At 69.0% G+C, this 57291-nt stretch carries 52 protein-coding genes and 1 tRNA gene (2 of these 53 cut by a window edge); 32 read left to right on the top strand and 21 right to left on the bottom strand.

From position 1 onward, the window contains the following. The 5 genes from H074_RS02310 to H074_RS02290 all read right to left on the bottom strand — a co-directional run. A protein-coding gene (locus tag H074_RS02310; RefSeq protein WP_007028403.1) for a DUF6235 family protein crosses the window boundary here: on the bottom strand, nt 1-238 show its 5' portion. Its footprint begins 44 nt before the window's first position; only the first 238 of its 282 coding nucleotides appear in the window; the start codon lies at nt 236-238; its stop codon lies beyond the left edge, outside the window. 129 nt (nt 239-367) lie between these two features. Beyond that, on the bottom strand, nt 368-2668 hold the full coding sequence (locus H074_RS02305; RefSeq protein WP_007028402.1) for an ATP-binding cassette domain-containing protein: 2301 nt from the start codon (nt 2666-2668) through the stop codon (nt 368-370). 188 nt (nt 2669-2856) lie between these two features. Next, a complete protein-coding gene (locus tag H074_RS02300; RefSeq protein WP_039921282.1) occupies nt 2857-3405 on the bottom strand; it encodes a dihydrofolate reductase family protein in 549 nt (182 codons plus the stop codon). A gap of 32 nt (nt 3406-3437) precedes the next feature. Next, a complete protein-coding gene (locus H074_RS02295; RefSeq protein ID WP_007028400.1) occupies nt 3438-4679 on the bottom strand; it encodes a cytochrome P450 in 1242 nt (413 codons plus the stop codon). A 16-nt stretch (nt 4680-4695) separates the two neighbouring features. Then, nucleotides 4696-5844 carry an MFS transporter gene (locus H074_RS02290; RefSeq protein WP_007028399.1) on the bottom strand — a complete coding sequence of 383 codons (1149 nt, stop codon included), beginning with the start codon at nt 5842-5844 and terminating at the stop codon, nt 4696-4698. Nucleotides 5845-6145: 301 nt separating this feature from the next. Here H074_RS02290 and H074_RS02285 point away from each other — a divergent pair, with 301 nt between their 5' ends. From H074_RS02285 to H074_RS02275, 3 genes are all read left to right on the top strand, one after another. Beyond that, a complete protein-coding gene (locus H074_RS02285; RefSeq protein ID WP_007028398.1) occupies nt 6146-7174 on the top strand; it encodes a daunorubicin resistance protein DrrA family ABC transporter ATP-binding protein in 1029 nt (342 codons plus the stop codon). Then, the gene (locus tag H074_RS02280; RefSeq protein WP_007028397.1) at nt 7171-7986 is read left to right on the top strand and encodes an ABC transporter permease; all 816 of its coding nucleotides are present in this window, start codon (nt 7171-7173) and stop codon (nt 7984-7986) included. Before H074_RS02285 ends, H074_RS02280 begins: the two co-directional genes overlap by 4 nt. An 83-nt stretch (nt 7987-8069) precedes the next feature. Then, the gene (locus H074_RS02275) at nt 8070-8822 is read left to right on the top strand and encodes a class I SAM-dependent methyltransferase (RefSeq protein WP_007028396.1); all 753 of its coding nucleotides are present in this window, start codon (nt 8070-8072) and stop codon (nt 8820-8822) included. A 35-nt stretch (nt 8823-8857) separates the two neighbouring features. Here the strand turns inward: H074_RS02275 and H074_RS02270 are convergent, their stop codons facing one another. The 6 genes from H074_RS02270 to H074_RS02245 all read right to left on the bottom strand — a co-directional run bounded on the left by H074_RS02270 (nt 8858) and on the right by H074_RS02245 (nt 15412). Beyond that, on the bottom strand, nt 8858-9436 hold the full coding sequence (locus tag H074_RS02270; RefSeq protein ID WP_083920362.1) for a DUF4142 domain-containing protein: 579 nt from the start codon (nt 9434-9436) through the stop codon (nt 8858-8860). Nucleotides 9437-9603: 167 nt separating this feature from the next. Continuing rightward, the gene (locus tag H074_RS02265; protein ID WP_007028394.1) at nt 9604-10047 is read right to left on the bottom strand and encodes an SgcJ/EcaC family oxidoreductase; all 444 of its coding nucleotides are present in this window, start codon (nt 10045-10047) and stop codon (nt 9604-9606) included. A gap of 12 nt (nt 10048-10059) precedes the next feature. Beyond that, entirely contained in the window at nt 10060-11229 is a 1170-nt protein-coding gene (locus H074_RS02260) for an acyl-CoA dehydrogenase family protein (protein ID WP_007028393.1), read from the bottom strand. A gap of 76 nt (nt 11230-11305) precedes the next feature. Next, nucleotides 11306-12706 carry a cation:proton antiporter domain-containing protein gene (locus H074_RS02255; RefSeq protein ID WP_007028392.1) on the bottom strand — a complete coding sequence of 467 codons (1401 nt, stop codon included), beginning with the start codon at nt 12704-12706 and terminating at the stop codon, nt 11306-11308. Between the two features lie 12 nt (nt 12707-12718). Next, complete coding sequence (locus H074_RS02250) at nt 12719-13984, bottom strand: NAD(P)/FAD-dependent oxidoreductase (RefSeq protein ID WP_007028391.1); 1266 nt, start codon at nt 13982-13984, stop codon at nt 12719-12721. A gap of 39 nt (nt 13985-14023) precedes the next feature. After that, nucleotides 14024-15412 (bottom strand): NAD(P)/FAD-dependent oxidoreductase, encoded by a 1389-nt coding sequence (locus H074_RS02245; protein WP_007028390.1) that lies wholly within the window; start codon nt 15410-15412, stop codon nt 14024-14026. 204 nt (nt 15413-15616) lie between these two features. On the opposite strand from H074_RS02245, the gene H074_RS02240 reads away from it, so the two are divergent. The 4 genes from H074_RS02240 (at nt 15617) to H074_RS02225 (ending at nt 20623) form a co-directional block, all read left to right on the top strand. Next, complete coding sequence (locus H074_RS02240; protein ID WP_007028389.1) at nt 15617-17011, top strand: NAD(P)/FAD-dependent oxidoreductase; 1395 nt, start codon at nt 15617-15619, stop codon at nt 17009-17011. A gap of 19 nt (nt 17012-17030) precedes the next feature. Further along, nucleotides 17031-18419, top strand: a complete 1389-nt coding sequence (locus H074_RS02235; RefSeq protein ID WP_039921276.1) for an FAD-dependent oxidoreductase — start codon at nt 17031-17033, stop codon at nt 18417-18419. Between the two features lie 122 nt (nt 18420-18541). Then, nucleotides 18542-19552 carry an alpha/beta fold hydrolase gene (locus tag H074_RS02230; protein ID WP_007028387.1) on the top strand — a complete coding sequence of 337 codons (1011 nt, stop codon included), beginning with the start codon at nt 18542-18544 and terminating at the stop codon, nt 19550-19552. A gap of 120 nt (nt 19553-19672) precedes the next feature. Continuing rightward, nucleotides 19673-20623, top strand: a complete 951-nt coding sequence (locus H074_RS02225) for an NAD-dependent epimerase/dehydratase family protein (RefSeq protein ID WP_007028386.1) — start codon at nt 19673-19675, stop codon at nt 20621-20623. Between the two features lie 65 nt (nt 20624-20688). Here H074_RS02225 and H074_RS02220 read toward each other — a convergent pair whose 3' ends face one another. The 4 genes from H074_RS02220 to H074_RS02205 form a co-directional block, all read right to left on the bottom strand. Continuing rightward, nucleotides 20689-21387 (bottom strand): class I SAM-dependent methyltransferase, encoded by a 699-nt coding sequence (locus H074_RS02220; protein WP_007028385.1) that lies wholly within the window; start codon nt 21385-21387, stop codon nt 20689-20691. Further along, complete coding sequence (locus H074_RS02215; RefSeq protein WP_007028384.1) at nt 21384-22622, bottom strand: glycosyltransferase; 1239 nt, start codon at nt 22620-22622, stop codon at nt 21384-21386. The genes H074_RS02220 and H074_RS02215 overlap by 4 nt, the downstream gene beginning before the upstream one ends. A 6-nt stretch (nt 22623-22628) precedes the next feature. Next, complete coding sequence (locus H074_RS02210) at nt 22629-24626, bottom strand: ArnT family glycosyltransferase (protein WP_039921233.1); 1998 nt, start codon at nt 24624-24626, stop codon at nt 22629-22631. A 172-nt stretch (nt 24627-24798) separates the two neighbouring features. Next, nucleotides 24799-25983 carry a cytochrome P450 family protein gene (locus H074_RS02205; protein WP_007028382.1) on the bottom strand — a complete coding sequence of 395 codons (1185 nt, stop codon included), beginning with the start codon at nt 25981-25983 and terminating at the stop codon, nt 24799-24801. 244 nt (nt 25984-26227) lie between these two features. Here H074_RS02205 and H074_RS02200 point away from each other — a divergent pair, with 244 nt between their 5' ends. Then, nucleotides 26228-26647 carry an enediyne antibiotic chromoprotein gene (locus H074_RS02200; protein WP_007028381.1) on the top strand — a complete coding sequence of 140 codons (420 nt, stop codon included), beginning with the start codon at nt 26228-26230 and terminating at the stop codon, nt 26645-26647. A gap of 203 nt (nt 26648-26850) precedes the next feature. Here H074_RS02200 and H074_RS02195 read toward each other — a convergent pair whose 3' ends face one another. The 3 genes from H074_RS02195 to H074_RS02185 are packed head-to-tail and all read right to left on the bottom strand — an operon-like array spanning nt 26851 to nt 30115. After that, nucleotides 26851-27945 carry an LLM class flavin-dependent oxidoreductase gene (locus H074_RS02195; RefSeq protein WP_007028380.1) on the bottom strand — a complete coding sequence of 365 codons (1095 nt, stop codon included), beginning with the start codon at nt 27943-27945 and terminating at the stop codon, nt 26851-26853. Next, a complete protein-coding gene (locus H074_RS02190; RefSeq protein WP_007028379.1) occupies nt 27942-28946 on the bottom strand; it encodes an acyl-CoA dehydrogenase family protein in 1005 nt (334 codons plus the stop codon). The genes H074_RS02195 and H074_RS02190 overlap by 4 nt, the downstream gene beginning before the upstream one ends. An 11-nt stretch (nt 28947-28957) precedes the next feature. Then, complete coding sequence (locus H074_RS02185) at nt 28958-30115, bottom strand: acyl-CoA dehydrogenase family protein (protein WP_039921230.1); 1158 nt, start codon at nt 30113-30115, stop codon at nt 28958-28960. Between the two features lie 169 nt (nt 30116-30284). On the opposite strand from H074_RS02185, the gene H074_RS02180 reads away from it, so the two are divergent. The 21 genes from H074_RS02180 to H074_RS02085 all read left to right on the top strand — a co-directional run bounded on the left by H074_RS02180 (nt 30285) and on the right by H074_RS02085 (nt 51753). Further along, nucleotides 30285-31424, top strand: coding sequence for a steroid 3-ketoacyl-CoA thiolase (locus H074_RS02180; RefSeq protein WP_007028377.1), 1140 nt, complete (start codon nt 30285-30287; stop codon nt 31422-31424). A gap of 2 nt (nt 31425-31426) precedes the next feature. Further along, on the top strand, nt 31427-32638 hold the full coding sequence (locus H074_RS02175) for a CaiB/BaiF CoA transferase family protein (RefSeq protein WP_007028376.1): 1212 nt from the start codon (nt 31427-31429) through the stop codon (nt 32636-32638). A 39-nt stretch (nt 32639-32677) separates the two neighbouring features. Then, nucleotides 32678-33418, top strand: coding sequence for a 3-oxoacyl-[acyl-carrier-protein] reductase (gene fabG / locus H074_RS02170; RefSeq protein WP_007028375.1), 741 nt, complete (start codon nt 32678-32680; stop codon nt 33416-33418). Then, complete coding sequence (locus H074_RS02165) at nt 33415-33801, top strand: ApeI family dehydratase (RefSeq protein WP_007028374.1); 387 nt, start codon at nt 33415-33417, stop codon at nt 33799-33801. The genes fabG and H074_RS02165 overlap by 4 nt, the downstream gene beginning before the upstream one ends. Further along, nucleotides 33798-34262 carry a 3-hydroxyacyl-ACP dehydratase FabZ family protein gene (locus H074_RS02160; RefSeq protein WP_007028373.1) on the top strand — a complete coding sequence of 155 codons (465 nt, stop codon included), beginning with the start codon at nt 33798-33800 and terminating at the stop codon, nt 34260-34262. Before H074_RS02165 ends, H074_RS02160 begins: the two co-directional genes overlap by 4 nt. A 34-nt stretch (nt 34263-34296) precedes the next feature. Next, complete coding sequence (locus H074_RS02155; protein WP_007028372.1) at nt 34297-34551, top strand: acyl carrier protein; 255 nt, start codon at nt 34297-34299, stop codon at nt 34549-34551. 3 nt (nt 34552-34554) lie between these two features. Continuing rightward, on the top strand, nt 34555-35757 hold the full coding sequence (locus H074_RS02150; RefSeq protein WP_007028371.1) for a beta-ketoacyl-[acyl-carrier-protein] synthase family protein: 1203 nt from the start codon (nt 34555-34557) through the stop codon (nt 35755-35757). After that, entirely contained in the window at nt 35754-36866 is a 1113-nt protein-coding gene (locus tag H074_RS02145) for a beta-ketoacyl synthase N-terminal-like domain-containing protein (protein WP_007028370.1), read from the top strand. Before H074_RS02150 ends, H074_RS02145 begins: the two co-directional genes overlap by 4 nt. Continuing rightward, the gene (locus tag H074_RS02140) at nt 36844-37959 is read left to right on the top strand and encodes a beta-ketoacyl synthase N-terminal-like domain-containing protein (RefSeq protein WP_007028369.1); all 1116 of its coding nucleotides are present in this window, start codon (nt 36844-36846) and stop codon (nt 37957-37959) included. Before H074_RS02145 ends, H074_RS02140 begins: the two co-directional genes overlap by 23 nt. After that, nucleotides 37956-38798, top strand: a complete 843-nt coding sequence (locus H074_RS02135; protein WP_007028368.1) for a beta-ketoacyl synthase N-terminal-like domain-containing protein — start codon at nt 37956-37958, stop codon at nt 38796-38798. The genes H074_RS02140 and H074_RS02135 overlap by 4 nt, the downstream gene beginning before the upstream one ends. Next, nucleotides 38795-39592 (top strand): alpha/beta fold hydrolase, encoded by a 798-nt coding sequence (locus H074_RS02130; protein WP_007028367.1) that lies wholly within the window; start codon nt 38795-38797, stop codon nt 39590-39592. Before H074_RS02135 ends, H074_RS02130 begins: the two co-directional genes overlap by 4 nt. Continuing rightward, nucleotides 39589-40509, top strand: a complete 921-nt coding sequence (locus tag H074_RS02125) for a thioesterase family protein (RefSeq protein WP_007028366.1) — start codon at nt 39589-39591, stop codon at nt 40507-40509. Before H074_RS02130 ends, H074_RS02125 begins: the two co-directional genes overlap by 4 nt. Next, the gene (locus tag H074_RS02120) at nt 40506-41138 is read left to right on the top strand and encodes a 2-hydroxychromene-2-carboxylate isomerase (RefSeq protein ID WP_007028365.1); all 633 of its coding nucleotides are present in this window, start codon (nt 40506-40508) and stop codon (nt 41136-41138) included. The genes H074_RS02125 and H074_RS02120 overlap by 4 nt, the downstream gene beginning before the upstream one ends. Continuing rightward, entirely contained in the window at nt 41135-41257 is a 123-nt protein-coding gene (locus H074_RS41960; protein WP_255431380.1) for a hypothetical protein, read from the top strand. Before H074_RS02120 ends, H074_RS41960 begins: the two co-directional genes overlap by 4 nt. Next, nucleotides 41254-41982 carry a class II aldolase/adducin family protein gene (locus H074_RS02115; protein WP_007028364.1) on the top strand — a complete coding sequence of 243 codons (729 nt, stop codon included), beginning with the start codon at nt 41254-41256 and terminating at the stop codon, nt 41980-41982. The genes H074_RS41960 and H074_RS02115 overlap by 4 nt, the downstream gene beginning before the upstream one ends. A gap of 102 nt (nt 41983-42084) precedes the next feature. Next, nucleotides 42085-44862, top strand: a complete 2778-nt coding sequence (locus tag H074_RS02110; RefSeq protein WP_007028363.1) for a cytochrome P450 — start codon at nt 42085-42087, stop codon at nt 44860-44862. Between the two features lie 23 nt (nt 44863-44885). Beyond that, nucleotides 44886-46556: a (2,3-dihydroxybenzoyl)adenylate synthase gene (locus H074_RS02105; protein ID WP_007028362.1), complete on the top strand. Its 1671-nt coding sequence runs from the start codon at nt 44886-44888 to the stop codon at nt 46554-46556. Between the two features lie 221 nt (nt 46557-46777). Then, nucleotides 46778-48097 (top strand): acyltransferase family protein, encoded by a 1320-nt coding sequence (locus tag H074_RS02100; RefSeq protein ID WP_007028361.1) that lies wholly within the window; start codon nt 46778-46780, stop codon nt 48095-48097. Between the two features lie 83 nt (nt 48098-48180). After that, nucleotides 48181-49917: a CoA transferase gene (locus H074_RS02095; protein ID WP_007028360.1), complete on the top strand. Its 1737-nt coding sequence runs from the start codon at nt 48181-48183 to the stop codon at nt 49915-49917. Then, nucleotides 49917-51185 (top strand): aminotransferase class V-fold PLP-dependent enzyme, encoded by a 1269-nt coding sequence (locus tag H074_RS02090; protein ID WP_007028359.1) that lies wholly within the window; start codon nt 49917-49919, stop codon nt 51183-51185. Before H074_RS02095 ends, H074_RS02090 begins: the two co-directional genes overlap by 1 nt. Nucleotides 51186-51537: 352 nt before the next feature. Next, nucleotides 51538-51753 (top strand): hypothetical protein, encoded by a 216-nt coding sequence (locus H074_RS02085; protein WP_039921226.1) that lies wholly within the window; start codon nt 51538-51540, stop codon nt 51751-51753. A gap of 108 nt (nt 51754-51861) precedes the next feature. Here the strand turns inward: H074_RS02085 and H074_RS02080 are convergent. Further along, nucleotides 51862-51934, bottom strand: a tRNA-Arg gene (locus H074_RS02080). 699 nt (nt 51935-52633) lie between these two features. Between H074_RS02080 and H074_RS02070 the strand changes: the two genes are divergently transcribed. Then, a complete protein-coding gene (locus H074_RS02070; RefSeq protein ID WP_007028356.1) occupies nt 52634-53551 on the top strand; it encodes a cation diffusion facilitator family transporter in 918 nt (305 codons plus the stop codon). 92 nt (nt 53552-53643) lie between these two features. Here H074_RS02070 and H074_RS02065 read toward each other — a convergent pair whose 3' ends face one another. Then, nucleotides 53644-54357 (bottom strand): DUF305 domain-containing protein, encoded by a 714-nt coding sequence (locus tag H074_RS02065; protein ID WP_007028355.1) that lies wholly within the window; start codon nt 54355-54357, stop codon nt 53644-53646. Between the two features lie 8 nt (nt 54358-54365). Further along, complete coding sequence (locus H074_RS02060) at nt 54366-55166, bottom strand: DUF3105 domain-containing protein (protein WP_007028354.1); 801 nt, start codon at nt 55164-55166, stop codon at nt 54366-54368. Between the two features lie 203 nt (nt 55167-55369). On the opposite strand from H074_RS02060, the gene argS reads away from it, so the two are divergent. Next, nucleotides 55370-57025: an arginine--tRNA ligase gene (argS, locus tag H074_RS02055; protein ID WP_007028353.1), complete on the top strand. Its 1656-nt coding sequence runs from the start codon at nt 55370-55372 to the stop codon at nt 57023-57025. A 6-nt stretch (nt 57026-57031) separates the two neighbouring features. Continuing rightward, nucleotides 57032-57291: the beginning of a diaminopimelate decarboxylase gene (gene lysA / locus H074_RS02050; RefSeq protein ID WP_007028352.1), read on the top strand. The gene runs 1174 nt beyond the window's last position; only the first 260 of its 1434 coding nucleotides appear in the window; it begins with the start codon at nt 57032-57034; its stop codon lies beyond the right edge, outside the window.

Raw genomic sequence — 57291 nt, 5'->3', positions numbered from 1 at the left:
TGAACCCGAGCAGCTCGAACTCCGAACGCGCCCAATCGATCCGGACCCGGATCGCCAGTTCGGATGCCACGGTCAGCAGGAAGCGGCCGGGTCCGCCGCCGACCTTGAAAACGCCGTAGGTCAGGAAAGCGGATCCGTCGCAGAGGGCGAACAACGCGGTGAACACCTTCGTGCGTTCGCTTTCCGGAATAGAATCCAGCCATTCCAGTCCCCCGGTCAGTTTCAGCCGCACCGCCATCCGAGCCTCCTCACCGAGCCGGCTTTCAGCATGGCGATCCCCGGCGGCGCGGGGCGTCTCGCATCCTGCGCTGAACGCGGTGAAGGGGACGCCCCGTGCGGGACGTCCCCTTCGGCAGGGATCCGGGCCTCAGCCGGCCTGTTGGTAACGCTTGAGGTACTCGCCGGTCAGTGAGCTTTCCGCGGTCAGGAGCTTCTCGGGCGGGCCGGTGAAGACGATCTCGCCGCCGTTCTTGCCGCCGCCCGGGCCGAGGTCGATGACCCAGTCCGCCTGCTCGATCACCGCCAGGTTGTGCTCGATCACCACCACCGTGTTGCCCGCGTCGACCATGCCGTTGAGCAGGCCGAGCAGCATGTCGATGTCGGTCATGTGCAGACCGGTGGTCGGCTCGTCGAGGATGTAGACGTTCCCGCCGCCCGAAAGCCGGTCCGCCAGCTTGATCCGCTGCCGCTCACCACCGGACAGCGTGCTCAGCGCCTGTCCCAGCCCGAGATACCCGAGCCCGGTCTCGATCAGCGCGTTCACCTTCGCCAGCACGGGTGCCTCGGTGAAGTACTCCGCGGCCTGTTCCGCGGACAGCTCCAGGACATCGGCGATCGATTTGCCGCGCAGCTTGTGCGCGAGCACCTCGCCGGAGAACCGGCGCCCGTCGCAGCTTTCGCAGTGCGTCGTGATCGGGTCCATATAGGACACTTCCGTGATCAGCACGCCGCGGCCCTGGCATTCCTCGCAAGCGCCCTTGGAGTTGAAGCTGAACAACGCCGCGTTCGCGCCGCTCGCCTTCGCGAAGAGCTTGCGCACCGGGTCCATCAGGCCGAGGTAGGTCGCCGGTGTCGACCGGGAGGAGGCCGCGATCGGCGTCTGATCCACGAAGATCGCGTCCGGATGCGCCTCGCGGAAGACGCCGGAGATCAACGAGCTCTTGCCCGAGCCCGCGACACCGGTGACCGCGGTCAGCACACCGGTCGGGATGTCGACCGTGACGTTCTTCAGGTTGTGCAGTGAAGCCCGCCGGATCGGCAGTTTACCCTTGGCCTGCCGGGGATCCTCCTTGACGACACCCGAGCGCGCCAGCCCGGCGCCGGTCAGCGTCTTGCCGGCGCGAAGCTGCCGGTACGTCCCCTGGAACACGACCTCGCCGCCGTGCACGCCCGCGCGCGGCCCGATCTCGACGATGTGGTCGGCGATCTCGATGACGTCCGGGTCGTGTTCGACGACCAGGATCGTGTTCCCCTTGTCCCGCAACGCCCGCAGGAGGTCGTTGAGCCGTCCGACGTCGCGGGGGTGCAGGCCGACGCTGGGCTCGTCGAAGATGTAGGTCATCCCGGTCAGGTCGCTGCCCAGATGCTTGACCAGCTTGAGCCGCTGCCCTTCACCGCCGGACAGCGACGTCGTCGCACGGTCCAGCGAGAGATAGCCGAGGCCGATCGCCTCGATGCGTTCGAGCGCGGCCAGCACACCCTGCGCCATCGCGACGGTCTGCTTGTCCTTGATGGATCGGATCAGCTCGATCAGATCGGTGATCTGCAGCTCGCACCACTGCGCGATGTTCTTGCCCGCCAGCTTGGTCGCCAGCGCCGCCTCGCTCAGCCGTCCGCCACGGCAGGCCGGACACGGCCCTTCGGAGATGAACTTCTCCGCTTGGGCGCGGGTCTTCTCGCTCATCGATCCGGTGTCGCGTTTGAGGTGGCGGCGGGTGAAGTTCGCGACCAGGCCCTCGAACGTCAAGGTCTGCGTCTTGCCGTTCTTGAAGGTGAGCTGGACCTTCCCCTCTTTGCCGTGCAGGAGGGTGTCCATCTCCTTCGCGGTGTACTTGTTGAGCTTCTTGGCCGGATTGATGGCCTCGTGGTTGGCGTAGAACTGCCAGCCGGGGCTGCCGACCGGGTAGCCCGGCACCAGGATCGCGCCCTCGTCGAGCGACTTCGTCATGTCGAGCATCAGCTCGGGATCCGGGCGAAGCGCGCGCCCGATTCCTTCGCAGTCGGGGCACATCCCGTTGGGGTCGTTGAACGAGTACAGCGAGGGGTTGCCCGCGCTGGGCTTTCCCTGACGCGAGAACAACACCCGCAGCAGCGGGTGGATGTCGGCGACCGTGCCGACCGTCGAACGCGCGTTCCCGCCGAGCGGACGCTGGTCGACGACGACCGGGGTGGTCAGGTTCTCGATGCTGTCCACGTGCGGGCGTTCGTGCTTGGGCAGCTGGTTGCGGATGAACCAGGGGAAGGTGGCGTTCAGCTGGCGCTGCGCCTCGACGGCGATCGTGTCGAACACGACGGAGGACTTCCCGGAACCCGACACCCCGACGAAAACCGTGATCTGGTTCTTCGGGAGCTCGAGGGAGACGTCCTTCAGGTTGTTCTCGTGAGCGCCGGTGACGCGGATTCCCTCACCCGCCGGTTGCTGCTTGGTCTTGCGGGCTGCGGCAGTCACAGAAGTTCCTTTCCTCGCCGGTACGCGTGAATGATCGCGCCTGCTCGCCAGTATCGCAGCGCCGTCGAATCCCCGGTAGTCGATTCCTGTGTGATCGGGGCATGTTTTCGTCACGACGGAACAGTGAAATTTTCATGGTCCGGCCGTCAGTGCGAATCGCGGTGTTCCCGGAATTGCCCGCGAATTCGTCAGGCGCGCGTGTAGACGGCGCCGATGACGCCGGTTTTCAGCGGGTTCGCGCGCGTCAGCGTCAGCGGGATCTCCTTGCCGATGTCCTCGAACAGCTTCGTCCCCTCGCCCGCCACCAGCGGCATGATGTTGAGGGCCAGTTCGTCCAGCAGGCCCTCGGCGAGCAGCCATTGCACCAGTTTCGGGCTTCCGGGCACCCGGATCGTCTTTCCGGGTCCTTCCTTCAGCCGGGTGATCTCGCCCGCGATGTCGCCGGTGATCAGGCTCGTGCCGGGCCACGTCAGCGTCGCTTCGTCCAGCGTCGAAGAAACGACGTATTTGTGCGTGCCGTTGAGGAACGCCGCCATCGGGTTGCTGTCGCCCTGTGGCTTCCACAACTGCTCGAAGGCCAGGTACGTGTCCTTGCCCATCAGAACGGCGTCCGAGGCGGCGAGGCTTTCGTTGATGCCCTCGGTCATCTCGTCGGACCAGTATCGGCCCATCCAGCGGTCCGGCCGCTCGGCCACACCGTCGAGGGACATGAACAATCCTGCGGCGATTTCGCGCATGACGTACTCCTTCGTTACCCGGAAGCCTGTGTTCAGGCCGCCGGCCGATCCTCCCACCGCCTCGCGCGACGCTCCAAGGGGTCGAGCACGCCGGAAGAAGTCCAGCGGACCGGCAGCGCGGATAATGCCCGCATCGTCGGCGAGACCGTCCAGCTCAGGGAGGATTCGGGCACGGCGAGCGAAAGTCCGGGCGCGTGACGGGAAAGCGCGCGTAGCGCCGACTGGATCTCGACCCGCGCGAGGTGGGCGCCGATGCAGTGGTGCGTGCCGTGCCCGAACGACAGGTGCCGTCCGTTCCGGTCCACCGAGAAACTGTCCGGGTCGGCGAAGACCTCTTCGTCGCGGTTGACCACCGGCAGCAGCGCTGTCACCAGGTCGCCCTGCTCGATCCGGGTGCCCGCGAGGGTGACTTCCTCCGTCGCGACCCGTGTCATGCTGAAGTTCACCGAAGGGCTGTACCGCAACGTCTCCTCGACGGCGGCGTCGACCAGCGCCGGGTTCGCGTCCAGCGAGGCCAGCAGGCCCGGCCGGGAGATCAGGCACAGCACCGCGTTGGCGATCTGCGCGGCCGCCAGCGCGTGCCCGTCGAAGAACAACGATGCCGCCAGCCCGGTCAGTTCGGTTTCGTCGAGCGTGCCCGAGCGATGTGCCTCGATGAGTTCCGCCATCAGCCCGGATGGCGGGTCTTCGGTGTCGGCGAGCATCATCGCGACCTCGTCGTGCAGCAGCAGTTCGCCTTGGTAGACGGCGGTTCGCGGTGAGCCGGGCTTGCCGAGCCGTGCGTTCGCGCGTTTACGGACGGCTTCGCGGCGTGACGGCGGCACGCCCAGCAGTTCGGCCTGTGCCGTGAAGGTCAGCGGGGCGCAGAAATCGGTGATCAGGTCCGCGGTGGGACCAGTGTCGATCAGCCTTTCGAGCAGGTCACCGGCCGTGGTTTCGACGTAGTCGCGCAGTTGTTCCGCGCGACGCGCGGAGAACGCGCCGCCGATCAGCTTCCGGATCCGCGTGTGCCGCGGCGGGTCGAGATCGGTCACCGACATCCGGGTGGCCGGCCCGCGCGGATGGGTCCTCTCGGCCAGTACGGCCCGGCTGAACCGCTTGTCACGCAGGAATTCGCGCGCTTCGGAATAGCTGCTCACCAGCCATTCACGCCGCCCGTCGCGCTGCCGGGAACCGAAGGGGCATCCGGCGGGGATGTCGTCCCCGACGAGCAGTCGCCGGTGCCGCCCTTCGGCGAAATCCGAGCCCCCACGACCTCCTGTTACGTCGCCCATCGGGTCCCTCCTCCGATCAGTGATTCCGGGCGGGCACGCGCAGCGCGAGCAGGCAGACCGCGACCGAGGCCACGGACAGTGCCGCGATGGCGACCCGCAGGTCCGTGTGCCCGGCGATCTGGCCGACCACGGCCGGGCCGAGCAGGAGGCCGACACTGGCCAGTGAGGCAGCCGAACCGATCACGGCGCCGCGGTCCTCCGGCGTCGCCCCGCGTCCGATCAGCCCGTACACCGTGGGGGTCGACACCGAGATCGCGCCGCCCACCACGGCGGTGCCGACCAGGCCGTGCACCGGCGCGTCGGCCAGGGAAAGCAGCACTACGCCCACCCCGGAAAGCGCGCCGGAAGCCAGCAGCACCAGGCGATCCGACGCGCGGCCGGACAGCCAGTGCCCACCGAGCCTGCCCAGCGCCATACCCGCGGCGAAGATGCCGGGCGCGGCGGCCGAGATCCCGACCGGCGCCCGGGTGACGTCGGCGAGGAACACCGCGCTCCACTGCTGGACCCCGCTTTCCACGGCCATGGCCAGCGCGGCCAGCAGGCACAGCAGCAGGATCGCCGGGCCGAGCCGCAGGCGTCGTCCCGGTTCGCGGCTCTGCCGCACCAGCCGTCCCGGCACCGAACCCCTCGCGGCGATCGCGCCGATGACGACCAGCGCCGAAAGCGTCAGCGCGATCATTTCGGCGGGTACTCCCGCGGTCCGGGCCGCCCCGGTGCCGAGGCTGCACGTCAACAGGCCGATGCTGAACAACGCGTGCGCGCGATTCATCACGCGGGGCCCGTCGCCCGCTTCGGCGGATGCCGCCAGCGCGACCACGACGACATTGCAGGCACCGGAGCCGAACCCGAACAATCCCAAGGTCAGGAACAAGGCCGGAACGGATCCGGCGAGTGCGGGCGTCGGCGCGATGAGCGCGAATCCGGCGAAGGTCGAGACCGCCACCGGGCGGCCGAACCGGTCGAGCAACCTGCCGATCGCGAACATCGCGGGCATCGCCGCGAGCGCGCCGATCAGCAAAGCGGCGCCCAGTTGTGCCTCACCCGCACCGGTGGCGTGGCGGACGTCCGGCAACATCGAAAGGTACGGCCCCCACAATGCGCCGTACGCGGCGAACCCCGCGAAGACCGTGCTGGTCCGCGGAGCTGCGGTGATGACGGCGACCATGGCCGTGGCGGTCCTTTCGTGCCGGCTGATTGCGTTCTCGCCAAGAGGCGGACATTCGCAGGTTAGCAGCGGAATTCGAGAACAGGCCACGATTATTTACCGCATTTATGGAGAAGGACGGCGGCGCGATCCGCCGGTATTCTCGGCGAAGGTGCGATTTTTTGAAGATGGGATATTCATCCCAAAAATGAAGAATTCATACCCGGAAGGTTAACCATTCACTGCTCCCGCGCTGCGCTCGGTCGCATGATGTAACCGCACGAGAGTGTCTCCGTTGTGAGGAACAGGAAGGTAGTGCGTCATGTTGCAGAACGTCGAACCCGCGACCGCGTCAAGGGCCGGCCCGGGGCCGCGGGGGACCGAGACGGAATTCGCGATCCACGCCGAAGGGCTCGTGAAACGGTTCGGCGAGACGACCGCGCTCGACGGGGTCGACTTGACCGTCCGCACGGGTACCGTGCTCGGGGTCCTCGGCCCGAACGGCGCCGGTAAGACCACCACGGTCCGGATCCTGTCCACGCTGGTGACGCCGGACGAGGGCCACGCCACCGTAGCCGGATACGACATCGAAAAAGACGCCCACCAGGTGCGGCAGCTGATCGGCTTGACCGGGCAGTACGCCTCGGTCGACGAAAGCCTGACCGGCGTGGAGAACCTGCTCCTGATCGGGCGGCTGCTCGGCTTTTCGCGGCGGGCGGCCAAGGCCCGCGCGCACGAGCTCCTGGAGCGGTTCTCCCTCACCGAGGCGGGCGGCCGCGCGGCGAAGGGCTACTCGGGCGGTATGCGCCGTCGGCTGGACCTGGCCGCGAGCCTGGTCGGCAACGCGCGACTGCTGTTCCTGGACGAGCCCACCACCGGCCTCGACCCGCGCAGCAGGCTGGAGCTGTGGGACGTCGTGCGCGGCCTGGTCGCCGACGGCGTCACGGTGCTGCTGACCACGCAGTACCTGGAGGAGGCCGACGCGCTCGCCGACGAGATCGTGGTCGTCGACCACGGCAAGGTGATCGCCAAGGGCACCCCGGACGAGCTCAAGGCCAGCACCGGCGCCCAGCGCCTGACGGTACGCGGTGCCCAGGCGGGCGATCTCGAGAAGGTCGTGCGGCTGATCGGCGAGATCGCCGGCGTCACGCCGGACGTCTCGGGCCAGGTCGTCAGCGTCCCGGTCACCGACCCGGCGGCGTTGCCCGGCGCGGTCCGGCGGCTGGAGGAGGCGGGCATCGTCATCGGCGAGTTGTCCCTGCGCAGTTCCAGCCTGGACGAGGTGTTCCTGAGCCTCACCGGGCGCCCGGCCGAGGAGACGGCCGGGGAGACCGAGGAGGAGATCCGATGACCGCCGCGACCACGACGCTGCCGCCGCAGCAGTTGTCGGCCAGGGTCGGGTTCTTCCAGGGCATCTCGCAGATGTTCACCCTGGCCTGGCGCAGCACGGTTTCGGTCAAGCACGAGCCGAAGCAGCTGGCCGACATCAGTTTCCAGCCGATCATCTTCACGCTGCTGTTCACGTTCGTCTTCGGTGGCGCGATCTCCGGAGACCGGCACGCGTACCTGCAGTTCATGATCCCCGGCATGCTCGTGATGAGCATGCTGTTCGCGACCATCAACGTCGGCATCGGCCTCAACACGGACCTGTCCCAGGGCGTGTTCGACCGGTTCCGCTCGCTGCCGATCGCGCGCTGGGCGCCGCTGGCCGGGCGGATCATCGGCGACCAGTTCAAGCAGGTCTGGTCGGTGCTGCTGGTGGTCGGCGTCGGGCTGCTGCTCGGCTTCCGGCCGGAGAAGGGCTTCCTCGGCGTGCTGGCGGCAGGGTTGCTGCTGCTGGTGTTCGCGATCGCGTTCTCCTGGGTGCCCACGCTGGTGGGCGTCGCCGCCGACCAGGCGGAGAAGGTCCAGGTGTTCGCGTTCGCGGTGATCCTGCCGCTGAACTTCGTCAGCGGGGTGTTCGCGCCGGTCGAGTCGATGCCGTCCTGGCTGCAGGCGTTCGCGGACGTCAGTCCGGTGGCGATCCTGCTCAAGGCCTGCCGCGGGCTGATGAACGGTGGCGCCGCGGTCACCTCGTCGGTGATCTGGTCGCTCGTCTGGGCGGCCGTGATCGCGATCGTGTTCGGGGCGCTTTCGGTCCGTGCCCTGAAGAAGCGGATCTGAGCAATCGCCGCTCGAGCACCGAAGCCGTGACGCGTGCGCGCGCCACGGCTTCGGTGTTTCGGGGGCCCGAACCGGGAGCGCCGATGGACGAACTGGACTACAACACCTGCAACGCCACCTTCCGCAGCTTGACCGACCAGCAGCGGCTGATGGTCGAGGAGACGTCGAGGCTGATCGGAGCGGACGCCGATCTCGAACTGACGTCGTACGGCTGCGGGTTCGGCATGTTCGAACTGGAGCTGATCGCGCGAGTGCCGCGAAGAACGGTGTGGTTCCAGGGCGTCGACACCAACGGCGAAGCGGTGGAACGGTTGCGCTCGGAGCTGGCCGGTCTGCCGAAGGTGCGGGGCCACCGCGTGTTCACGGCGAGCATGGCCGACGTCGCGGACCTCCGGATCACGCCGACCGAGTACGGCCTGTTCGTCCAGTCGCTGTGCTATCTCGGCGCCGACGAGGGTATGGCGGTGGTGAAGGAGGCCCGTAACCGGCATCGGCGGCTGATCGTCGCGGTGACCCCGCTGAACCGGCTGAACGGTCCCTTCGCGGAATCCCTCGCGCGGCAAGGCGTCGTGCGCCCGCTGTTCGCGCAGACGCTCGCGGAGGAACTGACGCGGTTCGGCATCGAGTTCCGGACCGTCACGGTGGGCGCGGAAATCGCGGTGCCGGTTTCCGAGCCGGCACACCGTCTTCTCGAATTCCTGACCTTCGCCCGGCACCAGCCTTGGCTCGGCGGGACCAGCCGGGCGGAGCTGCTCGACGCCGTCGCGGAGCTCGGCACGGTGTCCGCGGGGCACGTTCGGATCCCGCATCCCGTCGAGGTGTTCGGCATCGGGTAGAGGGCGTGATCCGAGACAACCGGAGCTTCGAGTCCTCAGCAGTGGGCCAGAGCTTTCTGGAGCTGTCGTAGGTGGTGCTCGATGACGGGGCCAGCCTTGGCGGCCAGTGCCTTCACCGCAGGGGCATGACCGTGCCGCAGTTCCTGCTGACCAAGCCGCCGTGCTTCCTGATGCTGTTTGATCTGTAGCCGTAACCAGGCCCGGTCGAAGGCACTTCCGGACAGGCGCGCCACCCGTGCCAGCTGTCGCCGCTGCTCGGCGGACGGCTCCGTCGGCAACCTCACGTCGAACCGATCGGCGACCACGCGGACATCACGATCGAGCCGGGAATGGTCTGTGACGAGCGTGCCGCCGATACGGCGCACCGCATGGCAGGTGCCCTTACGCACAGCAAGCCGCCCGCCGGCGATCTCCGCCAGGTTTCCCTGGTGAGCCTTGCGTAGAAAGGTCCGGTCCTGCTGAGAAGGCTGCTGAGCGATGGCCGCGCTCGAACTCGCCGCGACCGGCGGGACAGCCGCCTCGGCGACAGCGGGCACCAGCAGCATGGACATACCGGCCACAACGGTGACGACCGGACGCCGCACGAGATGCACTGATCCTTTTACAACACTCATCTGCCCAGTTTCTTCGCCGGCACCCGGTCGACAAAGAGGCCATAGGACCGGCCCGCGGCCAAAGCACGCCCGTGGCCGTTCGCTGATCGAAGTCTCGCGCCCCGAGCCCGGACAGAACGGAACCCGGGCCCTGAGGAGGGGAGGCCCGGGTTCCGGTGTGGGGAGGGTCAGGCGACCGTGCCCGGCTTGGGCAGCTGCTGCTTGGCCGGGGTGTTCTGATAGGACGCCAGCCGCCAGGCGCCGTCCCGCTTGACGACCGTCCACGAGGCGCGGATCGACTGGGAGTCCGCGACCTCGGTCTCGCCGGGGCCGAGCACGCCGCCCTGGGTGATCAGGACGCCGGAGTCCGGGGTGAAGAAACGGATCTCCAGTGGGCGGCCGGTGACCTGCGTGCCCTTGTAGTTCCCCGCGAAGGATTCCACGAGGAACGACCGGATTTCGTCGCGGCCCTTCTTGTAGACGCCGGGAAGGATCATCGTGCCGTCTTCGGTGAAGACACCGGCGAAGGCGTCGGCGTCGTGGTAGGCCCACGCGGCGATCACCTTCTGGGTCAGCGCCGCGATCGCCGCCTGGTCGGCGGCGGTGCCGGTGCCGGTTTCGGTCGTGGTCATCGGAGGATCCTCCTAGATGTAGAGGGTGTTCGGCTCGAGCCCGCAGAGCACGCGGCCGTACAGCTCGGTGTTGGTGTTGGGGTGCATCAGCGCGTGGAGGTTGACCGCGGCGACGTCGCGGGCGATGCGCTGGATCGGGATGCCGTGGTAGATCGACGAGCCACCGGAAGCGGTGGCCAGGATGTCGATGCCTTCCTTGGCCAGGCGGACCACGGCGCCGAGGTCGGCCCGCGCGATCGCGCGCTCCTCGAGTTTCCACGGGGTGCCGTCCGCGGTCTTCGTGTCGACCAAAGTGGACAGACGGTGCGCGTGGAACTCCGCCTCGTCGATCTTCATCGCCGACTCGGCCACCTGGTGGTGCGTGATCGGGGCTTCGCGCTGCGAGTCGTAGGCGGTGTAGGTGATCTTGCGGTCCGGCAGACGCTTGAGGAAGGTGTCCTGCGCGGCTTTCGCCATTCCCACCAGCGTGCCCACCGAAGAGGCCGAGGCGACCGGAAGCAGCGGCGCCCGGTAGATCGACGCCGAAGCGGCGCCCTGACCTTCCAGCACCGCCGGCAGCGGGAGTACCCGCTCCGCCGGGATGAAGACGTCCTGGGCCACCGTCGACACGCTCCCGGTGCCGCGCAGGCCCGAGGTGTCCCAGTCGTCCACGATCAGCAGATCCGAGATCGGAACCAGCGCCATGATCGGGTACGGCTCGCCCTCCGGCGGCACGAGGATCGCGATGATCTCCTGCCACTGCGCGTGCAGCGCTCCGCTGATGAAGCCCCATTTGCCGTTCACCACGACCCCGCCGTCGACCGGTGCGGCCATCGCGGACGGGCTCAGCGTGCCGCAGACGCGCACGTCCGGGGTGGCGAACACCTCGTCCTGCACCGCCTCCGGGAACTGGCAGGCCATCCAGGTCGGGATCCAGTACACCGAGGCCACCCAGGAGGTCGAGCCGTCGGCCCGGCCGATCTCGGTGGCGACGTCGACCAGGGTGCGGGTGTCGGCTTCGTAGCCGCCGTAACGCTTGGGGCGGCGCAGTTTGAAGACGCCGGCCTCGGCCAGCGCTTCGATGGATTCCTCGTGCACCCGCCGGTTCTGTTCCTGCCAGGCCGAGTGCTTCTTCAGTGCGGGTGCCAGTTCGGCCACGCGGCGAACCAGTTCCTCCCGCGTCGGAACATCGGTGCTCGACACCTTGACCTCCTAGATCGTCGACTGGTCCAGCTTCGCAGCGGGTGGACGGCCAGGCGTCTTCCCGCTTGCCGGTGCGTCAGGCTGCCGCACGTTTCCAGGTGCGGCCGGGGAAATCCACCACGTTCCGGCCGTCACGCCGGGCGAACCAGGTCGCCATCGGCGCCGCCATCGCGGTCGAGACCAGCGCCATGATCACCATCATGGTGAACAGCGCCGGGGAGAGCACGCCGAGGTCGAGCCCGATGTTGAGGACGACCAGTTCGGTCAGGCCACGGCAATTCATCAGCGCGCCCACCTGCAGCGACCGGTTCCAGTTCTCGCCGACCGCCCGCGCGGCCAGTGCCGAGCCGCCGAACTTGCCCGCGACGGCCACGAGCAGGATCGCGCCGCACCAGAGCCACGCGCCGCCGCCGGAAAGCAGGCCGATGTCGGTGCGCAACCCGCTGTAGGCGAAGAACAACGGCAGCATCAACGCCGTCGTGAGCCCGCCCGCCTTGTCGTGCAGCCAGGTCGCGATCGGGTTGTCCCGGGGGAAGACCACGCCGAACACGAACGCGCCGAACATCGCGTGCACCCCGATCCATTCGGTCGCCATCGCGCACACCAGCACGCCGACCACCGACAGCGGCGCGACCCTGTGCAGTCGTGCCGCCGGAGCCCTGGCCACGAACTTCCGCAGCAGTGGCCGGACGACCAGGCCGAGCAGCGCGACGAACGCCGCCGTCAGCACGACCGTCAGTACCACTCCGAACAGCGAGGACGCCGTGGTCAGCGCGATCACCAGCGCCAGCAGGCTCCACGCGGTCACGTCGTCGACCACCGCGCAGGTCAGCGCGACCACGCCGATCTCGCTGCGGAAGAGCCCGATCTCGTGCAGGATCCGCACCAGCACCGGCAGCGCCGTGATGCTCATCGACACGCCGAAGAAGAGCGCGAACGGCAGGAATCCGCCGCCGGCGGAGAACCGGGTGTAGGCGAGCATGGCGAGCCCGACGCCGAGCAGGAACGGCAGCGCGATGCTGACGTGGCTGACGACCAGCGCGAGCCGCCCGCGTCCGCGCAGCAGTTTCGTGTTCAGTTCCAGCCCGGCGAGGAACACGAAGAAGATCACGCCGAGCTGTGCCACGACGTTCAGTTGCGGCACCGTCGCCTTCGGGATCAGCACGGCCGCGCCCGAAGGCCACAGCGCGCCGAGCACCGACGGGCCCAGCAGGACACCCGCGGTGATCTCGCCGATCACCGCGGGCTGCCCGATCCACTGGGCCAGCCGGCCCACCACCTTGCAGGCTCCGACCACCACGGCGATCGCCAGCAGCAGTTGCACCAGCGGTGGCCCGGCGGCCGCCTCCGTCTTGGCGACGACATCGCCGTCTTCGCCCTGTCCCAGCAGGATGATCGCGATCACGACGGGGACCACGACCAGTCCCAGGTAGACCCACAGCGCCCGGTGACCGGTGCGGGGTTCGATCTTCACCATGCCCCTTCCCGATCAGGGTTCGGTGACGTTCGCGATCAGGTCGTCGAGACTGATGTTCAGCAGCGGGTGCTTGCCCGACAGCCCGGAGACCAGCGTGACGAAGTCGATGCTCGGCGCGTGGAGCTGTTCGGGGTCCACGACCTCCTGCGCGAGATCGTAGTAGTACTCCTTGTACTTCGTCCGGTCGTAGAACCGCTCGACGAAGGTGCGGATCTCGTCGAAGAACGCGCGGTAGTTCCCGGCGTACCGGTCGAGCGCCTTCTCCTCGATGGCCGGGTGTTCCAGGATCCGGTGGACCACTTTGGACAGTGAGCTGCCCGCCAGCGTGGCCAGTGCGACACCGGTGGAGAACAGCGGGTCGACGAACGCGGCCGCGTCGCCGACGAGCGCCCAGCCGTCGCCGTAGAACGTTTCGTTGGTGTAGGACCAGTCCCGTGCCGTCCGGTACCCCGCGTGCTGGCGGGCGTTGGCCAGCAGCCCCTTGAGCCGGGTGGTCTTGTCCCGCTCGGTCACGAAGAGCTGTTCCAGGGACTGGTCGTCCGCGTTGGCGATGTCCGACTTGGTCACATAGCCGACGCTCATCGTGCCCTTGTCGATCGGGATGCCCCAGAACCAGCCGTCGTCGGTGCCTTCGATGAGGATGTTGGTCCACTCGTCACCGGGCAGCCGGTCGCAGTTGTCGTAGTAGGTCCAGACCGCGACGTTGCGGAGCTCGTTGTGCCAGGTGATGTCGCTGAACTTCCGGCCGATCACCCGTGACTGACCGGACGCGTCGATGACCAATGAGGCGGTGGCCTCGTAATCGCCGGCCGAACCGCGCAGGGTGAACCGGACACCGGTGACCCGGCCGGTGTCTGACTGGAGCACGTCCTTGACCGTCGTCTCCTCCACGACGTACGCGCCGAGTTCGCGGGCGCGGTCGAGGATCAGCGTGTCGAGGTCGGCGCGGCGGGTGTGGTAGGCGTAGGTGCCTTCCGCGGCCTTCATGAACGAGAAGTTCCAAGGCACGTCCCGGTTTCCCCACACCAGGCTGCCGCCGTACTTGCGCTCGAAGCCGCGGGCCTCCATACGTTCGAGCAGGTCCAGTTCCTGCAGCGGGCGCATGCCGACCGGGATCAGGGATTCGCCGATGTGATAGCGGGGGAACCGTTCGCGTTCGAGGACCAGGACCGTATGCCCCTCCTTCGCGAGGAGCCCGGCGCAGGTCGCGCCCGCCGGGCCGCCACCGATGACGATGACGTCGAACCGCTCGGGCATACCGTGGAGCGTGGCTGACATGAGGAACCTTTCCCTAGGCCGGTGAAGGAGTGAAGGCGCTCACGCGCGCCGGATGCCGATCTGCGGCTCGTAGCTCAGGTACAGCCCGTTGATCGCCTTTTCGGGCTTTTCCGGAGCCTGCTTGTGCTCGTGGACGCGGTTTAGGTTGTCCAGCGGGTTGTGCTTGCCGCTCTCGTCGCCGAGCAGGTGACCCTGGATCCGGCGGTAGACCTCCTCGGTGTCCTCGAGGTCGGCGATGCCGGTGACGAACCGGTCGAACGCGGCCTGCACATCCATCCCCATCCAGTCCTTTTCGGACAGCTGCTGCGCGCGGAAGAAGTGGTGCTCCTTGCCGCGGTAGCTCTCGTAGAAGGTCGACACCAGCACCAGCAGCCGTTCGTAGGCGCGGCGGTAGACGACTTCGTAGAAGTCCCAGGCCTCGGTCTCGCTGATCTCACCGCGGATGACGCTGCCGATCGCGGCGGTGCCGATCAGCGCGCTGTACGTGCCAAGGTGCACGCCGGTCGACAGCAGGGGGTCGAGGAAGCACGCGGCGTCGCCGGCGAGCAGGAAGCCGGGACCCTGGAACTGCTCGGCCGCGTACGAATAGTCCTGTTCGACCTTGATCTCGGTGACCTGCTCGGCCTCGACCAGCAGTTGCTGTATCGCCGGGCAGTCGCCGATCGCCTTGTGGTACACCGGATCCACACCGCCGAGTTCGTTGCGCGCGGCGTTGAAGGAGTCCCTTCCGGTGACGAGCCCGACGCTCAAGGTGCCGTCGGGCAGCGGGATCCCCCAGAACCAGCCGTCACCGACGGAGGCGACGGTGATCGCGCCACTCGGCCCGCGGTCGAGCTCCTTCGCGTCCTTCCAGTACGACCAGGCCGCGACGTTGCGGAAGACGTTGTGGAACTTGCGGTTCTTCAGGTACTTGGTGGCCATCACGCCGCCGCGGCCGGAGGCGTCGACGAGGTAGTCGAATTCGATCCGGCCCGTGTTGGCCGGGTTCTTCGCCTCGGCCCAGTGCGCCGCGACCGGGCGGTCGCCGTCGAAGTCGAGCTTCTTCACCGCGATGCCCTCGGTGACGTCGACGCCGACCTCGCGCGCGTGGTCGAGCAGGATCTTGTCGAAGTCGGCGCGGATGACCTGCCACGCGCTGGTGCTGCCGTCGCGGCCGTGCGGCCGGAAGCGCACCTCCCATTCCTCGGGACCCCAGAAGTAGTAGGCACCGCCCTTGGGCTGGAACCCGGCCGCGGCGATCTTGTCCCACACCCCGAGGCGTTCGAGGATCGGGCGGCACGAGGGCAGCAGCGATTCGCCGATGTGGTAGCGCGGGAAATGGTCCCGCTCCAGAAGAGTGACTTCGAAGCCCTCTTTGGCCAGAAGCCCGGCAGCGGTGGAACCCGCCGGCCCACCACCGATCACGAGGATCTGGGTCGTTGCGCGCATGACACCTCTCCAACTACGCCGACAGCCGGATTTACTTGACCGACGCTAACAACCGTGAATTGAGATCCACTCGAGAACTTGTTGCCGCACAACGTTTTTCCGAAACCGCAGTCGAAGAGACGCTACCCGGCCCCACGTGGACGACGATTCTTCCCGTGTCGGACTCCGACGGCCCGGCCGATGACCTATTGGAGGAATCCCGCGATGGGCGAATACCTTGGCGAACGCGCCGTCGTGCTCGGCGGCGGCATGGCCGGCCTGCTGACCGCCCGCGTACTTTCGGAACGCTACCGCTCCGTCGTGATCGTCGAGCGTGACACGATCGTCGGCGTCTCCGGCACCCGCCGCGGCGTGCCGCAGGCGCACCACGCGCACGCGCTGCTCGCACGAGGCCAGCAGATCCTCGAAGACCTCTTCCCCGGCCTGCAGGCCGAGCTGACCGCCGACGGCATCCCCAGCGGTGACCTCTCCGGCAGTCTGCGCTGGTACTTCAACGGGAAACGCCTGCGGCAGAAGGAATCCGGCCTGCTCAGCGTGTCCGCGACCCGCCCGGAGCTGGAAGAGCACGTCCGCGCCCGCGTCGTCGCGCTGGCAGGCGTCGAGGTCCGTGAGCGCACGGTGATCCAGTCGCTGGTCGCGACCGATGACCACTCGCGGGTCACCGGCGTCCGCGTGACCGGCGAAGACGCCGAGCCCGAGACGCTCCTCGCGGACCTGATCGTCGACGCCACCGGCCGCGGCAGCCGTTCGCCGGTGTGGCTGGAGGAACTCGGCTACGAACGCCCTGCCGAAGAGAAGATCAAGATCGACCTCGCCTACACCTCGCGGCTGTTCGAGCTGGACTCCGACCCGTTCGGCGACGACCTGGCGATCAACCCGGTCGCCTCGCCCGCCAACCCGCGCGGCGCCTTCTTCGTGAACCTGCCGGGGAACGTCGCCCTGCTGTCGCAGACCGGTCTGCTCGGGGACCACCCGCCGCGTGACGCGAAGGGTTTCCTCGAATTCGCCAAGACACTGGACGCGCCCGAGATCTACCGGGCCGTACGCACCGCGAAGCCGATCAGCGAGATCACCAGCTTCAAGGTGCCCGCCAGCGTCCGCCGCCGGTTCGACAAGCTGCGTCGTTTCCCCGAGGGCCTGCTGGTGATCGGGGACGGCGTCTGCGCGTTCAACCCGGTGTACGGCCAGGGCATGACGGTCGCGGCCATGGAGGCCGACCGGCTGGGCGCACATCTCGACGACGGCGGCGTGCGCCCGCTCCGGTTCTTCAAGGAGATCAGCCCGATCATCGACGTACCATGGGACATCTCGGCGGGCGGGGACCTCGCCTTCCCCGGCGTCGAGGGCCCGCGTCCGCTGAAGGTCAAGATGGGCAACGCCTTCATGGCGAAGCTGCACTCCGCGGCGACCGTCGACGGCCGGTTCACCGAGGCGTTCTTCCGGGCCGCGGGCCTGGTCGACCCGCCGACCGCGTTGATGCGGCCGAGCCTGGTGGTCGGCGTGCTGCGCACCGCGCGGCGCGTCAAGACGGCCGAACCCCTCACCCCCGCCGCCACGATCGGTCAAGCCCCGCCGGTGTCCGACGACCTCGCGGCCTGAGCACCAAGGAGCCATGGTCATGAACGAACCCGTCGGCAAACGCGCGGTGGTGATCGGCGGCAGTGTCGCCGGCACCCTGGCGGCGAGGGTGCTTTCCGAGTTCTATCGCGAGGTCGTGGTCGTCGATCGCGACAAGGTGCTCGGCGTCGACAAGCCGCGGCGCGGGACCCCGCACACGTGGCACGCGCACGGGCTGCACGCGCGCGGTTACTTCATCCTCGAAGAGCTCTTCCCGAACCTGCTCGAGGAACTCCGGGACTCCGGTGTCCCGGTCGGCGACCTCGCGCGGATGAAGTGGTACTTCAACGGGAAGCAGGTCGAACCCGCCGACAGCGGACTGCCGTCGATCACGGCGTTGCGGCCGGTACTGGAGCATCACCTCCGGCAGCGCACCGCTGCGATCCCGAACGTCACCTACCGCGAACGCACCGACGTCCACGGGCTGCTCGCCACGCGTGAGGGCAAGCGGATCATCGGGGTCCGCGTGCAGGCACGCGACGGCTCGTCGGAGGAGGAACGGCTCGGCGCGGACCTGGTCGTCGACGCCTCCGGACGCGGTTCGCGAACGCCGGTGTGGCTGGAGGAACTGGGCTTCGAACGGCCCGCCGAGGAGCGGGTGAAGATCGGGCTGGCCTACACCACCCGGATGTTCCGCAAGCGGCCGGAGATGTTCGACGGCTGGCAATCGATCAACCCGGTCGCCTCGCCCGCGCATCCGAGGGGCGCGTTCTTCGGTCAGGTCAACGAAGACGAGTGCATCCTTTCGCTCACCGGGATCCTCGGCGACCATCCGCCGACCGACCCGCGCGGCTATCTCGAGTACGTGAAGTCGTTGCCGGTTCCGGAGATCTACGAAGCGGTGAAGGACGCGCAGCCGCTGATCGAGCCGGTGACGTTCAAGTTCCCGGCGAGTTCGCGGCGGCGCTACGAACGGCTCAAGCGGTTCCCGGAGCGGCTGTTCGTTCTCGGTGACGCGTTCTGCAGCTTCAACCCGGTGTACGGCCAGGGCATGACGGTCGCGTCGATGGAGGCGATCGCGCTGCGCGAGCACCTCACCCGGCGGTCCGAGCCGGATTCGCGGAGGTTCCTGCGCGAGATCGGCAAGGTCGTCAACGACCCGTGGGAGATCTCGACCAGCGGCGACCTCGACTTCCCCGGCGCGGAGGGGAAGCGGACGCTCAAGGTCAAGATGGGCAACGCGTACATGGCGAAACTCCAGTACGCCGCGACGCTCGATCCGGACATCACGGCGGCGTTCATGCGGGTGGCCGGGCTGATCGATCCGCCGACCGCGCTGATGAAGCCCGGCCTGATGCTCAAGGTGCTGCGGGCCAACCGGCGGCGTCCCGTCCCCGGGGCGACGGTGACGGAGCTGCCTCGCCCCGGTCGCGAATCGCGCGCGGCCTGAAATCGACTCGTGAGTGGTAGGGACGGTTCTAACCGTCCTTACCACTCACGAGTTTTCTTTTCTTTTCCTCCGCAACACGCAAGACGCGCCTGTCGGCCGATCGGCTGATCATAGGTGTGTCAATGGCCATTTTCCTGGCGGTGGGAGAGAAATTCATGCGCAAGTTCAAGCGGGTCATGACCGCGCTGGCCGCGGTCGCGGCGGTGGTACTGCTGGGGGGAACGGCGACGGGAGCCTCCGGCGCGAACACAGGGTGGAAACATTCGGACGCGGCGCTCGCACGCTCGCTGCCCGGCAAATTCGAAAGCTCCTACGCCGACGTCAACGGCGTCCGCCTGCATTACGTCGCCGGTGGTTCCGGCAGCCCGGTGGTGCTGCTGCCCGGCTGGCCGGAGACGTGGTGGGCGTTCCACAAGGTGATGCCGGCGCTGGCCGCGAACCATCGCGTGATCGCCGTCGACCTGCGGGGGATGGGCGGATCGTCGAAGCCGGCGGCGGGCTACGACAAGGAGACGATGGCCGCCGACGTCCACGCACTGCTCGCCGGGCTCGGGTACGCCAAGGCGGATCTGGTCGGCCACGACATCGGCGCGATGGTCGCGCACAGTTACGGGATCAAGTATCCGCAAGCGGTCGGGAAGCTGGCGCTGATGGACGTGGTCGCGCCCGACAAGAGCCTCTATCAGCTGCCGCTGCTGCCCAGCGCGCCCGGCCAGTTCTCGCCGTGGTGGTGGGCGTTCAACCAGCTGCAAGGCCTGCCGGAGCAGCTCATCTCCGGTCGCTCGCGCTACGTCGTGGACGCGATGATCGACCAGCTCTCGGTGGTGCCGGCGGCGGTGAGCGACTTCGACCGGAGCGTCTACGCGCGGGCCTACGACACGCGGGAGGCCGTCCGTGCGGGCAACGGGTGGTACCGGACGCTCAACCAGGACATCGCGGCCGGCTCGGCGTACGGGAAGCTGACCATGCCGGTGCTGGGCCTCGCCGGGGAGTTCAACCACCAGTACTTCGTCCAGGTGATGCCGTCGAAGGCGGTGGATCCGCAGGTGGTCAAGATCGCCGGGGCGGGGCATTACCTTTCCGAGGAACAGCCCGCTCAGGTCATCGACGCGCTGGCGAAGTTCCTGGGCTGACACCGCCTGCCGATACTGCCTTTCGAGGCAGTATTGGAGGCGTCCGGGCCGAGCCGCCAATGGGATTCTGCGAAAAGGAAAGTCCTGGAATTCCCAGCCTATCGGGCAAAGGTGGCTAAAATGAAGGTTGGTGTTACCGGTGGCACCGGGTTCATCGGGCGATACGTCTGCGAGGAGCTCGCCGCGCGAGGGCACACGCCGGTCGTGTTCGACCATCGTGGTGAGGGGGACGGCGAGCCGTGGGAGGTCATGCTGGGCGACATCCGCGACGCGACGGCGCTGACCGAGCTCGCGGCGCATTGCGACGGGATCATCCATCTGGCGGCCGTGCTGGGCACCCAGGAGACGATCACCAATCCGCGCCCCGCGGTGGAGACCAACGTCATGGGCGGCCTGAACTTCCTCGAAGCGGTCGCCCAGTACGACCTGCCCGGCGTGTACATCTGCGTCGGCAACCACTGGATGAACAACAGCTACTCGATCTCGAAGACCACGGTCGAGCGGTTCGTCCGCATGTTCAACGCCGATCGCGGCACCCGCGTGAACTGCGTCCGCGCGGTGAACGCCTACGGCCCGCGCCAGAAGGCCGCGCCGCCGTTCGCCGCGGGGAAGGTCCGCAAGATCACCCCGGCGCTGATCTGCCGGGCGCTGTCCGGGATACCGGTGGAGCTCTACGGCGGTGGACGGCAGATCTCGGACATGGTGTGGGTCGGCGACGTCGCTCGCACCCTGGTGTCCTCTTTGGAGGCCGCCGCCGAGGGGCGGGTGCTGGAGAACACGGTGGAGATCGGGCCCGCCGAGTCGGTCACGATCCGCGAAGTGGCGGAGCTGGTGATCGACCTGTGCGAGCAGCGCGGTCACTCGCGGGTGGGCATCACCGATCTGCCCATGCGGCCGGGTGAGACACCGAACACCCCGGTCACGGCCGATGTTTCGACGCTGCTTTCCGTCGGCATCGAGCCGGAATCCCTTGTCTCGCTGGAGGAAGGCATGGCGAAGACGGTGGACTGGTACCTCGAGCACCGAGGCACCGCCTGGGACGTCCCGCCGGCCGGCCTCCGCGCGGCCTAGGCGAAGTACATGAAGGCCCCCTTCCTTGCGCCAGGCGCAAGGAAGGGGGCCTTCATGTACTTCCGCTAGGGCTTGTGGGCCTTCAGGATCAGCGACACGCCGCGGCGGGAGCGGGTCGGCAGGTAGCGCTCGGCCGTGACGATCGCGGTCAGGGCGCGGTTGACCAGCCAGGGTGTGTGCTCGTTGAGTTCGTTGCCGCGCGCCGAACGCCGCCGCAGCGCCACCACCGGCCGGAGCAGGACGTTCCAGCTCCACAGTTCGTCGACGACGAAGCCGGCGTCCTCGATGACCTTCCGCAGCGAAGCCCGGTCGTAGCGGCGCACGTGGTGCACCGCGACGTCGTGCGCCGACCACAGGTCCATTCCGGACGGAACGCTGATCAGCGCGGAGCCGCCGGGCCGCAGCACCCGGAACAGCTCCGCCGCGGCCTGGTCGTCTTCCTGGATGTGCTCGAGGATCTCGAACGCCACCACCAGATCGAACGACGAGGACGGCAGCGGCAGGTCACGGGCGTCGGCGTGGATCGCGTCGAGACCGCGTGAGCGAGCGATCTCGACGGCGTTCTCGTCGTAGTCCGTGGCGACGACGTCCCAGCCGCGCGAGCGCAGTACCCGCGTGTTGCCGCCGCCCGCCGCGCCGATGTCGAGCGCGCGGCCGGGCGGGCCGAGCCGCTTCAGTTCGTCGGCGAGCATGTGCCGCTTTTCCCGGAACCACCAGTGGTGGTCCTCCATCTCGGTGATCCGGGTGATGTCCGCCGTCTTCACCGGCGCTCCTTCCGGTGCCGGGCGAAGACCCAGCGGTCGAGGGCCACGAACCGCAGCAGCGTCATCAGCCCGTAGGCGACGATGAGCACGAGCAGTTCGACGACCGGCCCGGAACCCGGGGCGATCAGGTGGAGCCCGGTCACGGCCAGCGTGGTCAGCAGATACGTGGTGGCGAACAGGATCGCGGCCCGGGTGTGCAAGCCGAGCCGGTGCCCGCCGCCGCGGTTGAACGTCCAGCGCCGGTTCGCCTCGGTGTTGGCCACCCCGACGAGCACCAGCGCGACCAGGTTCGCCCCCGCGGGCGTCAGCGGGACGCGCAAGGGGAGATACAAGAGCGTGTAGAGCACTGTCGAGATGACGCCGATCACCGCGAACCCGAGGAACTTCGCCAGGGTCGCGGCCCGGGGTTCGGCCAGCACTGCGTCCGGATGGGTGGCGCGCAACTGCGGGATCTCCGGCACGTCCACCCGTCCTTTCCCGGCGGCGATCGCCCGGCCCACGCGGACCAGGCCCTTCAGGTTCCCCATCGCGGTCTGGGTGACCTTGACCCGCGAGTCGACGTCCTCGACCCAGTCCAGCGGCACCTCGTGCACCCGCAGGCCGTTGTGCTCGGCCAGCATCAGCATCTCGGTGTCGAAGAACCAGTGGTCGTCCTCGACCGCGTCCAGCAGCCCGAGCACGGCCTCGCGCCGGGCCGCCTTGAATCCGGCGGACGTGTCGGTGCTGCGCAGTCCGAACACATGCCGCGTGATCGCGTTGTAGGTACGGGAGACGATCTCGCGTTTGAGGCTGCGGCGGATCCGCGAGCCGCGCCCGAGCCGGGTCCCGATGGTGATCTCGCAGTGCCCGCTGACCAGCGGCGCGATCAGGGGGAGCAGGCTCTCCAGACCGGTGGAGAGGTCGACGTCCATGTAGGCCACGATGTCGGCGGTACTGGACCCCCACGTCGCCTTGATCGCCGCGCCCCGGCCGCGGACGGGAACCCGCCGCGCGGAGATGCGCGGGTTCCGCTCGGCCAGTTCGGTGGCGATCTCCCAGGTCCGGTCGGTGCTGCCGTTGTCGGCGATGGTGATCGACCAGGGGAACGGGAAGCCGTCGCCGAGGAACGCGCTCAGCGTGGTGATACAGCCGCGCAGGGCGCGTTCCTCGTTGAGCACCGGGATGACGATCTCGACGGTCGCCGTCGTGCGGCTCGCCGGTGCGACGCGGGGTGCCGCGGTGAGTTCAGCCGTCATGGGGCATCACGCTCCCGGCTTGCAGTCGAACAGGGCGGAGGTGAAGCCCATCCACGGGTTGGCGGTGTAGGCGGGCGGCGGGATCCGGGTGCAGTTGCGCACCACCCAGTCCTTGCGGGCCAGCGCGGTCGGGCTGTCGTAGGCGAAACCGCCGAACAGGACGTACCTCAGCTGTCCACTGTGGACGGCGTCGGCGAGACCGTCGGCGGTCGGCATCGGCATGGTGCCGACGAAACCGCCCATCGGCATCACGGACAGGCCGGCCCGGATGTAGGGCGAGGCGCCGGTGCCGCCGAAGGTCGCCAGGTCGAAGCGCTCGCCCCGGTTGTTGGCCTTGAGGAAACCGAGGAGCTTCTGGTCGGCGTCGGAGGGCATCATCTGGAACATGATCGGCGGGGGCAGCGGCATGGCCTGCCCTGGTCCGCCGGGCTTCGGGCCGCCCGCCATGAACTTGGTCAGGTCGATGCCGGTGGAGAGCGCGTTCGGGTTCGGCCCCGCGAGGGGGTTGAAGTTCTGGAACATCGCCGTGCGCGGATCCGTCGGCGGGTGGAAGGCGGGCGCCGCCCAGGCGACCGGTCCGGCCAGCAGCGCGACCCCGGCCACGGCACCGGTCACGACGGCGAACTTCCCGGTGCGGCGCACGAGGACCAGCACCGCGGCGAGGACGGCGGCGATCGCGACGACAGGCCGCAGCCACGGCACGTAGTCGCTGGAGCGGCTCATCAGCACGAACGCCCAGGCGCCGGTGGCGAGCAGGCCGACCGGCAGTGCCCACGCGAAGCGGCGGTTCGTCCAGGCGAGGTGCAGGCCGACGCCGCCGATCGCGGCGATGGCCGGTGCCAGGATGCTGGTGTAGTACGGGTGGATGCTTTGCGAGAAGCTGAGCGCGCCGGTGTAGAGGACGAGCCAGCCGCCCCACAGCAGCCAGCCGGCGCGCGTCTTGTCGGTGCGCGGTGCGCGGCCGGCGGCGACGAGGCCGACGACGAGCAGCAGCACCGCCAGCGGCAGCAGCCACGAGATCTGGCCGCCGATCAGGTCGTTGAACATCCGGAAAACACCGGTGTCGCCACCCTGGTCGACCGGCGTGACCTTGCCGTCGGGCAGGACGGGCAGTTCGGCCGAGTTCCCGGTCTTCGCGGCGTCCGCGCGGTCGAAAAGGTTGTAGGACCAGACCATCTGCCACACCGAGTTCGAAGTGCTGCCGTCCATGTACGGACGGGAGCCCGCGGGCGTCAACCCGACGATGAGCATCCAGATCGAGGAGACCGCCGCGGTGACCGCACCGGCACCGAGCAGGTGCAGGACCCGGCGTCCCGTCGACGTCGGCGCGGCGACGAGATAGACGATCCCGAGCACCGGAAGGACGGCCAGTGCCATGGCGAGCTTGATGTGGAAGCCGACGCCGACGAGCGCGGCGGTGAGCAGCAGCCAGCGCGGCGACGCCTTCTCCAGCGCCCGCCAGAAGGCGTAGGTCGCGACGAGCAGCGTCAGGATCAGCGTCGAGTCGGGCAGGTTGACCCGGGTGGCCGCGATCGTGATCGGTGTCGCGGCGAGCAGGACGGCGGCCAGCGCCGCGGGCGCGTGCCCTGCCCAGCGGCGCACGAGCACGAACAGCACGTACACCGAGACGGCGCCGGCGATGGCGCCGGGCAAAAGCAGTGCCCAGGTCTCGTAACCGAAGGCACGCACGGAAAGCGCCTGGAGCCAGAGCGCGCCGGGTGCCTTGTCGACACTCATGAACCCGGCGGGATCGTAGGCACCGTAAAGGAAGTTGTGCCAGTTCGAGGACATGCTGCGAACCGCGGCGGCGTACGCGTAGTGTGCGGCGTTCCCGCCGATACCCCACCCGTAGGCGATGCCGGCGACGAGCGCGCCGAGTACGGCGATGCGCTTGGCGGCCAGTGCGGACAGCCCCGTCTTGGTCTTCTTCTTCGGCGTCCGCACGGGCGGGGCAGCGCCCCGCGGCGGGGTGCTCGTGACCGGGGTGCCTAGGTCTTGGGACACGTTCTACTCCCTTCCCAGGAATAGGAGATGACGCGGCTCACGGACGTGAGATACGCACCGCGAATTCGTGATCGTCTCGAAAAGTGTCGCACCACGGTTTCGAGCGCGTCTTATCCCAGCCTGCTGGTTTGGCTCCCGGTTCACGGGCAAAAATGTCCTTTAAGGACATTCGTCAGCGAAGGCGGACGGGAAGGGCTTCGAGACCGTGCATCACCATGCTGACGCGCCAGCGGAGGCTCTCCGCGGGAACGGCCGCGCGCAGCTCCGGGAATCGGGTGAGCAGGGCGGAGAGCGCGATTCCGCCTTCGAGGCGGGCCATCGGCGCGCCGAGGCAGTGGTGGATGCCGTGTCCGAAAGCGAGCTGCGGGTTGTCCGCGCGGTCGAGTTCCAGCGCGTCCGCGCCGGTGAAGCGGGCGGGATCGCGGTTGGCGGCCAGCAACGACACGATGACCAGCGATCCCGCCGGGATCGTCACGCCGCCGAGCTCGATTTGCTCGTTGGCGTAACGCATCGCCGCGTGCACGGGGCTCTCGTAGCGCAGGAATTCCTCCACCGCGGCCGGCATTCCGTCCGGGTTCGCGCGCAGCGCGGCGAGCTGCCCCGGGTTCTCGAGCAGGGCGAGGGTGGCGTTGCCGATGAGGTGGACGGTGGTCTCGTGCCCGGCGATGAGCAGGAGGAAGACCATCGAGGTCAGCTCGTGTTCGGTCAGCCGGTCTTCGCCGTCGTGCACCGTGACGAGCGCCGAAAGCAGGTCCGTGCCGGGGTTCGCGCGTTTCTCGGCGAGGAGTTTCCTGACGTAGCGCAGCATTTCGGCGGCGGCCGCGTCGAGTTCGTCGACGGGGAGCGCGCTGGCGGTGAGGATCTCGGTCCAGCCGTGGAAGGCTCCTGCCTCGTCCTCCGGCACGCCGAGCATCTCCGTCAGGATCCGGATCGGCAGCGGCAGGGCGAGCGCCTTGATCAGGTCGACCTCGTCGAAGTCGGCGACGGCGTCGAGGAGTTCGGCCGTGATGGCCTCGATTCTCGGGCGCAGCTGGGCGATCCGGCGCACGGTGAACGCGGCGGACACCAGCTTCCTGAGCCGGGTGTGATCCGGCGGATCGAGGTTCAGCATATGCGTGTTCATGCCGAGCCGGACGTCCTCGGACAGCCCGCGCCGGTCGCCGACGGCGCCGGTGCGCCCGCTCAGCCCCGGGTGCGCGAGCGCCGCGCGGACCTCGGCGTAGCCGCTCACCAGCCAGCCGCTGGTCCCGGACGAGAGCGTGATCCTGCGGACCGGGCCGCTTTCGCGCAGTGCGGCGTAGGCGGCGTGCCTTTCTGGCGCGCCCCCGAACAGGAAATCGGAGCTGGAAGAGGTCACCGAATCAGGTTCCCGTGCGCGCCGCCACGCCTTCTTCTCCTGACTTGCCCGCCGCGTATGAATTACGCACGAAGCGCGCGAGTTTATTGCACCTTTTTTCTTGCGGCCTACTCGAAAACTGCTCGAAGAAATGATTGACGATCTACGTCCGAAGATCGTAACGTTGTTACCAGGTCGCCGGGGGGCAACGGAACCCGCGCCTGGTGAGTCAGAAAATTCCCAGCAATGAATCGGAGTGATTACTGTGTCCGCAAAGCTTGCCGCCAAGTTCGCCGGTTCCGCCATCGCCGCTCTCGGCCTGCTGGCCGTCGTCGCCCCGGGGGCCTCGGCCGCCGCGGCCGTCACGGTCACGCCGTCGTCGGGGCTGTCGGACGGTGCGGTGGTCCAGGTGACCGGAACCGGCCTGACGCCGGGCGGGACCTATCGCGTCGGCGAGTGCGCCCAGGACGCGGCGGGGCAGTTCCCTTGCAGCCCTACGCAGCAGTCGCTGGTCGCTGACGCGTCCGGGAAGATTTCGGCCTCGGTCACCGTGCAGAAGAACTTCACCGGCGTCCTGCCCGACGGCAGCAGCTACGGCGCGGTGGACTGCAAGGCCATCACCTGTGTCGTCGGCCTCGGTGACTCCGCCGGCAACGGTGGCGGTGTGATCATCAGCTTCAGCTGACGCTCGACGGCGATGAAGGAATTGGGACGTCGCGTGTCCCAATTCCTTCATCGCCGAGTAAGAGTACTTCAGGTGTCGTAATTGCGGAACTCGCGTGCTTCCAGCCGGATCTCGCGTGCTTGGAGCCGGAACTCGCGTGTTCCGGCTCCAAGCACGTGAGTTCCGTCTCCGAGCACGCGAATCACGCCAACGAGCACGGAACCTCAGAGCGTTTCAGCGATCAGGCCCCGTTTGCGCAGCAGCGGCATAACGCCTTCGCCGAACGTGTAGGCCTCTTCGAGATGCGGCTGGGCGGAAAGGATCAGGTGGTCGAGGCCGAGGGCGTGATACTCCTCGATCCGTTCGGCCACTTCTTCGTGGCTGCCCACCAGTGCCGTGCCGACGCCGGGACGCACCAGGCCGTAGCCCGCCCAGACGTTGGGGTGGATCTCCAGGGAGTCGGTGCGGCCGGCGTGCAGTGCGGCCATCCGCCGCTGGCCCTCGGATTCGGTGGCGGCGAACCGTTCCTGCGCCTGCCGGATCCTGGCCGGGTCCATCCCGGCGAGCAGCTGGTCGGCCACCTTCCACGCTTCGGCCGAGGTGTCCCGGCTGATCACGTGGAATCGCGTGCCGAAGCGCAGTGAACGCCCTAAGGCCTCCGCTCGTTCCCGCGACCGGGCGAGGTGCGAGGCCATCGCCGACGGCGTTTCGCCCCACATCAGCAGCACGTCCGCCTGCGCGGCCGCGACGTCCAGCGCGGCCGACGAAGAACCACCGAGGAACAAGGTCGGGCGTACCGGATGCGGCCGCGCGACCATCCCGGCCTTCAAGGTGTAGTGCTCGCCGGAGAAGTCGAACCTCGATCCCGGCCAAGCCTGCCGGAAGACATCCATGAACTCGCCGGTGCGCGCGTACCGCTGGTCGTGGTCGAGCCAGTCGCCGTAGCGGCGCTGCTCGTCGGGGTCCCCGCCGGTCACGATGTTCAGCAGCAGCCGAGAATCGGAGACGCGCTGGAACGTCGCCGCGGTCTGCGCGGCCAGCAGCGGCGAGATGAACCCCGGCCGCAGCGCGATCATGAACTTCACCGACCGGGTCACGCCCGCGAGCGCCGAAGCCACGACCCACGGGTCCTCGCAAAACAACCCGAACGGCGTGAGCATCCCGGTGAACCCGAAGCGGTCCGCGGCGAGCGCGACCTGGGTCAGGTATTCGAGGTCCGGTTCGCGGCGGGCGCCGGGGGCCGCGACACCGTCGGCGGTCTTGGCGATCTCCCGTCCGTCGCCGTGTGACGGCAGGAACCAGTGCAGTTGCAGGCTCATGAGTGCTCCCCGAACAGTGAGTGCGCGATCGCTTCCAGCGGTCCCGAGGCGAGTTCAGCCTCCAGCCACAGCGCGCGCCGGAACCAGCGGTGCAGCGGGAATTCCCAGGTGACGCCCATCCCGCCGCAGACCTGGATCGCCGTCTCGCAGACGGAGATCGCCGCCCGGCTCGCGGCGTGCGCCGCGCACGCGACCGCTTCCGTCGAGGCGGCCGCACCGGACGCGGCGCGGTAGGCCAGCGAACGCGCGAGCTCGACCTCGGCGTAGCCGTCGGCGAGCTGCTGGCTCACCGCCTGGAACGAACCGATGGGACGGTCGAACTGGGCCCGCGTCTTCGCGTGCTCGACGGCGATCGCCAACGCCCGGTCGGCGACGCCGATGGCCTCGCCCGCGAGCAGGGTCGTCGCCCGGCTGTGGATCGCGGTGAGCAGGGGCGTGGCGGAAGGCGGCCCGACGAGCAGCCTGCCCTCGGCCCCGGCCAGTGCGACGTCCGACGTCGTCCGGAGTGGGTCGACGCCGGCGCGAGCGGACAGCGAAGCAACGGTGGGGTCGACACCGAACAGCGCTACCCCGGCCGGGGTACGGGCGGCGACCACGATCTCCGTGGCGACGTCGGCGTGCAGGACCGCCTGTACCGCGCCGTCCAGCCGCCAGCCACCGTCGCGGCGTGACGCGCGGCAGGTGCCGGTGCCGTCGGCGAGCGTCGCCGGACCGGGCGGTTCGACACCCGCGGCCCGGTACACCGGCAGGGCGAGCCCGGCCGTGGCGAACCAGGGCACCGGATGCAGCGCCCGGCCGCCTTCCTCGGCCAGCAGGACGAGTTCGGCCAGGTCGAGGTCCGGATCCAGCCAACCTTGCCGGACCAGCTCGGGCCAGGCGGAGAGGTCATTCTGGCCGTCGTCGGCCAGCGCCGCGATCCGCTCGAGGCCGTACGTGTCCTCGAGGTAGGTGCGGGCAGCGGTCTTGAGCGCGGTCTGATCCTCGGTCAACGCGAAGTCCATCGGATTGGCCCCTATCGTGATTTCGGCAGGCCGAGGACCCGCTCCGCGACGATGCCGCGCAGGATCTCCGACGTTCCGCCTTCGATGCTGTTGGCCCGGCTGCGCAGCCGCTGGTGCTGCCAGTAGCCGCCCCAGAAGGCGTCGGTTCCGTCGGCCGCCGCGCCCGCGCCGAGCAGCCGCAGCGCGAGGGCGCTCACCCGCTGGTTCGCCTGTGACCAGCGCAGTTTCAGGATCGAGCTCTCCGGTCCGGGTTCGCCGGTCCGCTCCATCGCGGCCAGCGCGCGGTATCCGGTGAACCGCAGGCCCTGCAGGTCGACGTACAGCTCGGCGATTTCGGTGCGGACCCGCGGGTCGGTGTCGCCTCCGCAGGCCTTGGCGGTCTTGACCAGCCTGTCGAGCTGGACGGACAGCCGCGCGGTGAGGGTGATGCCGAACGTGCCGCGCTCGTGCGCGAGGGTGGTCAGCGCGACCCGCCAGCCCTGTCCCGGTTCGCCGAGTACGCAGTGGTCGGGGATTTCGACGCCGGTCAGCAGGATCTGGTTGAAGTCGGTGTCGCCCGACAGCTGGCGCAGCGGCCGGACTTCGACACCGGGTGCGCGCATGTCGAGCAGGAAACAGGTCAGTCCGCGGTGTTTGGCCGCGTCCGGATCGGTGCGGGCGAGCAACAGGCAGTGGTCGGCCAAATGCGCGTAGGAGGACCAGACCTTTTCGCCGTCGACGACGTAGCCACCGCCGGTGCGGCGGGCCCGGGTGCGCACCGAAGCGAGGTCCGAACCGGCGTCCGGTTCGGAGAAGCCTTGGCAGAAGATCGTTTCCCCGGAAAGGATCCGGGGGAGGTGCTCGGCCTTCTGCGCGTCCGTTCCATAGTGGACGATCGCGGGGCCGACCATGCCGAGCCCGATCACCCCGGCGTGATCCGGCGCCTCGGCCAGCGCGCTCTCCTCGGCGTAGATGGCTTGATACGAAGGAGAAAGCCCGCGACCGCCGTGTTCGGCGGGCCAGGTCAGACCGGCGTATCCGGCCGCGTGCAACGCCTTGCTCCAGGCGCGCAATTCGTCGGCGGACCACGCGCGAGGCGCGCTCGGCGTGGCTTCGGGTAACTGCTCGGCGAGCCAAGCTCTGAGGCCCACCCGGAATGCCGCTTGATCTTCGCTGTCGTCCAGCCGCATGTAGGCACCATAACCAGCGTCGATGATCGTGAGGGGGTGCGCGAGCCATTCCCGCAACTACGGAGAACCCCCGGTGGGCACCGCAATCCGTGAGACGTTCCCCCGTCGGGGACCACACCACGATGGGGAGGCCGGGCACCGCGTCCGGTGGAGAGGCAGGTACCCGCCCGTGGCCGCGCTGAACGACCGGACCCCGGTCATCGTCTCCGCCGTCCGCACCCCGATCGGCAAACGCGGCGGGGTGCTCGCCGGGCTCAAGGCCGTCGAGCTGATGCGGCACGTCCAGCTCGAGGTCATCGCCCGCGCCGGCATCGAACCCGGCGACGTCGAGCAGATCATCGGCGGCTGCGTGACCCAATCCGGCGAACAGAGCCTCAACGTCACCCGCAACGCCTGGCTCAACTCCGGCCACGACCCGGCGGTCGGTTGCTCCACAGTGGACGTTTCGTGTGGCTCGGCCCAGCAGGCCAACCACCTGATCTCCGCGCTCATCGCCGCGGACGCCATCGACACCGGGATCGCCTGCGGCGTCGAGTCGATGAGCAGGGTGCCGATCGGGACGAACCTCTACCAGGGCCCCGGGCACTACAAGACGCGTGACTATCCGTGGGACGACCCGCCGAAGGCGCAGTTCGGCGGCGCCGAGCGGATCGCCGCACGCGAAGGCATCGGGCGCGCGGACGCCGACGACTACGGCCTGCTTTCCCAGCAGCGCGCGGCACGGGCGTGCGAGGAGGGCCGGTTCGACCGCGAAGTCTCCCCGGTCGGTTCGGTCACTCGCGACGAAGGCGTCCGCGACACCACCCTCGAAGGTCTCGCCGCGTTGCGGCCCAACGTCGAAGGCGCGGTGCACACCGCCGGGTCGACGTCGCAGATCTCCGACGGCGCCGCCGCCATCCTCTGGATGTCGTACGGGAAGGCCCGCGCGCTCGGCCTGACCCCGCGGGCGCGGCTGGCCGGCCAGGTCGTCACCGGCGCGGATCCGTACTACCTGCTCGACGGGCCGGTGGTCGCCACCGAACGGATCCTGCGCAAGACAGGACGGCGACTGTCCGATGTGGACATCTGTGAGGTGAACGAGGCCTTCGCCGGGGTGGTGCTGAACTGGGCCAAAGCACACGGCGCGGACATCGACCGCGTCAACGTCAACGGCGGAGCCATCGCACTCGGCCACCCGCTGGGCGCGACCGGGACCAGGCTGCTCGTGACGGCGTTGCACGAACTCGAGCGCACCGACACCTCGACCGCGCTGATCACCATGTGCTGCGGCGGTTCGCTCGGCACCGCCTCGCTGCTGGAAAGGCTTTGACCATGCGTGCAGAAGACTTCTTCCGACGGGCGCGAGCGGGATCGATCGGCCCGCTGGAAGGTGTGCGCGTCCTGGACGTGACCAAGGTCTGGTCCGGCCCGCTCGCCACCTGCGTCATGGCGGACATGGGGGCCGACGTGGTCCGGATCGAGCTCGCCGACGGCCACGACGGCGACGTGCCGCCGAACATCCCCGGCACCGGGCTGTCGTGGTTCCGGGAAACCGTGCACCGCAACAAACGCAGCGCCGGGCTGGACCTGCGCGACGACACCGGCCGCGCTCGGTTCCTGGAACTGGTGGCCCACGCGGACATCTTGGTCGAGAACTACAAGCCCGGCACGCTGGACGGCTGGGGCGCCGGGTACGAGGCCTGCCGGGCGGTGCGCGAAGACATCGTTTTCGTGTCGGTGTCCGGTTTCGGGCAGTACGGCCCGAAATCGCATCTGCCCGCCTACGACCCCGCGATCCAGGCCGCGGCGGGCTGGATGTCGCTGAACGGCTTGCCGGAAGGCCCGCCGGTGCGCGCCCCGACGTTCCTCGCCGACGAGCTGGCGGGCCTGCACGCGGCGATCGGCGGCCTCGCCGCGCTGGCACACCGGAACCGGACCGGCGAAGGGCAGCACGTCGACGTGTCCATGGTGGACTGCCTGCTCGCCTGCAGCAGCGGCCTGCCGACCCTCGCCGCGACCGGCACCCCGCCGCAGCGGCTTGGCAACGAGACCGATTTCGTCGTCCCCGCAAACGTCTACGCATGCGCGGACGGACACCTGTACCTCGCCGTCGCGATCAACCGGCATTGGCGCGCGCTCGCCGAGATCATCGGCAGGCCGGAACTCGGCCGTGCCGAAGGATTCGGCACGGCCGCCGAAAGGCTGGCGAACCGGGACGCGGTCAACGCGGTCATCTCGGGCTGGTGCGCCGGCCGTCCGCTCGCCGAGGCGCTCGAAGTGCTGAACGGCCACGGGCTCGTCGCGGCGCCGGTGCGCACGCTCACCGAAGCCGTCGCCGACGAGCACGTCAAGGCGCGGGCGATGTTGCAGGAAACGGTGCTGAGCAACGGATCCACCGCGCCGATCGTCGGGCCCGCGGTGAAGTTCTCCCGCACTCCGACGAAGGTCCGCCGAGGTGCGCCGCGGCCGGGCGCGGACACCGCCGAAGTGCTCGCCGAGCTCGCGGCAAACGATGAGAAGAACAGTTTGCGCCGCGTTTCTTAAAATGGAAACAAATTGTGCCGCAAAAAACGAGGAGGCGTCGTGGCGGAGCACCACCGGGCCCTGATCACCGGGGCTTCACGAGGGATCGGCCGGGCCGTGGCGCTGCGGCTGGCCCAGGAGGGCTACGCCGTCGCGGGATGTTTTTCGAAAGCGAGCGACGCGTCGGCGGAAACCGAAGAGGACATCGCCGCGATCGGCGTTCCCTCCTATTTCGCGGAATGCGATGTCGCCGATTCCGAAGCCGTCGAACGATTCGTCAAGGACGCCGAAGAGAAGCTCGGCCCGATCGATCTGCTGATCAACAACGCCGGCATCACCAAGGACAGCCCGCTGGTGCTCGCCAACGCCGAGGACTGGCACGCGGTGCTCGACACGAACCTCACCGGCACCTGGAACTTCTGCCGCGCCATGGCCTTCCGGTTCATGAAGAACCGCGGCGGCGTCGTGGTCAACATGTCCTCGGTCGCCGGCGTCTACGGCCACGCCGGTCAGACCGCCTACTCCGCCAGCAAGGCCGGGATCATCGGCTTCAGCAAGTCGCTGGCCAAGGAAGTGGCCGGGCACGGTGTCCGGGTCAACGTCGTCGCGCCCGGGTTCATCGAGACCGACATGACCGGTTCCCTCGGCGACAAGCAGCGCGCCAAGGCACTGAGCCAGATCCCGGCCAAGCGGTTCGGCACCGGTGAGGACGTCGCCGAACTGGTCGCGTTCCTGGTCTCCGACCGCGCCTCCTACATCACCGGACAGGTGCTGCAGGTCGACGGGGGGATCACGCTGTGACCGGGATTCCCGCCTTCGCCGCGCCGCTGCGGGCGATCGACCTGCTGGACGTCCGTGCGTGCGGGGACGACCTCGAGCTGGTCGCCCAGATCACCGTGGACGGCAAGGAACCCAACCTGCGCGGGCATTTCCCCGGCCAGGCCGTGTACCCCGGCGTCTTCGTCATCGAGACGCTGGAACAGGCGATGCGGGAGGCCGCGAACGCCCGGCTGCGCACCGTCCGGTCCGTCCGCTTCCTCGCCCCGGTGCTCGACGGCGACCGCATGGTCCTCACGGCCACCGCGAAGCGCACCCCGGAGGGCTGGGACGTCACCGGCAAGGCCGTCCTCGGCGAGACGACGACGGCCAAGATCCGCGCCGGCTTCGAGGAGGACGCGGAATGACCGAGCACCACGACGTCCGGGTCCTGCTCCCGCAGCGGTATCCGCTGCTGCTGGTGGACCGCGTGCTGGAGCTTGTCCCCGGCGAATCGATCGTGACGATCAAGGCGGTCACCGGTACCGAGCCGTGCTACGCGGGGATTCCCGACGGCGCCCCGGCGAGCCGGTACGACTACCCGAAGTCGCTGATGATCGAGTCGTTCGGGCAGAGCGCCGCGCTCCTCTGGCTCGACGGCCGCGCGCCGGTCGAGGACGACGACACGACGTTGATGTTCATCGGTGCCCGTGACTATCGGTTCACGGGTGCCGCCCGCCCTGGTGACGTGCTCCGCCACGAGGTCCGCCTGGAGTCGGTGCTGGCCGACACGGCCTTCGCCACCGGCCGGACCTGGGTCGGGGATCGCCTGATCGCCACCGTCACCACCCTGACCGCGACGCGGCGCCCTGTACGGCCCGCGGCGTGAGAACCGCACGGGAAAACGAAACCGGAGGATCGTCATGACGCAGACCGACACCCAGCTCGAGGAGCTCCGTGAGCTGGTCGCCGAGGTGCTCGAGCTCGAGCCCGAGGAACTGGAGGACAACGGGGACTTCATCGACGACTACGAGGCCGACTCCCTGCGCGCCATCGAGATCCTCGCCCGGATCGACAAGCAGTACAAGATCGAGATCCCGCAGGCCGAACTGCCCGAGCTGCGCACGCTCAGGGCGGTCAACGACGCCCTGATCCGGCACTCCGTCAAGAAGGGATGAACCGTGGCCCGCGTTGTCGTGACCGGGGTCGGCCCGGTGTCGAGCATCGGGATCGGGATCGCCGCGTTCGCCGAGGCGCTCCGCACCGGCCGATCCGGGATCTCGCCCATCACCAGCTTCGACCCGGCCGGGTTCCCGCACCGGAACGCGGGCGAGGTCCAGACCTTCGATCCGGGCGCCCATCTCCGCCGGGTCGACCCCGCGCGGTGGGGGCGGTCCAGCCAGTTCGCGGCCAGTGCCGCACGGCTGGCCGTCGCCGACGCCCGGCTCGACCTGGCGTCGGTGACGCCGGGACGTGCCCACGCGATCATGGGCACCACCAGCGGTGAGTCCGCGGTCGCGGAGGCGCTCACCGAGCAGATCATCGACGGCGGTTTCGCCGCGCAGGACCCGGCCCTGCTGACCCAGCTGCCCGCCAACCGGCTGGCGAACGCGGTCAGCGAGGAGCTGGGGTTGTACGGCGAGTCGCTGACCATCGCGACCGCCTGCTCGGCGAGCAACTACGCGATCGGCTACGCCTACGACCTGCTGGCCGGCGGCGAGGCCGACGTCGTCTTCGCCGGCGGCGCCGATTCGGTGTGCCGCTGGGCGCACGCCGGGTTCTTCCGGCTCGGCGCGCTGGCGAAGGACGCCTGCACCCCGTTCGACAAGAACCGCGCGGGCATCCTCACCGGTGAGGGTGGTGCCGTGCTGGCGCTGGAAACCCTGGATCACGCCAGGAAACGGGGCGCCACGATCTACGCGGAACTGCTCGGGTACGGCGTCAACTGCGACGCCATCCACCCGGTCACACCGGACGCGCCGACGGTCGCGGAATGCATGCGCATCGCGCACCGCAACTCCGGGATCTCACCGTCCGATGTGGACTACATCTGCGCGCACGGCACCGGCACGCAGGTGAACGACCTGGTCGAGAGCAAGGCCGTGATTGAGGTCTTCGGCGAGCGCCCGCCGCCGATCAGCTCGATCAAATCGATGCTCGGTCACACCATGGGCGCGGCCTGCGGGTTCGGGGCGATCGCCTCGACCATCGCGATCGACCGCGGTTTCCTGCCGCCCACGGTCAACTGGACCACCGCGGATCCGGAACTGGGTGTCGACCCGGTGCCGAACGCGGCCCGCCCGGCGAACGTGCGGGTGGTCCAGAACGACGGTTTCGCCTTCGGTGGCAACAACGCCATCGTGATGTTGGGAGCGCCAGAATGAGCGGTGTGGTGGTGACCGGCTGGAGCGCGCTGACCTCCGCGGGCGTCGGCGTGGACGCACTGGCGAAGCGGCTCGCGCTGGCCGAGGCGGGTCAGGTCGAGAAGGGCCAGGATATCGGCGATCTCTACGAAGAGCCGCTGCCCGCGACGAGCGGGCACGTGCTTCAGAGCTTCAGTCCCCGGGAACATCTGGGGCGTAAGGGAACCAGCACCTACGACCGCGCCACCGGGCTCGCCGTGGTGTGCTGCCAGGAGGCGTTGCGCGAGGCCGGGGTGGCACTCGACGACGAGGCCCGCCCGCGGATGGGCGTGGTGCTCGGGACTTCGCTGGGCAGCTTCAAGTCCACCAGCGACTACACCCGCGAGACCCTCGTGCAGGAGAAGCCGTACCTGGTCAACCCGATGCTGTTCCCGAACACGGTGATGAACTGCGCCGCCGGGCAGGTCGCCATCCGGTTCGGTCTCCGCGGGGTGAACACCACGATCGCGGGCGGCACACTCGGTTTCCTCAACGTACTGCGGTACGCGGGCAACGCCATCGAGCGCGGCCACGTCGACGTCGTCGTCGCGGGCGCGGTGGAGGAGTTCACCCCGCACCGCGCGTGGTCGGCGCATCTGACCGGGGCGACCGACGTCGTCGCCGCCGGCGAGGCGGCCGGGATGTTCGTGCTGGCCAAGGAGAACACCCCGGAGTGGGCGGGGACGCGGCGGCGCGCCGGTGTCCTCGCGGTGGCCACGGCCTACGGGCCGGGCGGCGGTGACGCGGCCGAGACCGCGCTCGCCGGGTGTGTGCACCGGGTGCTGACGAAGGCGGGTGCCGACGCGTCCGAGGTGTCCACTGTGTACACCGGCGAGGTCGACGAGGACGACCGCCGAGAGTACGGCCCCATCGTCCGGGCGCTCGGCCACAGCCCGGAACGGGTGATGGTCAAGCGGCTGTTCGGCGAATGCGACGCGGCCTCCGGTGCGGTGGCGCTGGGTGTCCTGCTCGCCGAAGAGCGCGATGCCCGGCCCGGCGGGCTGAGCCTGCTCACCGCGCGGGGCGCGGACGGTGCCGTGGGCGCCGCCATCGTGAGGAGGTACGCCGATGGCGGTCCTGATCGCGGGTAGCGCTGTGCGCACCTGCCTCGGTTCGGGGGCGGAGACGTTCGAGGGCCTGCTCCGCGGCGCTTGTGACGTCTCGCCGCTCCGGTACGGTGATCCCGGAAAGCTGAATGTGGCTTACGGCTACCACGCCGACTTGGACGGTGAGCCGTTCCGTGCTGGACGGCTCCTGGCCGAATGCCTGAAGGAAGCCGTCGAACAGTCCGGTGTGGACACCGCGACGCAGCGGGTCGCCGTCCTCGTCGGCACGGGCCTGCGTGAGCTGTCCGCCGTCGAACGGCTGGCGCTCACCGGCGAGACCACGTCCGCCGATCGGCTGGACTTCGCCGATGTCGTGGCGGCGGCACTGCCCGGTGTCACGGACGTGACCACGGTCGTCAACGCGTGCAGTGCCGGCGGCCACGTGCTCGCGCTCGCGCAGGATCTCCTGGAACTGGGCGAATACGAAGCCGTCGTGGTCGCCACCGCCGACGCGATGACGCGGTCGATGCTCGCCATGATCGGCCGGGTCGCCGAGGAACCGACCGAGCGGGTGCGCCCGTTCGACCGCGAGCGCACCGGCGTGCTCCTCGGTGAGGGCGCGGCGGTGCTCGTCGTCGTGCCCGGGAACTGGGAAGGCCCGGTGCTCGGCCGGGTCGCCGCGACCGGGCTGTCGTGCGACGCCTACCACGCCACGGCGCCGGACGTCGAGGGCATCGCCCGCGCGATGTCCGACGCCTACACGCGTGCGGGCCGCGCACCGTCCGATGTGGACATAGTGGTGGCGCACGCGACCGGCACCGCGCTCAACGACCCGGTCGAATGCGACGCGCTGCGCAAGGTCGTCCTCGGTGGCGGTGGGAACCCTCTCGTCACCGCCGTCAAGGGCTCGACGGGGCACACCTCCGGCAGCGCCGCACTGGTCAACGTGGATGTCGCGCTGCGGATCTTCGCCTCCGGCCAGGTTCCCGCTGTCGCCGGCCTGACCGATCCGCTCGATGAGGGAACGGGACTACGACTGGTCATCGGCGACGCGGTCGCCGCACGGCCGGATCTCGTGCAGGTCAACGCGTTCGGTTTCGGCGGGGTCAACGCCGTCACGCTGCTGGAGCGGGCATGACCAGCCGCGGCAGGGAAACCCGGCTGCTGCTCACCGGCTGGAGCCTGCATCTGCCCGGGGTCCCGGAGTTCGACGGTGCGACGCCGGAGAAGGCCGCCACCGTCCTGGGGCGGAAAGGGCTGCTGTACAAGGAACCCTCGACTCGCCTGGCGTTGTGCGCGGTCCATCGCGCGCTCGGCTTCGAACCGGGACAACGGGCGACCGGGCCGATCGAAACCGGCACCGCGGTGGTCGCGTGCAGCAACCTTGGCAACGTCGAAACGGTCGCGAAGGTCACGCGCGCGGTCGAGGCGGGAGGTGGCCGGGCGGTGAGCGTGCTCGACGCGCCCAACGTGTCGCCGAACGTCGTGGCCAGCACGGTCGCGCTGTGGTTCGGCTTCGGCGGCCCCAACCTGATGCTGTGCTCCGGCAGCACGGCCGGGCACGCCGGCCTGCGGATGGCGAGCCTGCTGCTGCGCTCCGGCCGGGCCACGCGGGTGGTGCTGGTGGGGGCGGAGCCGGAGGACGAGATCGCCTCGATCCTGCACGACGGGCCGCTGCGCGCGGGGAGCGCGTGCGTGATCCTCGAGCCCTGGTGCGAAAAGGCCGGACAGGTCGTCGTCGACGTCGACCCGTCGGAGGCCGCACCGCCGCCCCGGCGCACGGTCGGCCCCGGCGGTTTCGACGTGAAGGAACAGTGGGGCGACTTCTACGGCGCGCACGGCGTCGTGGAGCTCGCGCTCGCCGCTCACTTCGCCGTCGCGGAAGGCGAAGGCCGCGTGGGTATCGGCCCGCGGCGTCCGGACGGCGGGCCGTCGGTCACCGTCACCGAGCACAGCGATGAGATGGGGTACCGGTGAACGGTTCGGCGGTGAAGGCGCACACGATCTCGCCCGGCAGGCCCGGTGCGCCGCTGGTGCTGTTCGCGCACGGGATGGAGGGCCACTGGAAGAGCTGGACGCCGCTGGCCGCGCATCTCGACCAGGGTTACCGGGTCGTCTCGCTGGAGCTGCCGTGGAAGGCGGGCAACGACTTCCGCTGGCGCAACCGCTCCTTCGGCGAGTGGCTCGGTGACGGTCTGGACATGGTCGGCGCCACTCCGGACGTCCTCGTGGCGCATTCGTTCGGCGCCAACGCCGCGCTGGAGCTGATGTGCGCACTCGACCCGCGCGTCGGTTCGTCGGTGGCGTTGTTCTGCCCCTTCTACCGCCTGCCCCGGTACGAGGTGACCTGGCGGATGTTCGAGCGTTCGCGCGAGACGTTCACCGCGCACGTCGGGGAGGGTGTCCGCGCCAGGCTCGGGAGGCGAGCGGCCACTTTGGACCCCGAGGTCGTCGAGGGCATGGTCAAGATCGCGCTGAACCGCGCCGGGCCGCTCGGCTTCGCGGCGGTGTTCGACCGTTACGCCGCGAGCGCCGACCTCCAGCTCGGCAACGTCGAGATCCCGACGAAGGTGCTGGTCGGCGGCCTGGACCCGACGCTGCCCGCCGAGTCGGCGCGTGCGCTCGCCGACGGCATGCCGGGGGCGACGCTGCACACGCTCGACCGCGGCGACCACTTCTTCCACGTCCGCTACGCCCGGTACGCCGCGGCCGAGGTGACCGGCCTCGTCGAAGACGTCCGGACTCTTCCGAAGGTAGGTGAACTCCGATGACCGCAGTCCTGCGGCCAAGCCGGACCGTCACGCACGGCCGCCCCGCGTTCGAGGGCGCCAACATCCGCACCTGGATCGGTTTCAAGCACTTCATGTACCTGGTCGAGCAGGGTGTCCTGCAGTGGCTGCGCGACCAGGGCACGAGTGCGCGCGACCTGTTCCTCGAACACGGTCTCGGCGCGGAGATCGTGGACTGCTCGGTGCAGCTGCCCGCGGTGCTGGAACTCGACGACGAGGTCGAGGTCGAGGTCACCCCCGGTCGCGGCGACAAGCTGAACGTCCAGCTCTCGGTGGTCCGCGACGGCGCGAAGGTCACCGTGCTGCGCGGCAAGGTCACCGTCGCGCTGGTCCGCGAGCGCGCGGCCGACAGCAGGGCGGCCGCTCCCGAGGCCTTGGCGCATCTGGAAGTTCCGGCGCTGAAGTCCACTCCTGCGCGGATCGCGATCCCGGCGGGGGAGACCGCCGAGTCGGTGCTGACCGCGCCGCCGGGCGCGTTCCTGTGGTCGTGGCGGGCGCCGTACTTCTACTGCCACTACTCAGACCGCGTCCAGCACTCCGGCTTCGTCCGGACGCTGGAGGAGGTCGTCGACCGGTACCTCGCCGACCGCGGCATCTCCGTCGGCCGCATGCTGTCCGAACGCGCGTGGATCCCGGTCGTCTCCCGCGCCCGCGTCCGGCTGCTGGAGGACGCGCGGATGGAGGAGACGGTGCACACCGTGTTCACCGTGACCGACATCCTGCGCGGGGTCATGTTCGACGGCCGCATGGACTGTTACGTCCAACGTGGACAGGAGCTGATCCCGGTCGCCACCGCCCAGATCCTGCACGGCTACGCCATCGCGGCCGGACCGGGCGCGGGCGGGATGGCCGAGCTGGACGAGGGCGTCGTGCACGCGCTGATCGGGGACCGGACGTGAGCCGGCCCGCCAAGCTGTACTTCTCGCTGCGCAGCCCGTACAGCTGGCTCGCGATCAACAAACTGCGTGACGAGGTGCCCGGTGCCCTCGAACAGCTGGAGTGCTACCCGTACTGGGACCCGGACACGGTGACCGGCACCGGCCTCGACGAGCGCGGCGGCGAGTTCCATTACGTGCAGATGAGCCGCGCGAAGCATCTGTACATGCTGATGGACACCAAACGGATCGCCGAGCAGCAGGGCCGCAAGATGGCCTGGCCGATCGACATCGAACCGTGGTGGGAGCTGCCGCACCTGGCCTGGCTGCGTGCCCGCCGCGAGGGTGTCGAGTGGCCTTTCTACGACGCGCTGAACGAGGCGCGCTGGGGCCGCGGCGACAACATCTGCGAGCCCGACATCGTGCGTGCCGCGGCCGAGCGGGCCGGGCTCGATCCGGAGCTGGCCGTCGGCGCCGTCGACGACCCGGAGATCCGCGCCGAAGGGGTCGACTGCCTCTACCAGGCCTATCTCGACGACATCTTCGGCATCCCCTACTTCAAGTGGGGCCGCCACCGCTTCTGGGGATTCGACCGGCTGGACGCTTTCCTCGGGGTCTGGCGGCCGGCGGTGCGAGAGGAGCGCGCGGCATGAGCGAGGACCAGGAAGCCACGGTCACGGAGCTGCCCACCGACCAGTGGTACGGCGTGCCCGCCGAGCTGCTGGACGAGGGCGCCGCCTACGACTGGGACAGTCCGGGCGGCTGCGGATGAGGACCGTCGAAGAGGAACGGCTCTACCGCAAGCAACGCCTGGCGGCGACCATGCGGCTGTTCGCGGTGCGCGGTTTCGACGAGGGCGCGGGCGGGCACGTGACCGCCCGCGACCCCGGCGATCCGGAGAGGTTCTGGATCAACCCGTTCGGTGTCCACTTCGGACATGTCCGGGTCAGCGACCTGCTGCTGGTCGACAGCCGGGGCGAAATCGTCGAGGGCGACGGGAGGATCAACCCGGCCGGGTTCGTCATCCACTCGCACGTCCACGCGGCGCGGCCCGACGTCGTCGCGGTCGCGCACGCGCATTCCACCTACGGGCGCGCGTGGGCGGCGCTCGGCCGCAAACTCGACCCGATCACCCAGGACGCGTGCGCGTTCTACGAGGACCACGAGGTCTTCGACGAGTTCGGCGGCGTGGTGCTGGATTCCGACGAGGGCAAACGGATCGCGGTCCGGCTCGGCACGGGCAAGGCGGTGATCCTGCGCAACCACGGGCTGCTGACGGTCGGCGGCACGGTACAGGAGGCGGCCTGGTGGTTCACCACCATGGACAGCTCGTGTCACGTGCAGTTGCTCGCGGAGGCGGCCGGGAAGCCCGTGCCGATCGAGCCCGGGGTCGCGCGGCACACCGCGTCGACCATCGGCACGCCGGGGATGGGGCGGCTCAACTTCCGGCCGCTGTACGCCGATCTCGTGCGCCGCCAACCGGATTTGCTGGAGTGAGCCTGTTGGCGGAGCTGAAGAGGTAGCTGAAAAACGGCCGGACGCGTGAACGCCCTGCCGACGTCGACCGCGGGTTCACCAACGGACACTGAGGGGAAGGTCATGCCGGTTCTGCTGAACGACTACATCACCGAGGGCGGCGACGGGACCGCGATCGTCGACGAGGCGGGCGCGGTCGGCTGGCGTCTGCTGGGGGAGCGGGTGAACCGCTGGATCACCCTGCTGCGCGAGCGCGGGCTCGGCGAAGGAGACCGGCTGGCCTGCGTGCTCGGCAACCGCCGGGAGACCTTCGAGGTCCTGCTGGCCTGCCTGCACTCCGGGATCACCGTGGTGCCGGTCAACTGGCACCTCACCGATCCCGAAATCGCCTACATCGTCTCGGATTCCGGGAGCAAGGCCCTGGTCGTCGAGCCCTCGTACGCCGAGACGGCCGGCCGCGCGGTGGCCAGGTCCACCGGCGAGTGCACGACGCTGTTCGTCACCGGTTCCTCGGACGAGGCCGGGTTCGAAGCGGTGGAACCGTTGCTGGCCCGGATGTCCGCGGCCGAACCCGAGGGACAGACCTGCGGGGCCACGATGTTGTACACGTCGGGGACCACGGGCGCGCCCAAGGGGGTGTTGAACGGCCTTTTCGTCGTCGGCGCGCCGTTCTCCCGGGTGGGGAAACTGACCCGGTACGCGAACGTCGTCCTGGACGTCCCGTCGCGCGAACGGTGCCTGCTCGACGGGCCCTGGTACCACTCGTCCCAGCTGTTCTTCTCGCTGCTCGGGCTGTTGCTGGGCTCGACGCTGGTGATCCGCCGGTCCTTCGATCCCGAGTCCACTTTGGACATCATCGACCGGGAGCGGATCACCGCCGCGCATCTGGTGCCCACCCAGTTCATCCGCCTGCTGCGGCTGCCCGCGGAGGTCCGTGAGCGGTTCTCGGGGGCGAGCCTCGGCCGCGTGTGGCACGGCGGAGGTCCGTGCTCGCCGGAAGTCAAACGCCGGATGATCGACTGGTGGGGCCCCGTGCTGACGGAGTACTACGGCGCCACCGAGGGCGGCGCGGTCACCCTTACCGGTTCGCGGGACTGGCTCGCGCACCCCGGCAGTGTCGGTAAGGCGGTCCCGCCGAACGAGATCGTGATCCTCGGCGAGGACGGCACGCCGCGACCGCCCGGCGCGACCGGGCAGGTGTTCGTCCGGCGGGTCAAAGGTCAGAGCTTCTCGTATCACAACGCCCCCGAGAAGACGCGGTCCGCGCATCTGGAGCCGGGCACCTTCACCTTCGGCGACGTCGGTCATCTCGACGAGGACGGCTTCCTCTACCTCACGGGACGCGCGCAGGACATGATCGTTTCCGGCGGGGTCAACGTCTACCCGGCCGAGATCGAGGCCGTGCTGCTCAACCATCCGGTGGTCCAGGACGTCGCGGTGATCGGCGTCCCCGACGACGAGTTCGGCGAGCGGGTGGCCGCCGTCGTCGAGGTCACCGCCGACGCGCCTGACGATCTGTTCGCCGTGCTGGACCCGTTCTGCCGCAAGTCCTTGGCGGGGTTCAAGACACCGAGGACGTACCACGTCATCCCGCGCCTGCCCCGTGAAGCGACCGGCAAGCTCCGCAAGGACGTCCTGCGCGAGAGCTTCGCCGCGATCGGGATCGAGCGGCCCGACATCGCCCATCCGGCGACGTTCGCCGACGGTGTGCCGCACGCGGAGTTCGCCCGTCGCCGTGAGACAGAACCGGTGGCCTGGACCCCGGAACCGTTGCTGACCAGGCACTCCAGCGCCGGCAGCACCACCCAGCGCGGCTCCGGCTACTGGGCGGTGACGCGCTACGACGACGTCTACTCGGTGTCACGGCGGCCCGAAGAGTTCTCGTCCGCGGCCAAGGGCGCCTTCCTGCCCGACCCGCGCACGCCGGGCGACCTCAAGCAGACCCGGCAGCTGCTGGTCAGCATGGACGGCCCCGAGCACGTCCGGATCCGCCGTCTGGTCGCGACCGCGTTCACCCCCAAATCGGTCCGTGGGCTGAGCGACAGCATCGCCGGGCACGCCCGGCGGCTGGTGGAGAAGGTCACCGCAGCCGGGGAGTTCGACGCCGTCACCGACTTCGCCGCCGAGATGCCCCTTCTCGTCCTGTGCGACCTGCTCGGGTTCCCGCCGGAAGACCGGCACCTGCTCTACCGCTGGAGCAACGCGCTGGTCGGCTTCGACGACCCGGAGTTCGGCGGTGGCGACGTCGAGGCCTACCGCCGGACCTTCGCCGAGGCGTTCGCCTACGCGATGAAGCTCGGCCTGAACCGGCGCGAGACCCCGACCGGCGACCTGATCAGCCGCCTGGTCAACGCCGAAGTCGACGGGAAACACCTGAGCGATCGGGAGTTCTGCAGCTTCTGGCTGCTGCTGGTGGTCGCGGGCAACGAGACCACCCGGCATCTGATCTCCGGTTCGCTGGAGGCACTGGTGAACAACCCGGCCGAACGCGACAGGCTGGTGTCCGGCGAAGTGCCGGTGGCCACCGCGGTCGACGAGCTGATCCGCTGGGTCACGCCGATCATGCAGTTCCGCCGCACCGCCGTGCGGGACACGGAGATCGCCGGGCAGCCGATCGCCGAGGGCGACAAGGTCGTCGTCTACTACACCTCGGCCAACCGCGACCCGGCCGTGTTCACCGACCCGGACCGGCTCGATCTCGGCCGCGATCCCAACCCCCACCTGGCCTTCGGCATCGGCCCGCATTTCTGCCTCGGCGCGCATCTGGCCAGGCTGGAGATGTCGACGCTGCTGACCGAACTGCTGCCGCATCTGTCCCGCCTGCGCCTGACCGGACCGGTGACCCGGCTGGAGTCGAACTTCGTCTCCGGCGCCAAGTCCATGCCCGCGCGCTTCGGATGATTCCACGAGAAAGGGAGGCCGTCGTGCCCTCGAAACCTGTCCAGCCGAGCCGTGCGGGAACGGTCCCCTGGCCCGCCGACCTCGTCGCGCGCTACGTCGCCGAAGGCCACTGGAAGGGCCAGGCGCTCGCTTCGCGGTTCGTGGCCGCCGCCGACGCGACTCCGGACGCGGAAGCGCTGACCGACGGCGACTTCCGGCTGACCTACGCCGAACTGCTGTCCCGTGTGGACGGTGCCGCCCAGCGCTTGCGCGCACTGGGACTCCGGCCCGACGACCGGCTCCTGGTGCAGTTGCCCAACGGCTGGGAGTTCGTCGTGCTGACGCTGGCGTGCTTCCGGCTCGGCGTGATCCCGGTGATGGCGCTGATCCAGCACCGCAGGCACGAACTGTCCTATCTGGCCGAGCTGTCCGAGGCGCGCGCGATCGCCGTGCCGGACCGCGTCAAGGACTTCGACCATCAGGAACTGGCGGCCGGGATCGCCGCCGGTGCCGAGACGATCGAGCACGTCATCGTCGCCGGGAACGCCCGCGACGGGCACGTGGACCTGCGCGCGCTGTGCGCCCCGGCTTCGGATCCGGTGGCGGCGCGCGCCGAACTGGACGCGCTGACGCCCGACCCGCGCTCGGTCGCGCTGCTGATCCTTTCCGGCGGCACCACGGGCCTGCCGAAACTCATCGCACGTACCCACGACGATTACGCCTGCTATGTCGACGGATCCGCGGACGCGTTCGGTTTCACCGCCTCGTCGGTGTATCTCGCCGTGCTGCCGTTCGGGCACAACTACCCGCTGAGCGCGATCCTCGGCGTGCTGTGGGCGGGCGGGCGGGTGGTCGTCTCGCCGTCGCCGTCCCCCCGTGACTCGCTGGGCGCGATCGAAGCCGAGCGTGCCACGGTGACGTCGGTGGTGCCGGCGATCGTGGTGCGCTGGCTCGAGTGCCGCGAAGCCGACCGGCACCACGACCTGTCCTCGTTCGAGGTGCTGACCCTGGGCGCCGCGCGGCTGCAGGATCAGCTGGTCCGCCAGATCAGCTCGGTGTTCGGCTGCACACTTCAGCAGGGCTACGGGATGGCGGAGGGGCTGACCAACCTCACCCGGCTGGACGACCCGTTCGACATCACCTGCGACACCCAGGGCCGCCCGATCAACCCGGCCGACGAACTTCGGGTCGTCGATCCCGACGGGAACCCCGTCCCGCCGGACGAACAGGGCGAGCTGATCACCCGCGGCCCGTACACGATCCGTGGTTACTACCGCGCGCCCGAGCACAACGAGCGCGCCTTCACCCCGGATGGCTGGTACCGCACGGGCGACGTCGTGCGGCTGCGCCCGGACGGCTACGTCGTCGTCGAAGGGCGCACCAAGGACGTGATCAACCGCGGTGGTGAGAAGATCGCGGCCGAGGAGGTCGAATCCTTCGCCTACCAGCTCGATTCGGTGGAGATGGCGGCCTCCGTCGCGATGCCGGACCCGGTGCTCGGCGAGCGCGGCTGCCTCTACGTCGTGCCGACACCCGGCACTTCCGTCGAACTGCAGGACGTCATCGACGTCATGGAGACGGCGGGGGTGGCCCGGTTCAAACTGCCGGAGCGTCTGGTGATCGTCGACGCGATGCCGCGCACCCCGATCGGGAAGATCGACAAGAAGGTGCTGCGGGCGGATATCGCGCGACGGCTGGAAGAAGAAGCCGCCTGACCCCGCTTTCCCCGCGTCGTGAGTGGTAAGGACGGTTCTAACCGTCCTTACCACTCACGAGCATTTTTTAAGCCGCGAATGCTCGCAGAATGGAATAAGACGGAACCCGTTCAGCGATGCGAAGCTTGCAGGGCAGCCGGTTACCGGCCTGGGTTCCGCCGCGTGACGTGGAAATGCTCGAACGCGGTTCACCCCCATCGCTTTGGGAGAAAGGACGCACAATGAGCGTTACCGCAACGTGGAAAGGCGGGCCGCCCGCAGCCGCGGAAAAGCCGGCCAAACAACGCTATCTGGCCGTCGACGGCCTTCGCGGGGTCTGCGCGCTGGCCCTGCTCTTCACACACGTCGCGATGATCGCGGGGGTGCTGGGCACCAAGGAACTCGGCGGCACGATCGCCTCGACCAGCGCGGTCGGTGGGTTCTTCACCGGTGGCTTGCAGATCTTCGCCGGCGTCTTCTTCGTGCTCACGGGCATGTTCGTCTACCAGGGGTTCGCGAAGTCGATCATCAACGGAACCCCGCGCAAACGCGAAGGCACGGTCATCCGCCGTGCGCTGCGCCTGCTCCCCGCGTACTACGTGATGTACTTCGTGGTCCTCATCGCGCTGAACCTCCAGCAGGTCGACAGCGTGTGGGACGTCCTCCGTCCGATGGCGCTGCTGCACATCTACGACTGGGACGGCTGGAGCAACGGCATGGAGATCACCTGGACCGTGCCGGACATGGCGCAGTTCTACCTCCTGCTGCCGTTGCTCGCCTGGGCGACCTTCAAGTTCGCCTCCCGCGGTGAGACCGCGCGGGCGCGGGCGTACCGGATGATGCTTCCCGTGCCGGTGCTGTTCGCGGCCGGCATCGCCTGGCTGCTGTACTCGCAGATGAACGGCCTCGGCACCCGTGCGCTGTTCTGGTACCCGATGGGCCTGATGCCGGAGGTCGCGATCGGCATGGTCATCGCGATCTGGCTGGAGCTGCAGAAGGCCGCGCCGGGCGAGGCGCCCAAACTGCTCACCTTCGCCGGCCGCCACCGCGTCCTGTTCCTGGGCATCGCGCTGACCTGCCTCCTGATCAACTGTGCCCGCCCCGGCAGTGAAATCGGCATGGACGATTACTACAGTCTCACCGCACTGGGGATCTTCTACGGCCTCCTGGCCATTCTCTCGGCGAGCCTGTTGCTCTCGATGGTCGCGCCCGGACCCGAATCGCGCCTGATCCGCGCCGTGTTCACCAACCGGGTGATCCTGTTCATCGGCAAGATCTCCTACGGCGTCTACCTGTGGCAGTTCGCGGTGATGCACTTCTACCTGCAGAAGCCGAACGCCTACTTCAACGGGGAGCCGATGCCGTTGATGCTGATCCGCGCCGGTACCGGGTTCTGGGAGCTGCAGCTGGTCACCCTGGTCGGCACGATCATCCTGTCGACGATCTCGTACTACCTGTTGGAACGCCCCTTGATGAACTGGGGTGAGCGGGTCATCAAACGCCGGGCCGCTCGCAAGGCGGCCGCTGTCCCACGGCAGCGTGAGGAATCGGTTCCGGTGTAGTCCCTGCCATCGGACCCGTCGGCCTGGCGTCCGCCACAAGCGGGCGCCAGGCCGTTCCCACATCCGCGTCCCGGAGGTTCGCCGTGTCCTTTTCCGCCCCCTTGAAAGGTTTCCAGGTCCGGATCCCCGGCTCCGGCCCGGCCGTCGAGACGGCTCACGACCGGCTGCGGATGCTGGAGGCCGATGTCGATGCCGCGCGTTCCGGCCTCTTCGGCTTGAGCGGGCCGGGTGTTTCGGTCGAGGCCTGCCTGCGTGGACCGCTCCCGGAGAACCTCGTGCAGGCCGACTGCGGGATCATGGCCTTGCACGGACGGTCCGAGGCACAGCCGCGGCCGCTGGGCGTCGACTACGTTTCGGTGCTCACCGGGATCGCCGCCGTCCAGGGCCTGCTGGCCGCGACTTTGGCTCAGCTGCGGGGAAATCCGGTGTCGCGGGTCGAGCTGGGAGCGAACGGTGTCGCGCTGCTCGCGGTCGGGCAGTACATCGCCGCCGCCACCGCGGACGAGGACCCCGAAGGCTCCGAAGGCACGCCGTCGACAGCACGGCCGCCGTTCGTCTCCGCCGACGGGGTCGCGTTCGAGGTCGAGGCCTTCAGCGGCGAGGCCTGGCAGGGATTCTGGGCTTCGCTGGGGGCGCCGGAGCGCGCGATCGCCCGGGGCTGGCGGCCGTTCCTCCTCCGCTACGAACGCGCGTCGGTGTGGCTTCCGCGCGAGCTTCATGAGGCGGCCGAGTCCACCTCGTTCGAGGGAATCCGCGCGACCGCCGCCTCGACCGGGATGCACGTCTGTCCTGTCCGGACGATGGCCGATCGGCGCGCCGATCCCGACGCGGGCTCGCCACCGTGGTCGTTCCGTGCCGGCCGGGCGGCGCCGCCCGTGTCCGGCACGGATACCGGTCTGCCGCTCGCCGGGGTCCACGTCGTCGAGTCGACCCGCCGGGTGCAGGGCCCGCTGGCGACCCGGCTGCTGTCACTGCTCGGCGCGACCGTCACCCGGATCGAACCGCCGGGCGGCGACCCCCTGCGGGGCATGCCGCCGATGGCGGGTGACTGTTCGGCGAAGTTCCGTGTGCTCAACGACGGCAAGCGGATAGCCGAGATCGACTTCAAGTCGGCGGCGGGGCGTGCCGAGGTCCTGGACCTGGTCCGCGACGCCGACGTCTTCCTGCACAATTGGGCGCCGGGCAAGGACGTCGAGCTCGGTCTGGACGCGGCGGCCATGCACGCGGTGAACCCCGGGCTGGTCCACGCGACCGCGTCCGGCTGGGGCGACGCGCTGGGGGAGCACCCACCGGCCGGTACGGACTACATGGTCCAGGCCTACTCCGGGGTGGCCGACGCGCTGGCGTCTTCCGGCGCACCATCACGCCCGACGTTGATGATCATGGTGGACGTCGCCGGTGGATTCGTTTCGGCGGAAGGGATCCTGGCCGCGCTGGTGGCGCGTCACCGCACCGGCCGTGGCGGCGAGGTCACGACGTCGCTGCTCGGCGCGGCCGACGCACTGTTGCGCGAGCCGTCGCCAGCCGCCGTCGACGGTGTCTTCGCGGCGGCCGACGGGCTGCTCGCGATCGTGACCGAGGACGTCGCGGCACTGTGCTCGATCCTCGACATTCCCGTGCCACCGCCGGAAGAACTGCCCGACGCGATCACCAAGGCGCTGGGCACGAGGCCGGTGGCGGAATGGAAAGGCAGGCTGGGCTCGATCATGGTGCCCGTCCGGCGTGATCTCGGCACCCTCGTCTCGAGCCATCCCGAACGGTTCGAACGGAACGGATGCGCGATCGCCACTTCGCCGTGGATCTTTGGAGGAGCTTCGTGATGAGTGGGAACACGCTGGGCGTGCTGGGCTCCGACGTCAAGGTGGGGTTGCCTGACGGGACGAAGATCGCCTACGCCAACCTGGACTACGCGGCGAGCGCGCCCTGCTTGCGTGAAGTGGCCGACGTGGTGGGGGAGCTGCTTCCGCTCTACGCGAGCGTGCACCGGGGCGCGGGCGCGCTTTCCCAGCTGTGCACGGAAAAGTACGAGCTCGCCCGCGCGTCCGTCACCGCGTTCCTCGGCTGTCGCGTCGACGACGAGGTGGTGTTCACTCGCAACACCACCGACGCGCTGAACCTGCTCGCCCACGCCGTTCCACCGGACACCGTGGTCATCACGTTCGAAGGCGAACACCACGCGAACCTCTTGCCATGGAAAGAAGTCGTCCGGCTCCCGGCGCCTTCATCACCGGCTGCGGCGGTTTCGGCCGTCACGACCGCGCTCGCCGGGCAGACCACCGAACGTCCCATTCTGCTGGCCGTCACCGGAGCGTCCAATGTGACCGGTGAGGTCTGGCCACTCGCCGATCTCGCCGCCACCGCCCACCGCTTCGGCGCCCGCATCGCGGTCGACGCGGCCCAGCTCGCGCCCCACCGGCGGATCGACATCGCCGCGCTCGACCTCGACTACGTCGCGTTCTCCGGCCACAAGCTGTACGCCCCTTTCGGTACCGGCGTACTCGCGGGCCGGGCCGACTGGCTGGACCGCGCGCGGCCGTACCTCTCTGGTGGCGGGGCCACCGCGCACGTCGGGGACACACCCGGCGAAGTCGACTGGGCGGTCGGCGCCGCGCGGCACGAGGCGGGCTCCCCGAACGTCATCGGCGCGGTGGCGCTCGCCGCCGCGTGTGATGCCCTCGCGGCGGCGGACCTGGACACGCTCCGGGCCGACGAGGACGCCCTGATGAACCGGTTGCACGACGGCCTGGCGGGAATCCCAGAGGTACGGATCCTGGGTGCAGGCGACAGCTGGCCGGACCGACTGGGCATCGTGTCTTTCACTGTCGACGGCGTCGAGACGCGCACCGTGTCCACCCGGTTGGCCGCGGAGTTCGGCATCGGCGTGCGCGACGGGCTGTTCTGCGCCCACCCGTTCACCCGGCGGCTGCTGGACCAGGCGGGCGCGACCGCGCCGACCGCGGTGCGCGCCAGCATCGGCGTCGGCACGACGACCGAGCACATCGACCGCCTGGTCACCGGGATCCGGACGATCGCCGGATCCCGAGTCCCGGCTGATCCCGCTGTTCGCGTCGGACACTACGACGGGTGAAACGGCGCAAGACACAGGGATCGACGCCGGACCATTCTCACCCAGGCCCTGCAGGCGGCGTTCCGCGCCGCGAGGGTGGACTGGGACACTTGCCACCGCGAGGACCGGGGCGATCAACCTTGCGTTCCGGCTACTGGACGCCGAGCCGCTGAAGGCCGCGCTGGATCAACCTGCCGGACGATCGGTGCGCACCGGACTTCTCGACGAGCACGAGCGGACCGGTCCGAATCCTGGCGGTCGTCGTCACGTTCGCTGCCTTGGTCTTCGGACTGGCCGCCTCGGCTGCCGGGGCTGTCGGTCGGCGATCACCGGAGCCGGCATCGGCACGACAGCCGATTGCGATGACTCCGGGTTGACGATCTCGGAAACCGGCGGCATGCGGCCGGTCGGGCCGACGTCGGACTGCACCGGACAGCTGACCGTGGCGCTTTCCCCTGACACTCACCATGTCGTGTTCGACTGCGGCGACGGCCAAGTCGACGGCAGACTCTTACAAGACCGGGAAGAGCACCTAAGGCTGCTCTGGTCGCCCAGCGAGATCGACGACTACACCAGACAACGCGGCTAGCCGAGGACATCTCGCCGACCGGGGCTTGCCCGGACAGCCGCCGAGTGGATTCATGCCAGGGCAATGCCATAAAAAAATCAGGGACCATGGTGAAGTCCCTGACCTGTGTGCCCTCGGCAGGATTCGAACCTGCGACACCTGCCTCCGGAGGGCAGTGCTCTATCCCCTGAGCTACGAGGGCGTTGCCGCCTGAGCGACGTGGGAAGCTTAGCGCATGCCCCCGCGGGCTCTCGCGAGTGGTGGTCGTTAACCGTTGTGGTGCTCGACGAGGCGGGCCGGCAGGCCGGTCAGCTGTTCGCGTTCGGCGGGGTCCAGCGGCGCGAGGAAGGTGTCCTGCGTGTCCCTGACCAGTTCTTCAGCTGGTTCAGGCGTGTGCCGGTGTCGGTGAGGCTGAGCAGGTTGCGCCTGCCGTCGGCCGGGTCGGGGCCTCGTGAGTGGTAAGGACGGTTCTAACCGTCCTTACCACTCACGAGGCTCGACAGAACAATGGTGGCTCGCCGGAGTCGGCGCTGTCCTGGCGGCAGACGCTCGACGCGATCTCTGTCTACTGGTTCACCGGGACGTCTCGGCCGTTGAAGTTCCTTCGGGTATCTCGATCTTCCCGCGCGAGATCGTCCGCCCTTCACGGCGCTGGGCGGAGCTGCTGGCCAAGGGCGGTCACTTCGCGGTGTTCGAGCAGCCCGAGGCTTTCGTCGGCCGGTTGCGGGGTTCTTCCGGTCACTCCGGTAGCGGTGCGTGTCGATTCCAGGTTTCGGGAAGGCCCTCCTGGGGGATGGCTTCCGTGTGTGGCTTAAGACAGGGTGAACTTAGGCTCACCTGTATTGCACATATGCGCATGTGACAATATATTCGGCCTGTCGACTTCACGAGAGGCGGAGCAATGGGTCACGGGCACGGGCATGGGACGGTCTCGCCGTCGAGCGCGTCAGGCCGCTACCTCAAGAGCCTGACGATCGCCCTGGTCATCGGCGCCGGCTTCATGGTCATGGAGTTCATCGTCGGGTTCGCCACGGGCTCGCTCGCGCTGATCTCCGACGCCGCGCACATGTTCACCGACGTCCTCGGCGTCGGCATGGCGCTGGCGGCCATCCTGCTCGCCCGGCGCAGCGGCCCGACCCTCACTCGGACGTTCGGGTTCTACCGCGCCGAAGTGCTCGCGGCGCTCGGCAACGCCATCCTGCTGTTCGGCGTGGCGGGTTACGTCCTGGTCGAGGCCATCGGCCGGATCAGCGACCCGCCCGCCGTGCCCGGCCTGCCCGTTTTGCTGGCCGCCGCCGCGGGTCTCGTCGCGAACATCGTCTCCTTCCTGGTCCTGCGCAAGGGCGCGGAGGAGAGCATCAACGTCCGGGGCGCGTACCTCGAAGTCCTCGCCGACCTGATCGGCTCCGTCGGTGTGCTGCTGAGCGGCGCGATCACCCTGCTGACCGGCTGGCGCTACGCCGACCCGATCATCGGTGTCGCGATCGGCCTTTTCGTCCTGCCTCGCACCTACGCCCTCGCCCGGCGCGCGCTGCGGATCCTGTTCCAGCACGCGCCGAAGGGGGTCGACGTCGCCGGCATCCAGGCCGAACTGGGCGGGCTGAAGGGCGTCGAGGACGTCCACGACCTGCATGTCTGGACGCTGACTTCGGGGATGGAGGTCGCTTCGGCGCACCTCACCATCGCGCCCACCGTCGAGCAGGCGGAGGTGCTGACCGAGGCGCAGAACCTCCTGGCGAACCGCTACTCGATCGAGCACGCGACCTTGCAGATAGAAGTGCCCCAATGCGCGCAACGCTGCCGGGAACTCTCCTGGTAGCGCACCCCCTTACGCAATTCGGCACCTGCTTGCGGTGGTTGGCAGTACGAACCACCGCAAGCAGGTGCCGAATTGCGTGACAGGGGAGTGCGTCAGGCGGGCAAGGGGGCCGCGCCGCGTTCCTGGAGGAGGTTCTTCATCAGCGTCATCTCCGCGCCCTGCGAGACGAGCATGCTCCGCGTCAGCGACTTCACGTCCGCGATGGACGTGTGGTCGTTGCCGTACTGGGCCATCTCCGTCCCGCCCATGTGGTGCCGCAGCATCAGCTGGAGGAAGAAGACGTCCATCTCCTTGCCGGTCAGCGACCGCAGCTTGGCCAGCTCGGCCGACGTCGCCATTCCCGGCATCGGTGCGCCGTTCGACGGCTTCATGTCGGCGCCACCGTGCCCGGAGTGCCCGGCCATCGGCTCGGTCATCCAGGTCATGTAGGCACCGGTCGTCTGCTCGGGCTGGCCCCACAGGCCCAGCCAGCCCTTCATCCGGCCGACCTGGCCGGTCTGCGTGCGCTCGATGTCGAACGCGAGGGTCTTGATCGCCGGATCGGTCGTGTGGTCCCGCGCCCAGCCCGCCATGGTGACGGCCTGGAGGTGGTGCACCGACATGTCCTGCGCGAAGCCGACCTCGACCGAGCCCGCGCCCGGGGTCGGCTGCTCCGGCTCGGAGTCGATCAGCCTGGTCGTCAGGGCGCCGACGCCGAAGCCCAGGATCAGCATGACGACCAGGGCGGCCCCGATCACCAGCCATCGGCTCTTGACCGACCGTGAGGTCTCGTCCGGTTCGTCGACGTACTGGAGATCGGGGTCCATCCGGCTCACTACTTGCTCGCGGGCGCCGAGGGCTGGGTCGCGGGCGCGGACGGCATGCCGCTCTGGCCGGCGCCGGGCTGGTCCTGCTGCGTGCCGGCGGTGCCCTTGTAGTCCATCGGCTTGGCGTCCGGACCCGGCGGGGTCGGGTCGAAGTCGCCCGGCTCGATCTGCGCGTCGCAGGTGGCGTCACGCTCGGGGTACGCGCCGTACGGGTTGGTGCGCAGCGCCGCGATGAACTGGTCGATCCGCTCGTCGGAGGCGGAGTCCAGCTTCAGCTGGTGGCCCCAGGACTGCAGGGAGATCGGCTTGTCGAGGTTCGGGTACGGCGACATGACCGTGTACGGCTTGCCCTCGACGCGCACCTTCAGCAGGTCGAGCGCCTCGCCGGAGATCTGAGCCGGGTTGTAGGCGATCCAGACCGCGCCATGCTCGAGACCGTGGACCATGTTCTCGTTGCGGACGGCCTTCTCATAGACGACGCCGTTGCACGCGGCCCAGGCCTGGTCGTGCGGGCCGCCGTAGGGCGGGATCTTGTCGTAGGCGACGCGTTCGGTGGCCGAGACGTGCACGGAGCCCTCGTAGGTCGCCGTGGTCACGCCGTTGATCCGCTTGGAGGGGTCAGGGTCCTGCTGCGAGGGCGCGAAGGCGGCAGCGGCCTCTTCGCGGGTCTTCTGCTCGCGCTTCGGCGCCGAAGCGACCATGTAGTAGGTGACCACCGAGGCAGCCAGGGCGACGATCGCGACGACCGCGATGATCGTGCCCCAGGGCGTGCCCTTCTTGGACACGACGGAACTACGGGCGGCCTTCATGGCGTTCTTCGACGACGCGCCCTTTTTTCTGGTTGTCCCGTTAGCCATGGCTCCTGCGTTCTCCAAAGGGGTGGTCCCTGCGCGGGCCAGTGTAGAGACCGCGCGTCTGATCACCGTGAACGCACCGGTTGATCACCGGCTTGGCTCACACCTTCCGGCGGTCGCTGCCAAGCCCGGACCAGGTCACACCTAGAATTCCGCGAGTGACTCCCGCAGCTCTCGCCGAACTGGTCCGTAACTCCGCCGTGCAGGTTCTCACCGCGCGCGGCCTCGACGATTCCGTGCTGCCGGAGAAGGTGACGATCGAGCGTCCCCGCAATCCCGAGCACGGCGATTACGCGACCAACCTGGCACTGCAGGTGGCCAAGAAGGCGGGGATGAAGCCCCGGGACTTCGCCGACGCGCTGGCCGAGGCGCTTTCGGCCGCCGACGGCATCGACTCGGCCGAGGTCGCCGGGCCGGGTTTCCTCAACCTGCGGCTCGCCGCCGACGCGCAGGGCCAGATCGTCCAGCAGGTGCTCGACGCCGGGGAGAAGTACGGCCTCGGTGACGCGCTCGCGGGCGTCAAGATCAACCTCGAGTTCGTCTCGGCGAACCCGACCGGCCCGATCCACCTCGGCGGCACCCGCTGGGCCGCGGTCGGCGACGCGCTGGGCCGCGTGCTGTCCGCGCAGGGCGGCCAGGTCACCCGGGAGTACTACTTCAACGACCACGGCGCGCAGATCGACCGCTTCGTCCGCTCCCTGATCGCCGCCGCCAAGGGCGAGCCCGCCCCCGAGGACGGCTACGCGGGCGGCTATATCAACGACATCGCCGCCGAGGTCATCCGCCAGGAGCCGAGCGCGCTGTCGCTGCCGGACGATGAGCGGGCCGAGACCTTCCGCCGGGTCGGCATCGAGCTGATGTTCTCCGAGATCAAGCAAAGCCTGCACGACTTCGGCACCGATTTCGACGTCTACTTCCACGAGAACTCGCTGCACGAGTCCGGCGCGGTCGCGTCGTCGGTCCAGCAGCTGAAGGACTCCGGGAACCTGTACTTCGAGGACGGGGCCTGGTGGCTCAAGTCCAAGGAGCACGGCGACGACAAGGACCGCGTCGTCATCAAGAAGGACGGCAACCCGGCCTACATCGCCGGTGACCTGGCCTACTTCCAGGACAAGCGCAAGCGCGGCTTCGACCTCTGCATCTACATGCTCGGCGCGGACCACCACGGCTACATCGCCCGGCTCAAGGCCGCCGCGGCCGCCTTCGGCGACGACCCGGCCGTGGTCGAGGTGCTGATCGGCCAGATGGTCAACCTGGTCTCCGAAGGCAAGCCGGTCCGGATGAGCAAGCGCGCCGGCACCGTCATCACCATGGAGGACCTGGTCGGCACCGTCGGCGTCGACGCGGCCCGCTACGAGCTGATCCGCTACTCGGTCGACTCCACTTTGGACATCGACCTCGACCTGCTTCGCAAGCACTCCAACGATAACCCGGTCTACTACGTCCAGTACGCCCACGCGCGGCTGGCCTCGTTGCAGCGCAACGCTTCCGACCTGGGCTTGAAAACCGATGGCGCTGTCGACTTCGGCTTGCTTACGCTGCCTGCCGAGGGCGATCTGATCCGCACGATCGGCGAATTCCCGACCGTCCTCCGCCGGGCCGCAGAGCTGCGCGAACCGCACCGCGTCGCCCGGTACCTCGAAGAGCTCGCCGGCGCGTACCACAAGTTCTACACGGTCGGCCGTGTCCTTCCCCAGGGCGACGAAGAGGCCACCCCCCTCACGTTCGCCCGGCTCGCGCTGTGCGAGGCCGCCCGCCAGGTGCTGGCGAACGGCCTCAACGTGCTCGGTGTCTCTGCTCCGGAACGGATGTAACGAAGAATGGCTCACCCCGCGGGCCCCCGCCACGCCGACGTCTACCCCCACGCCGACGCCTCCGGTTTCCCGCCGTCGAGTCCTGAGGAACTCGACAGGCTGTACCCGAAGGTCTGGCCCCGTAACACTTTCCGCGGCGGTGACGGCGTCGTGCGCATCGCCGGCGTCGACGTCCGCGAACTCGCCGAGAAGTACGGCACGCCGCTGTTCGTGGTCGACGAGGCGGACTTCAAGTCCCGCTGCGCCGACTACGCCGAGGCGTTCGA

Source organism: Amycolatopsis decaplanina DSM 44594 (assembly GCF_000342005.1).
Taxonomy (GTDB): domain Bacteria; phylum Actinomycetota; class Actinomycetes; order Mycobacteriales; family Pseudonocardiaceae; genus Amycolatopsis; species Amycolatopsis decaplanina.
The sequence above is the reverse complement of the archived record's forward strand: the minus strand, read 5'-3'. Positions and strand labels throughout refer to the sequence as shown.

Excerpts from the sequence above, each read along its gene's own strand:
- H074_RS02295 (WP_007028400.1), bottom strand. The coding sequence starts at position 4,679 with ATGGGCGACGTAACAGGAGGTCGTGGGGGCTCGGATTTCGCCGAAGGG.
- H074_RS02175 (WP_007028376.1), top strand. The coding sequence starts at position 31,427 with ATGCGTGCAGAAGACTTCTTCCGACGGGCGCGAGCGGGATCGATCGGC.
- H074_RS02185 (WP_039921230.1), bottom strand. The coding sequence starts at position 30,115 with ATGCGGCTGGACGACAGCGAAGATCAAGCGGCATTCCGGGTGGGCCTC.
- H074_RS02250 (WP_007028391.1), bottom strand. The coding sequence starts at position 13,984 with ATGTCAGCCACGCTCCACGGTATGCCCGAGCGGTTCGACGTCATCGTC.
- H074_RS02070 (WP_007028356.1), top strand. The coding sequence starts at position 52,634 with ATGGGTCACGGGCACGGGCATGGGACGGTCTCGCCGTCGAGCGCGTCA.
- H074_RS02090 (WP_007028359.1), top strand. The coding sequence starts at position 49,917 with ATGAGTGGGAACACGCTGGGCGTGCTGGGCTCCGACGTCAAGGTGGGG.
- H074_RS02270 (WP_083920362.1), bottom strand. The coding sequence starts at position 9,436 with ATGAGTGTTGTAAAAGGATCAGTGCATCTCGTGCGGCGTCCGGTCGTC.
- H074_RS02135 (WP_007028368.1), top strand. The coding sequence starts at position 37,956 with ATGACCAGCCGCGGCAGGGAAACCCGGCTGCTGCTCACCGGCTGGAGC.
- H074_RS02265 (WP_007028394.1), bottom strand. The coding sequence starts at position 10,047 with ATGACCACGACCGAAACCGGCACCGGCACCGCCGCCGACCAGGCGGCG.
- H074_RS02245 (WP_007028390.1), bottom strand. The coding sequence starts at position 15,412 with ATGCGCGCAACGACCCAGATCCTCGTGATCGGTGGTGGGCCGGCGGGT.
- H074_RS02060 (WP_007028354.1), bottom strand. The coding sequence starts at position 55,166 with ATGAAGGCCGCCCGTAGTTCCGTCGTGTCCAAGAAGGGCACGCCCTGG.
- H074_RS02275 (WP_007028396.1), top strand. The coding sequence starts at position 8,070 with ATGGACGAACTGGACTACAACACCTGCAACGCCACCTTCCGCAGCTTG.
- H074_RS02190 (WP_007028379.1), bottom strand. The coding sequence starts at position 28,946 with ATGGACTTCGCGTTGACCGAGGATCAGACCGCGCTCAAGACCGCTGCC.
- H074_RS02115 (WP_007028364.1), top strand. The coding sequence starts at position 41,254 with ATGAGGACCGTCGAAGAGGAACGGCTCTACCGCAAGCAACGCCTGGCG.
- H074_RS02280 (WP_007028397.1), top strand. The coding sequence starts at position 7,171 with ATGACCGCCGCGACCACGACGCTGCCGCCGCAGCAGTTGTCGGCCAGG.
- H074_RS02215 (WP_007028384.1), bottom strand. The coding sequence starts at position 22,622 with ATGACGGCTGAACTCACCGCGGCACCCCGCGTCGCACCGGCGAGCCGC.
- H074_RS02195 (WP_007028380.1), bottom strand. The coding sequence starts at position 27,945 with ATGAGCCTGCAACTGCACTGGTTCCTGCCGTCACACGGCGACGGACGG.
- H074_RS02285 (WP_007028398.1), top strand. The coding sequence starts at position 6,146 with ATGTTGCAGAACGTCGAACCCGCGACCGCGTCAAGGGCCGGCCCGGGG.
- H074_RS02225 (WP_007028386.1), top strand. The coding sequence starts at position 19,673 with ATGAAGGTTGGTGTTACCGGTGGCACCGGGTTCATCGGGCGATACGTC.
- H074_RS02155 (WP_007028372.1), top strand. The coding sequence starts at position 34,297 with ATGACGCAGACCGACACCCAGCTCGAGGAGCTCCGTGAGCTGGTCGCC.
- H074_RS02240 (WP_007028389.1), top strand. The coding sequence starts at position 15,617 with ATGGGCGAATACCTTGGCGAACGCGCCGTCGTGCTCGGCGGCGGCATG.
- H074_RS02300 (WP_039921282.1), bottom strand. The coding sequence starts at position 3,405 with ATGCGCGAAATCGCCGCAGGATTGTTCATGTCCCTCGACGGTGTGGCC.
- H074_RS02140 (WP_007028369.1), top strand. The coding sequence starts at position 36,844 with ATGGCGGTCCTGATCGCGGGTAGCGCTGTGCGCACCTGCCTCGGTTCG.
- H074_RS02290 (WP_007028399.1), bottom strand. The coding sequence starts at position 5,844 with ATGGTCGCCGTCATCACCGCAGCTCCGCGGACCAGCACGGTCTTCGCG.
- H074_RS02230 (WP_007028387.1), top strand. The coding sequence starts at position 18,542 with ATGGCCATTTTCCTGGCGGTGGGAGAGAAATTCATGCGCAAGTTCAAG.
- H074_RS02145 (WP_007028370.1), top strand. The coding sequence starts at position 35,754 with ATGAGCGGTGTGGTGGTGACCGGCTGGAGCGCGCTGACCTCCGCGGGC.
- H074_RS02255 (WP_007028392.1), bottom strand. The coding sequence starts at position 12,706 with ATGGTGAAGATCGAACCCCGCACCGGTCACCGGGCGCTGTGGGTCTAC.
- H074_RS02160 (WP_007028373.1), top strand. The coding sequence starts at position 33,798 with ATGACCGAGCACCACGACGTCCGGGTCCTGCTCCCGCAGCGGTATCCG.
- H074_RS02125 (WP_007028366.1), top strand. The coding sequence starts at position 39,589 with ATGACCGCAGTCCTGCGGCCAAGCCGGACCGTCACGCACGGCCGCCCC.
- H074_RS02235 (WP_039921276.1), top strand. The coding sequence starts at position 17,031 with ATGAACGAACCCGTCGGCAAACGCGCGGTGGTGATCGGCGGCAGTGTC.
- H074_RS41960 (WP_255431380.1), top strand. The coding sequence starts at position 41,135 with ATGAGCGAGGACCAGGAAGCCACGGTCACGGAGCTGCCCACCGACCAG.
- H074_RS02110 (WP_007028363.1), top strand. The coding sequence starts at position 42,085 with ATGCCGGTTCTGCTGAACGACTACATCACCGAGGGCGGCGACGGGACC.
- H074_RS02100 (WP_007028361.1), top strand. The coding sequence starts at position 46,778 with ATGAGCGTTACCGCAACGTGGAAAGGCGGGCCGCCCGCAGCCGCGGAA.
- H074_RS02065 (WP_007028355.1), bottom strand. The coding sequence starts at position 54,357 with ATGGACCCCGATCTCCAGTACGTCGACGAACCGGACGAGACCTCACGG.